At 57.2% G+C, this 57054-nt stretch carries 54 protein-coding genes (1 of these 54 only partly in view); 21 read left to right on the top strand and 33 right to left on the bottom strand.

What is annotated here, in order from left to right; translation table 11 throughout:
- The 4 genes from EDC90_RS13865 to EDC90_RS13850 all read left to right on the top strand — a co-directional run.
- Window positions 1–513 carry the end of a sialidase family protein gene (locus EDC90_RS13865; RefSeq protein ID WP_132312651.1) on the top strand. Its footprint begins 540 nt before the window's first position, so the window shows 513 of its 1053 coding nt (coding positions 541–1053); its start codon lies beyond the left edge, outside the window; the stop codon is at window positions 511–513.
- 62 nt (window positions 514–575) lie between these two features.
- Complete coding sequence (locus EDC90_RS13860) at window positions 576–1553, top strand: Bug family tripartite tricarboxylate transporter substrate binding protein (RefSeq protein ID WP_132312649.1); 978 nt, start codon at window positions 576–578, stop codon at window positions 1551–1553.
- A 69-nt stretch (window positions 1554–1622) separates the two neighbouring features.
- Window positions 1623–2084, top strand: coding sequence for a tripartite tricarboxylate transporter TctB family protein (locus EDC90_RS13855; RefSeq protein ID WP_132312647.1), 462 nt, complete (start codon window positions 1623–1625; stop codon window positions 2082–2084).
- A 21-nt stretch (window positions 2085–2105) separates the two neighbouring features.
- On the top strand, window positions 2106–3635 hold the full coding sequence (locus tag EDC90_RS13850) for a tripartite tricarboxylate transporter permease (RefSeq protein ID WP_132312645.1): 1530 nt from the start codon (window positions 2106–2108) through the stop codon (window positions 3633–3635).
- A gap of 96 nt (window positions 3636–3731) precedes the next feature.
- On the opposite strand, the gene eutC is transcribed toward EDC90_RS13850, so the two are convergent.
- From eutC to EDC90_RS13760, 18 genes are all read right to left on the bottom strand, one after another.
- Complete coding sequence (gene eutC, locus EDC90_RS13845; protein WP_132312643.1) at window positions 3732–4520, bottom strand: ethanolamine ammonia-lyase subunit EutC; 789 nt, start codon at window positions 4518–4520, stop codon at window positions 3732–3734.
- A complete protein-coding gene (locus EDC90_RS13840; RefSeq protein ID WP_132312641.1) occupies window positions 4517–5893 on the bottom strand; it encodes an ethanolamine ammonia-lyase subunit EutB in 1377 nt (458 codons plus the stop codon). Before EDC90_RS13840 ends, eutC begins: the two co-directional genes overlap by 4 nt.
- Window positions 5894–6090: 197 nt before the next feature.
- Window positions 6091–7392, bottom strand: a complete 1302-nt coding sequence (locus EDC90_RS13835; RefSeq protein WP_132312639.1) for an amidohydrolase family protein — start codon at window positions 7390–7392, stop codon at window positions 6091–6093.
- Between the two features lie 18 nt (window positions 7393–7410).
- Complete coding sequence (locus EDC90_RS13830) at window positions 7411–8355, bottom strand: ABC transporter permease (RefSeq protein ID WP_132312637.1); 945 nt, start codon at window positions 8353–8355, stop codon at window positions 7411–7413.
- Complete coding sequence (locus EDC90_RS13825) at window positions 8352–9401, bottom strand: ABC transporter permease (RefSeq protein WP_132312635.1); 1050 nt, start codon at window positions 9399–9401, stop codon at window positions 8352–8354. The genes EDC90_RS13830 and EDC90_RS13825 overlap by 4 nt, the downstream gene beginning before the upstream one ends.
- On the bottom strand, window positions 9391–10908 hold the full coding sequence (locus EDC90_RS13820; protein WP_132312633.1) for an ABC transporter ATP-binding protein: 1518 nt from the start codon (window positions 10906–10908) through the stop codon (window positions 9391–9393). The genes EDC90_RS13825 and EDC90_RS13820 overlap by 11 nt, the downstream gene beginning before the upstream one ends.
- Window positions 10905–12308, bottom strand: a complete 1404-nt coding sequence (locus tag EDC90_RS13815) for an amidase (protein WP_132312631.1) — start codon at window positions 12306–12308, stop codon at window positions 10905–10907. The genes EDC90_RS13820 and EDC90_RS13815 overlap by 4 nt, the downstream gene beginning before the upstream one ends.
- A 9-nt stretch (window positions 12309–12317) precedes the next feature.
- A complete protein-coding gene (locus EDC90_RS13810; RefSeq protein ID WP_132312629.1) occupies window positions 12318–13307 on the bottom strand; it encodes a BMP family protein in 990 nt (329 codons plus the stop codon).
- 341 nt (window positions 13308–13648) lie between these two features.
- A complete protein-coding gene (locus tag EDC90_RS13805; protein ID WP_132312627.1) occupies window positions 13649–14485 on the bottom strand; it encodes a metal ABC transporter permease in 837 nt (278 codons plus the stop codon).
- Entirely contained in the window at window positions 14482–15339 is an 858-nt protein-coding gene (locus EDC90_RS13800) for a metal ABC transporter permease (RefSeq protein ID WP_132312625.1), read from the bottom strand. Before EDC90_RS13800 ends, EDC90_RS13805 begins: the two co-directional genes overlap by 4 nt.
- A complete protein-coding gene (locus EDC90_RS13795) occupies window positions 15339–16247 on the bottom strand; it encodes a manganese/iron ABC transporter ATP-binding protein (RefSeq protein ID WP_132312623.1) in 909 nt (302 codons plus the stop codon). Before EDC90_RS13795 ends, EDC90_RS13800 begins: the two co-directional genes overlap by 1 nt.
- Before the next feature lie 128 nt (window positions 16248–16375).
- On the bottom strand, window positions 16376–17293 hold the full coding sequence (locus tag EDC90_RS13790; protein WP_132312621.1) for a metal ABC transporter substrate-binding protein: 918 nt from the start codon (window positions 17291–17293) through the stop codon (window positions 16376–16378).
- A gap of 277 nt (window positions 17294–17570) precedes the next feature.
- A complete protein-coding gene (locus EDC90_RS13785; RefSeq protein ID WP_132312619.1) occupies window positions 17571–19094 on the bottom strand; it encodes an aldehyde dehydrogenase (NADP(+)) in 1524 nt (507 codons plus the stop codon).
- Window positions 19095–19122: 28 nt separating this feature from the next.
- On the bottom strand, window positions 19123–20169 hold the full coding sequence (locus tag EDC90_RS13780; protein ID WP_132312617.1) for an Ldh family oxidoreductase: 1047 nt from the start codon (window positions 20167–20169) through the stop codon (window positions 19123–19125).
- A 42-nt stretch (window positions 20170–20211) separates the two neighbouring features.
- Window positions 20212–21207 (bottom strand): 4-hydroxyproline epimerase, encoded by a 996-nt coding sequence (locus EDC90_RS13775; RefSeq protein ID WP_132312615.1) that lies wholly within the window; start codon window positions 21205–21207, stop codon window positions 20212–20214.
- A gap of 118 nt (window positions 21208–21325) precedes the next feature.
- The gene (locus tag EDC90_RS13770) at window positions 21326–22465 is read right to left on the bottom strand and encodes a M24 family metallopeptidase (protein WP_132312613.1); all 1140 of its coding nucleotides are present in this window, start codon (window positions 22463–22465) and stop codon (window positions 21326–21328) included.
- A 158-nt stretch (window positions 22466–22623) separates the two neighbouring features.
- Window positions 22624–23877 carry an NAD(P)/FAD-dependent oxidoreductase gene (locus tag EDC90_RS13765; RefSeq protein ID WP_132312611.1) on the bottom strand — a complete coding sequence of 418 codons (1254 nt, stop codon included), beginning with the start codon at window positions 23875–23877 and terminating at the stop codon, window positions 22624–22626.
- Between the two features lie 35 nt (window positions 23878–23912).
- A complete protein-coding gene (locus EDC90_RS13760; RefSeq protein WP_245511056.1) occupies window positions 23913–24623 on the bottom strand; it encodes a GntR family transcriptional regulator in 711 nt (236 codons plus the stop codon).
- A 410-nt stretch (window positions 24624–25033) separates the two neighbouring features.
- Here EDC90_RS13760 and EDC90_RS13755 point away from each other — a divergent pair, with 410 nt between their 5' ends.
- The 4 genes from EDC90_RS13755 (at window position 25034) to EDC90_RS13740 (ending at window position 28625) form a co-directional block, all read left to right on the top strand.
- Window positions 25034–26134, top strand: coding sequence for a methionine ABC transporter ATP-binding protein (locus tag EDC90_RS13755; protein WP_432420008.1), 1101 nt, complete (start codon window positions 25034–25036; stop codon window positions 26132–26134).
- Window positions 26124–26792 carry a methionine ABC transporter permease gene (locus EDC90_RS13750; protein ID WP_132312607.1) on the top strand — a complete coding sequence of 223 codons (669 nt, stop codon included), beginning with the start codon at window positions 26124–26126 and terminating at the stop codon, window positions 26790–26792. Before EDC90_RS13755 ends, EDC90_RS13750 begins: the two co-directional genes overlap by 11 nt.
- A 56-nt stretch (window positions 26793–26848) precedes the next feature.
- A complete protein-coding gene (locus EDC90_RS13745) occupies window positions 26849–27628 on the top strand; it encodes a MetQ/NlpA family ABC transporter substrate-binding protein (protein ID WP_132312605.1) in 780 nt (259 codons plus the stop codon).
- A gap of 208 nt (window positions 27629–27836) precedes the next feature.
- Complete coding sequence (locus EDC90_RS13740; protein ID WP_132312603.1) at window positions 27837–28625, top strand: MetQ/NlpA family ABC transporter substrate-binding protein; 789 nt, start codon at window positions 27837–27839, stop codon at window positions 28623–28625.
- An 81-nt stretch (window positions 28626–28706) separates the two neighbouring features.
- Here the strand turns inward: EDC90_RS13740 and EDC90_RS13735 are convergent, their stop codons facing one another.
- From EDC90_RS13735 to EDC90_RS13710, 6 genes are all read right to left on the bottom strand, one after another.
- Complete coding sequence (locus EDC90_RS13735; RefSeq protein ID WP_132312601.1) at window positions 28707–29531, bottom strand: metallophosphoesterase; 825 nt, start codon at window positions 29529–29531, stop codon at window positions 28707–28709.
- A gap of 34 nt (window positions 29532–29565) precedes the next feature.
- Entirely contained in the window at window positions 29566–30450 is an 885-nt protein-coding gene (locus EDC90_RS13730) for a carbohydrate ABC transporter permease (protein WP_132312599.1), read from the bottom strand.
- Complete coding sequence (locus tag EDC90_RS13725; protein ID WP_207903914.1) at window positions 30450–31340, bottom strand: carbohydrate ABC transporter permease; 891 nt, start codon at window positions 31338–31340, stop codon at window positions 30450–30452. The genes EDC90_RS13730 and EDC90_RS13725 overlap by 1 nt, the downstream gene beginning before the upstream one ends.
- Complete coding sequence (locus EDC90_RS13720; RefSeq protein WP_132312597.1) at window positions 31337–32512, bottom strand: ABC transporter ATP-binding protein; 1176 nt, start codon at window positions 32510–32512, stop codon at window positions 31337–31339. Before EDC90_RS13720 ends, EDC90_RS13725 begins: the two co-directional genes overlap by 4 nt.
- 71 nt (window positions 32513–32583) lie before the next feature.
- Entirely contained in the window at window positions 32584–33858 is a 1275-nt protein-coding gene (locus tag EDC90_RS13715) for an ABC transporter substrate-binding protein (protein WP_132312595.1), read from the bottom strand.
- A gap of 153 nt (window positions 33859–34011) precedes the next feature.
- On the bottom strand, window positions 34012–34716 hold the full coding sequence (locus tag EDC90_RS13710; RefSeq protein ID WP_132312593.1) for a GntR family transcriptional regulator: 705 nt from the start codon (window positions 34714–34716) through the stop codon (window positions 34012–34014).
- Between the two features lie 252 nt (window positions 34717–34968).
- Here EDC90_RS13710 and EDC90_RS13705 point away from each other — a divergent pair, with 252 nt between their 5' ends.
- On the top strand, window positions 34969–35541 hold the full coding sequence (locus tag EDC90_RS13705; protein WP_432420007.1) for a cytochrome b: 573 nt from the start codon (window positions 34969–34971) through the stop codon (window positions 35539–35541).
- A gap of 16 nt (window positions 35542–35557) precedes the next feature.
- Window positions 35558–36325 (top strand): RibD family protein, encoded by a 768-nt coding sequence (locus tag EDC90_RS13700; protein WP_132312591.1) that lies wholly within the window; start codon window positions 35558–35560, stop codon window positions 36323–36325.
- On the opposite strand, the gene EDC90_RS13695 is transcribed toward EDC90_RS13700, so the two are convergent.
- From EDC90_RS13695 to EDC90_RS13680, 4 genes are read right to left on the bottom strand one after another with little or no spacing between them, the layout of a single operon-like run.
- Window positions 36317–37132, bottom strand: a complete 816-nt coding sequence (locus tag EDC90_RS13695; protein ID WP_132312589.1) for a class I SAM-dependent methyltransferase — start codon at window positions 37130–37132, stop codon at window positions 36317–36319. The genes EDC90_RS13700 and EDC90_RS13695 overlap by 9 nt on opposite strands.
- Window positions 37129–38175 carry a glycosyltransferase family 4 protein gene (locus tag EDC90_RS13690; RefSeq protein WP_132312587.1) on the bottom strand — a complete coding sequence of 349 codons (1047 nt, stop codon included), beginning with the start codon at window positions 38173–38175 and terminating at the stop codon, window positions 37129–37131. The genes EDC90_RS13695 and EDC90_RS13690 overlap by 4 nt, the downstream gene beginning before the upstream one ends.
- Window positions 38172–38570 carry a 6-pyruvoyl trahydropterin synthase family protein gene (locus EDC90_RS13685; RefSeq protein WP_132312585.1) on the bottom strand — a complete coding sequence of 133 codons (399 nt, stop codon included), beginning with the start codon at window positions 38568–38570 and terminating at the stop codon, window positions 38172–38174. Before EDC90_RS13685 ends, EDC90_RS13690 begins: the two co-directional genes overlap by 4 nt.
- Window positions 38571–38584: 14 nt before the next feature.
- A complete protein-coding gene (locus tag EDC90_RS13680; RefSeq protein ID WP_132312583.1) occupies window positions 38585–39562 on the bottom strand; it encodes a zinc-dependent alcohol dehydrogenase in 978 nt (325 codons plus the stop codon).
- Between the two features lie 333 nt (window positions 39563–39895).
- On the opposite strand from EDC90_RS13680, the gene ribA reads away from it, so the two are divergent.
- Window positions 39896–41002 (top strand): GTP cyclohydrolase II RibA, encoded by a 1107-nt coding sequence (gene ribA, locus EDC90_RS13675; protein ID WP_132312581.1) that lies wholly within the window; start codon window positions 39896–39898, stop codon window positions 41000–41002.
- 6 nt (window positions 41003–41008) lie between these two features.
- Window positions 41009–41842: a CDP-alcohol phosphatidyltransferase family protein gene (locus EDC90_RS13670; protein WP_207903913.1), complete on the top strand. Its 834-nt coding sequence runs from the start codon at window positions 41009–41011 to the stop codon at window positions 41840–41842.
- A gap of 31 nt (window positions 41843–41873) precedes the next feature.
- On the opposite strand, the gene EDC90_RS13665 is transcribed toward EDC90_RS13670, so the two are convergent.
- Window positions 41874–42797: a lysylphosphatidylglycerol synthase transmembrane domain-containing protein gene (locus tag EDC90_RS13665; protein ID WP_132312579.1), complete on the bottom strand. Its 924-nt coding sequence runs from the start codon at window positions 42795–42797 to the stop codon at window positions 41874–41876.
- 161 nt (window positions 42798–42958) lie between these two features.
- On the opposite strand from EDC90_RS13665, the gene EDC90_RS13660 reads away from it, so the two are divergent.
- The 7 genes from EDC90_RS13660 to EDC90_RS13625 all read left to right on the top strand — a co-directional run bounded on the left by EDC90_RS13660 (window position 42959) and on the right by EDC90_RS13625 (window position 49863).
- Entirely contained in the window at window positions 42959–44605 is a 1647-nt protein-coding gene (locus tag EDC90_RS13660; protein WP_132312577.1) for a sulfatase-like hydrolase/transferase, read from the top strand.
- A gap of 493 nt (window positions 44606–45098) precedes the next feature.
- A complete protein-coding gene (locus EDC90_RS13650; RefSeq protein ID WP_432420009.1) occupies window positions 45099–45920 on the top strand; it encodes an ABC transporter substrate-binding protein in 822 nt (273 codons plus the stop codon).
- Between the two features lie 69 nt (window positions 45921–45989).
- Window positions 45990–46682, top strand: a complete 693-nt coding sequence (locus tag EDC90_RS13645) for an amino acid ABC transporter permease (RefSeq protein WP_132312573.1) — start codon at window positions 45990–45992, stop codon at window positions 46680–46682.
- 18 nt (window positions 46683–46700) lie between these two features.
- Entirely contained in the window at window positions 46701–47591 is an 891-nt protein-coding gene (gene dapA, locus EDC90_RS13640; protein WP_132312571.1) for a 4-hydroxy-tetrahydrodipicolinate synthase, read from the top strand.
- Between the two features lie 20 nt (window positions 47592–47611).
- A complete protein-coding gene (locus EDC90_RS13635) occupies window positions 47612–48340 on the top strand; it encodes an amino acid ABC transporter ATP-binding protein (protein ID WP_132312569.1) in 729 nt (242 codons plus the stop codon).
- Between the two features lie 65 nt (window positions 48341–48405).
- A complete protein-coding gene (locus tag EDC90_RS13630) occupies window positions 48406–48822 on the top strand; it encodes a DUF3830 family protein (RefSeq protein ID WP_132312567.1) in 417 nt (138 codons plus the stop codon).
- Window positions 48823–49062: 240 nt separating this feature from the next.
- The gene (locus EDC90_RS13625; RefSeq protein WP_132312565.1) at window positions 49063–49863 is read left to right on the top strand and encodes an aspartate dehydrogenase domain-containing protein; all 801 of its coding nucleotides are present in this window, start codon (window positions 49063–49065) and stop codon (window positions 49861–49863) included.
- A gap of 71 nt (window positions 49864–49934) precedes the next feature.
- Here the strand turns inward: EDC90_RS13625 and hydA are convergent, their stop codons facing one another.
- The 3 genes from hydA to EDC90_RS13610 form a co-directional block, all read right to left on the bottom strand.
- Window positions 49935–51338, bottom strand: coding sequence for a dihydropyrimidinase (hydA, locus tag EDC90_RS13620; RefSeq protein ID WP_132312563.1), 1404 nt, complete (start codon window positions 51336–51338; stop codon window positions 49935–49937).
- Between the two features lie 79 nt (window positions 51339–51417).
- Entirely contained in the window at window positions 51418–54327 is a 2910-nt protein-coding gene (locus EDC90_RS13615) for an FAD-dependent oxidoreductase (protein ID WP_132312561.1), read from the bottom strand.
- Between the two features lie 285 nt (window positions 54328–54612).
- Window positions 54613–55254: a GntR family transcriptional regulator gene (locus EDC90_RS13610; protein WP_132312559.1), complete on the bottom strand. Its 642-nt coding sequence runs from the start codon at window positions 55252–55254 to the stop codon at window positions 54613–54615.
- Between the two features lie 209 nt (window positions 55255–55463).
- Here EDC90_RS13610 and EDC90_RS13605 point away from each other — a divergent pair, with 209 nt between their 5' ends.
- Both EDC90_RS13605 and EDC90_RS13600 read left to right on the top strand, forming a co-directional pair.
- Window positions 55464–56141, top strand: a complete 678-nt coding sequence (locus EDC90_RS13605) for a GntR family transcriptional regulator (protein WP_132312557.1) — start codon at window positions 55464–55466, stop codon at window positions 56139–56141.
- Window positions 56142–56472: 331 nt separating this feature from the next.
- Window positions 56473–56763 carry a hypothetical protein gene (locus EDC90_RS13600; RefSeq protein ID WP_132312555.1) on the top strand — a complete coding sequence of 97 codons (291 nt, stop codon included), beginning with the start codon at window positions 56473–56475 and terminating at the stop codon, window positions 56761–56763.
- Between the two features lie 72 nt (window positions 56764–56835).
- On the opposite strand, the gene EDC90_RS21075 is transcribed toward EDC90_RS13600, so the two are convergent.
- A partial coding sequence (locus tag EDC90_RS21075; RefSeq protein WP_207903912.1) for a hypothetical protein occupies window positions 56836–57054 on the bottom strand: 219 nt, incomplete at its 5' end.

Raw genomic sequence — 57054 nt, 5'->3', positions numbered from 1 at the left:
CGCAGTAATAGTGACACGCAAGATAATGGCGGCGTCTGGGGCGGACTGGCCGAAAATGCCTTGTGGGAAACAGATCCGCAGAAGGTTTTCAGATGGGATGGGGTGATACAGCCAAGCGCGTGGGAATCGGCTCCCGGCAAAGTCCATATGCTGATGCGCTCGACCCGCGGTCACCTTTACAGAACAGATTCCGATGATTTCGGCCGGACATGGTCTGAGGCCTATCCGACCGAAACCGTCAATAACAATTCCGGCATCGATGTTGCCGAAACCGGCGGCGTACTTGCGCTTGCCTATAACCCGAATGGCGGCAACTGGGGCCGTCGTACGCCTCTTTCCCTGGCACTTTCAAATGATAATGCCGAAACTTTTCATAGAGTTATCGACCTCGAGACTGAAGAGGGAGAATACTCGTATCCGGCAATCATTGCCAGAGGCAAAGAGCTTCACCTGACTTACACACACAACCGTAAGTCAATCGTCTACAGCCATTTGACACTGGAGGATGGCTAGTTTTTCGGTTTGCAAACGAGATAGACAGACCGGGAATAACCAGCACAACAAGGGAGTTAAGAATGCTGAAAGCAATTGGACTGGCGCTTTGTGGCGTACTGGCTTTGGCCAGCGTGCAGGCCACAGCGCAGGAGCTGACTTATCCGAAGAAGAACATCACCGTCATCATCCCGAAGAATCCGGGTGGCGGCACGGATACATCAGCCCGCCTGACACTGGAATATGCCAAAAAATACCTGCCGGAAGGCGTGATTTTCGTTCCGGAAAACAAGCCCGCCGGTAATGGCGTGACGGGCCTGATCGAAGCGGCCCGCGCAAAGCCCGATGGTCAGACACTGGTCATGACCACCGTTGAGCTGGCCATGTTCCCACACCAGAACAAGTCGCCGGTCAACTACGAGAACTTTACCGGTCTTTATGCACCGATCGCCGACCCGGCTTCACTGGTTGTCAACGCTGACAGCCCGTACAAGACGCTGGAAGATTTCGTGGAAGCTGCCAAGGAAAACCCGGGTAAAATCCAGGTTGCCAACTCCGGAACGGGTGCGATCTACGATCTTGCCACGATCAACATGGAACAGCAGCTGGGTATCGACCTGAAGCGGATTCCGTATTCTGAAGGCATTGGCCCGGCAATCGCCGCACTCGTTGGCGGTCATGTTGATGCCGTTGTCACCACACCGGGTGCAGCCAAGCCGCAGATCGATGCCGGTGCACTGCGTATGCTGGGCGTCATGGACTCCAAGCGTTTTGCACTGTTCCCCGATGTTCCCACCTTCAACGAAGCTCTGGGCGCAGGTACAGATACGCAGCTGCGTGCATGGGCAGCCATTGCAGGCCCGGCCAACATGCCGGAAGACGTCAAAGGTCAGCTGATCGAAGTCTTCAAGGCAGTTGCTGCGGATCCTGAGTTCCAGCAGGCCATGAAAAACCAGGGCATCATGCCCAGCACGCTGGTTGGTGACAAAGTTCAGGAGATGATGAAGCGTGACGACGAAATGTACGCCAAGCTCATCGAAGACTCCAAGAATTCCCAGTAAGCAATAATTGTTGCGCTCAACCGCGGCCCTGAAAATTCAGGGCCGCGGCCCCGGGCGGGGAGGAAAGCAATGAAAAAATATAATGTCCTGGTGGCTGCCGTTTCCATTCTTCTTGGACTTGCCATCTTCTGGTTCTCCCGCGGACTTACAACGATGTCACCGGATGGTGTTCCCGGAGAAGCCTTCTGGCCACACATGATCGCCTGGCTTCTGATCGGCCTCGGTATTCTTCAACTGATTGAGGTTTTCGCCTTTCCGGCTATCAATGCAGGTCGCGAGGTCATTCTTGGTGCTCCGGGAAACCTTTGGGCCTATCTCACCGCAGCCGTCGCCTTTGGCTTTGCAACGCTGATGGCATGGGCAGGCTTTGTGATTGGAGGCGTCATCATAATGCCGATCGTCATGCTGATCATGGGTGAACGACGCCCGCTGATTATCGGGGTTACAACCGTCGCCGCCATCGGTGTCATCTGGTTCTTCTTCGTTCACATCTTCAACATTTCGCTGCCGGCCCCGGCATTTCTGGAATAGCGCCGGGAAGGAACCAAGATCATGCATGATATTATTCAAGCTGCAGGCATTGTTTTCAGCTATCAGGCACTCCTGATTGTATTCATGGGCACGCTTGCCGGCATTCTGATTGGTTCACTGCCGGGCCTGACTGTGAACATGGGCATCGCTCTGCTGATGCCGCTGACATTCTCCTTCCAGGGTCTGGAAGGTATCCTGATGCTGCTCGGCGTCTATTGCGGCGCCATTTATGGTGGCTCGATCAGCGCCATTCTGATCAACACCCCCGGAACACCTGCATCCGCCGCAACGGTGCTTGATGGTTACCCAATGACGCTGAAGGGTGAAGCCGGAAGGGCTTTGGGCCTCTCAACCGCAAGCTCGATGTTTGGCGGTCTTTTCAGCGCCATTGCGCTCATCATCGTTGCGCCGCAGCTTGCAAAAGTCGCCACAGGTCTGGCTGCTCCGGATTATTTCGCGCTCGGCGTGTTCGGGATATCCATCATCACTTCGGTTTCCTCTCAATCGGTTATCAAGGGCCTGATGGGCGGCTGCATCGGACTGTTTATCGCCACGATTGGCCTTGATCCGATGACCGCAGGCATGCGCTTCACATTCGATTCCTTCTACCTGATGGGTGGCATTTCCTTCGTCCCGGTACTTGTCGGTCTGTTTGCTTTCTCGCAAGCCCTTCTGGGTATCGAGGAAAACTGGAAGGAAATCCGCGAAAACGCCCCAGCGCGCCCGAAAACCAAAATCACCCGCGTTCTGCCGACATGGGTCGACTTCCGGCGCGTTCTGCCGACCTATATCCGCTCCTCCGCGATTGGTACTGCCATCGGCTCGATCCCGGGCACAGGTGGCGATATTGCTTCCTTCATCTCTTATACGGAAGCCAAGCGCTGGTCGAAACATCCGGAAGAATTCGGCAAGGGCTCTATCGAAGGGGTTTCCGCACCTGAAGCCGGAGCCAACTCGGTTGCCGGTGGTGCCATGGTCCCCCTGATGACGCTTGGCATTCCCGGCGATGGCGCGACAGCCATTATGATGGGCGCCTTCATGGTGCAGGGCCTCCAGCTTGGTCCGCTGCTGTTCACAGAGCACCCGGTTGAGGTCAACACGATCTTCATCGGTCTTCTGGTCGCCAACCTGATGATGGGGATTCTGGGCTTCTCGTCGATCCGCCTGTTCACCCGCGTCATGTCGGTTCCGCGTAAGCTGCTGGTCCCGATTATTCTGGTGCTCTGCACCGTTGGCGCCTATTCAGTGAATAACACGATGACCGATGTGTTCGTCATGATGATTGCCGGTGTCTGCGCCTACGTCATGCTGAAGCTCGACTTCTCGATGTCGCCGGTCATCATCGGCATCATTCTCGGGCCCATGGTTGAAGGCAATCTGCGGCGTTCGCTGATCATGTCCGATGGCGACTTCTCGATCTTTGCGACCAGCCCGGTCTGTGCAATTTTCCTGATTATTGCACTTCTGACCCTAACGATCCCGGTCATCGGCCCGAAGATCAAGGCGCGCCGTCGGGCGCGCAAAGCCGCCGAAAACGGTTCGAGCGTTTAAAACACGGCACATCAGAGCCGAACAAAAAACCGGCGGGAAACTGCCGGTTTTTTCTTGCCCGGATAAGAGCGGTGTCGAATGGAAAAGCCGGGACCGTCAGTCGTCGTCCAGAAAAGTCTGCTGCTCTTCTTTAAGGTTCACGCCCGTCAGCCCGCGCCGCAACGCTTCCCGGATCAGCCACGCGGCCTTCTCCGCTGCGACCGGCGGCTTGAGCCCGGCCTTGCGAATGTTTGAAATACAGTTCCGCTCTGCATCCGAACGGCCTATCTTCGGCCCGAAGGTCAGATAAGCACCGAGACTGTCCGTGGCGGAAAGCCCCGGCCGTTCGCCAATCATGACCACAACAAGCCGCGCTTTCAATAAAGCGCCGATCTCATCACCGATCGCCACACGGCCATTGGAAACAATCGTCACCGGCCTGATCGAAAAGCCGGACTTTCTCAGCTCGTCCGTTAACGACGAGAGAAACGGTATTGCATTTTCCGCAACAGCTGTTGACGAAAGGCCATCGGCAATCACCACCGCGATATCACACACCTCGTTTGCCAGCCCCGCAATGCGCTCGGCATCGGCATGCAGAAGCCGCCGACCAAAATCAGGTCTTGTCAGATATTCTGTTCGGTCAGCCACCCGGCTTTGAACGCGTATAGTCTGAAGCCCGCGTTCTGCAACGCCTGCTTCCAGCATTTCTGCATCAAGCGGCGTGTGCACAGCATCACGTGCGCGCGCATGAGAAAGCGCGAAATTCAGAACCTCCCGCGTTGGCAGCGAAGCGCCGGATCTGCCAATAGCAATGCGTGCGTCCGTATATTGCTTCAGCCGCTCCCATGGATCGTCACGGACACCATCTGCAATATCCGGTTTCCGGGTCGTCAGATCACTCATGATGCAATCCTCAACAACGCATGCCCCGGATCCTGCGGCAAAAGGCGCCCGCTCCTATCCGTTACCCGCATGCGTTCCAGCCAGGCTTCAAATTCCGGCGCGCGTTTCAGCCCCAGCACCTCACGCAGGTAGAGCTGATCGTGAAAAGAGGTAGACTGATAGTTCAGCATCACATCATCCGAGCCGGGAATGCCCATGATGAAATTGATGCCCGCCGTGCCCAAAAGGGTCAGCAGCGTATCCATGTCATCCTGATCGGCTTCCGCATGATTGGTGTAGCAAATATCGCAGCCCATCGGCACACCGAGAAGCTTGCCACAGAAATGATCCTCAAGCCCGGCACGAATGATCTGCTTGCCGTCATAGAGATATTCAGGGCCGATGAAACCAACGACCGTGTTGACCAGCAGTGGCGCATAGGCGCGCGCCACACCATAGGCACGCGCTTCCAGCGTCTGCTGATCGCAGCCAAAATGTGCATCGGCGGAAAGCGCCGAGCCCTGCCCGGTCTCAAAATACATCAGATTTTCGCCAACGCTTCCACGCTTAAGCGAAAGCCCGGCTTCGTAGCCTTCCTGCAACATTTCCAAAGAGATGCCGAAGGAGGTATTGGCTTTTTCCGTTCCGGCAATGGACTGGAAGACAAGATCAACCGGTAGCCCGCGACTGGCCATCTCAATCGACGTCGTCACATGAGTCAGCACACAGGATTGCGTGGGAATATCGTAGCGGGAAATGATTTCCGCCATCATCTCCACCAGCTCGGACAGCACAGACACATTATCAGAAGCCGGATTGATACCAATGACGGCATCGCCGGTCCCGTAAAGCAGGCCGTCGACGATGCTCGCCGCAATGCCCAGTCGGTCATCGGATGGATGGTTCGGCTGCAGCCTGACGGACATATGCCCCTCCAGCCCGATTGTGTTCCGGAATTTGGTCACCACCCGACACTTCTTCGCCACCAGAACCAGATCCTGATTGCGCATTAGCTTCGATACTGCCGCTGCCATTTCCGGGGCAATACCCGGCGCAATGTGCGCCAGACAAGCCGAATCTGCGGCCGGAGAAAGCAGGAAATCGCGAAAGCCGCCAACGGTCAGATGAGAAACAGTTTTAAAGGCTTGAGGATCATGACTGTCCATGATCAGCCGCGTTACAGCATCGGTTTCATACGGGATCAGCGCTTCATCGAGAAAAGCCTTCAGCGGCACATCTGCCAGGCACATGCGCGCCGCAACGCTTTCTTCCGCGCTTGCTGCTGCGACACCAGCCAGCACATCCCCCGATCGCAACGGCGTCGCCTTTGCCATCAGAGTTTTCAGGTCCGGAAAGCTCCAGAGCGTGCCTCCGGCATTAATACGGTAGGTCATGAACGGTTCCCCTGTCTTTATTCAGCTTTGTTCAACCGTTATCGCCAGCCTAGACCGTGTTCAGACGAATGTGAAAGCGTTCTGTCCGGCGATGAAAGAAATTTCTGCAAAAGCAAACTTTTCGGCCACATCAGAAAACCCCGCAGCATCCGGAACAGACGGCAACGGGGTCAGAAGCAGGCTTAAATCATGTGGTTTCAGACCAGATATGCCGGCCGCCCCGTCGGGTTGATGCCGCTATCGATCTCACCCGGACGGCCGGGCAGCGAGAGCGTTGCAAGTTTCGGCGCCGTCTTCGCAATCACGCGTCCTTCGCGCAGCACGACAAGACGCGTCGGCTTCAGCCGCAAGGCTTCCACCACATCTTCGGCCTGAAGGATGACGAGATTGGCGGGGTTGCCGGTTGCGAGGCCGTAGCCCTCAAGACCCAGCGCCTTTGCGGAATTGACGGTGATGCAGTCGAAGATCGCGCGCTTGTCGTCCACGCCGGACATCTGTGCAACGTGGATAGCCATATGACCGACTTCCAGCATGTCACCGGAGCCCATCGAATACCAGGGGTCCATCACGCAATCGTGGCCGAAGGCGACATTGATGCCGGCTTCGAGCAGTTCGCGCACCCGCGTCATGCCGCGCCGCTTCGGAAACGTGTCGTGCCGGCCCTGCAGCATGATGTTGATCAGCGGGTTGGGAATGGCGTTGATTTCCGCCTCGGCAATCAGCGGGATCAGCTTGGAGACATAGTAATTGTCCATCGAATGCATCGAGGTCAGGTGCGAACCGGCAACGCGGCCCTGAAGGCCGAAGCGCACGGTTTCCGCCGCCAGCGCTTCGATATGGCGCGACATCGGGTCGTCGGTCTCGTCGCAATGCATGTCGACCGGCAGGCCGCGGTCTGCAGCAATGCGGCAGAGCGCCTCCACCGATTTTGCGCCGTCGGCCATGGTGCGCTCGAAATGCGGAATGCCGCCGACGACATCGACGCCCATATCCAGCGCCCGCTCCAGCGATTTGACGCCATCTTCTGCGCGATAGTAGCCATCCTGCGGAAAGGCGACGAGTTGGAGATCGATATAGGGCGCGATCTTTTCTTTCAGCTCCAGCATGGCTTCAACGGTGACCAGCTTGGGATCGGAGGTGTCGACATGGGTGCGGATGTGCAAAAGGCCTTGGGCGACGGCGAGATCGCAATAGGCAAGCGCGCGCTCGATCAGCGCCTCTTTCGTCAGCGTCGGGCGCAACTCGCCCCAAAGCGCAATGCCTTCCAGCAGCGTGCCGGAGGTATTCATGCGCGGCAGGCCGAGCGACAGCGTTGCATCCATGTGAAAATGCGGATCGACAAAAGGCGGCGACACCAGCCGGTTGGTCGCATCGATGACCTCGCCGGCTTCTGCCGCAAGGTTCTTCTCGATCGCGGCGATCTTGCCGTCGGTGATGCCGATATCGATGCCCTTGCGGCCATCGGTAAGATTGGCGTTTTTGATGATGAGGTCGAACATGGACAATTCTCTGGCTTCTCAGCGCTCTCCGCGCCGGTAGGGTTGCATCAGCGCCTGCGGCACCCGCGCGCGCCGCGCCATCACGGCGAGCGCTGCGATCGACAGAATATAAGGGATCATCAGGAAAATCTGGTAGGGCACGGCGCCATCGAGCGCGGTCTGCAGGCGCAGCTGGAAGCCGTCGAAAAAGGCAAACAGCAGCGCCCCGAACAGCGCCCGTTCCGGCCGCCAGGAGGCAAAGACGACGAGTGCGATACAGATCCAGCCTCGCCCCTGCACCATGGTCGGGAAAAACGAATTGAACGCCGAAAGCGTTAAAAACGCCCCGCCAACGCCCATCAGCGCACTGCCTGCGATCACCGCGCCATAGCGCATCACCATCGGATTGACGCCTTGCGCTTCGGCTGCATGCGGGTTTTCCCCGGCCATGCGCACGGCAAGGCCCAGCGGCGTTTTCGCCAGCACATAGGCCAGCACCAGCGCCAGCACGATGGCGAGATAGGTTGGCGCCGTTTGGGTAAAGAACGCCGGGCCGATGAACGGCAGATCGGAAAGACCCGGAATATTGATCGGCTGGAACGGCTCGACCGTGGGCGGCGAACCGGAGACCGGCACCATCAGCCGGAAGACGTAATAGGCAAAGCTTGAGGCAAACAGCGTGACACCAAGGCCGGAAACATGCTGCGAAAGCCCCAGCGTGACGGTCAGAAGCGCATGCAGCGCGCCGAATACCGCACCACCGAGAGCCGCGACCAGCAGCCCGGTCCACAGATCCGCACCGTTGAAGACGGCGAGCCAACCGATCATCGCGCCGAACGTCATGATGCCCTCGATGCCGAGGTTGAGGACACCCGAGCGTTCCGACAGAAGCGCGCCGAGCGTTCCGAGGATCAGCGGCGTCGCGATACGCAGCACGGCGGCCCAGAGACCGGCGGAGGCGAGGATATCGACAAGCGTGTTCATCGGCGCACCCTGTACTGCGTGAAGAAGACGGCGACCAGCATCGAGATCAACGACAGCGCCACGGTGACATCGGCGATATAGGTCGGGATGCCGAGCGAGCGGCTCATGCCGTCCGCGCCGACGAACATGACGGCAGTGAAAAGAGCTGCCAGCACCACGCCGAGCGGATGCAGATTGGCAAGCATTGCGACCACGATGCCGGAATAGCCATAGCCGGGCGAAAGATCGGTGGTGACATAGCCCTTGACGCCAAGCACCTCGATACTGCCGGCAAGACCTGCCAACCCGCCCGACAGCATGGCAACCAGCACCAGCGTGCGCCCAAGCGGCACACCGGCAAAGGCCGCGCCCTTCGGGTTGAGCCCGGCCGCGCGCGAGCGCATGCCGAATGTTGTGCGCGACTGGATGAAGTGCACGATGAAAGCGAGCGCAACGGCAATCAGCAGCCCGATATGCAGCCGTGAGCGGTCAATCAGCTTGGGCAGGCGCGCCGCGCGTTCAACGGCTTCCGACTGCGGCCAGCCGAACGCCATCGGGTCCTTCAGCACCGTATCGATCAGCATCGAGACGAACAGGACAGCCACAAAATTCAAAAGCAGCGTCGTGACCACCTCATCGACGGAAAATTTCAGCCTGAGCCAGAGCGGCAAGAGCAGCAGCAGCATGCCCGCAACCGCGCCCGCTGCCAGCAAGATCGGAATCTGAATGACCGGCGCCATGCCCTCTGTAATGCGCGCGCCGACAGCGGCCATGGCAATGGCTCCGAGGTAAAACTGCCCCTCCGCACCGATATTCCAGAGCTTGGCGCGAAAGGCGACGGCTGCGGCAAGGCCTGTCAGGATCAGCGGTGTTGCCCGCGTCAGCGTTTCGGTGACGGAAAGCTTCGAGCCGAACGCGCCGACCAGAATTTTCCAATAGGCATCAAGAACCGGCGCGCCGGCCAAAGCGATCAGGATACCGGAAACGGCAAGGGCCCCGACAACCGCGATCAGCGGCGTTGCAATGACGAGGGCCGCGGGTCGATGTTCGCGCCGTTCAAACCGCATCGGTATTCTCCGTCCATTCGCCGGCCATCATCAGGCCGAGCTTTCGGGCATCGACATCATCGGCAGCGACCGGCGGGGAAAGCCTGCCGCCGACAATCGCCTGTATCCGGTCGGCCAGCGCCATGACCTCATCAAGGTCTTCCGAAATCAAAACTACCGATGTTCCGGACCGCCTTGCCGCAAGAATCCGCTCGTGAACGGCGGCAACGGCCCCTTCATCCAGCCCGCGCGCAGGCTGGGCGGCGAGCAGGATTTTCGGGTTTTCAATCAGATTGCGGCCGAGAATGAGCTTCTGCATGTTGCCGCCGGACAAAAGCCGGGTGCGGCTTGTCGGCGTGCCGCCGCGCACATCGAAGCTTTCGATAATTTCGCCCGCGAAGGCGACAGCGCTCTTCCGGTCGACAAAACCGTTTTTCGAAAACTCGGGCAAACGCTCAAGCACGGCATTTTCCCAGATGGCCATTTCGCCAATGGCCCCTTCGCCATTGCGGTCTTCGGGAACACGGCCAATGCCAAGCGCAATCGCATCGGCAACAGAGAGATCGCCAACGCCTTTGCCAAATACCACCAGATCACCGGCGGAACGCTTGATCGTGCCGCTTAAAAGCCCGGCCAGAACCGACTGGCCATTACCAGACACGCCGATAATGCCGAGCACCTCACCAGCATGAAGCGTGAAGCTTGCCTGTTTCAGCCGGTCCACACCGTCCACACGAACACTGACGCCAACCGCTTCCAGAACCACTGGTCCCGGCGTTGCCGGTTCGCGAACCGGGCGCTCCACCTTGCGGCCAACCATGAGTTCAGCCAGTTCGGCCTTGCTGGTCTCTACCGCCTTGCGTTCGGCGACCTGACGGCCACCGCGCAGCACAACAACGCGATCCGCCGTCGCCATCACCTCATCCAGTTTGTGGGAGATGAAAATCAGCGACAGGCCCTGGGCTGCCATCTCCTTCAGCGTTGCAAACAGTTTTTCGGCCTCCGGCCCGGTCAGTACCGCCGTCGGCTCATCGAGCACGAGGATCGTCGCGTCGTTATAAAGCGCCTTCAGTATTTCGACGCGCTGCTGCTCGCCAACAGAGAGATCGCCGACGCGGGCTTCCGGTTCAACGGCAAGGCCGAAGCGTTTCGAGATGTCTTCGAGTTTTTGCCGACCAGCCCTGCGGTCAGACGCAAGCTTCCACAGGCTCTCGGTTCCAGTCATGACGTTTTCGAGTACGGTCAGGTTCGGCGCGAGCGAGAAATGCTGGTGCACCATGCCGACACCGGCGCGAATGGCCGCACGCGGCTTGCCCGGCGGCAGCGGTTTTCCCATGACGCTGACACTGCCGCTGTCCGGCGTGTAGTGGCCGAAAAGAATGCTCATCAACGTCGTCTTGCCGGCGCCGTTTTCCCCCAGCAGCGCAACGATCTCACCCTTGTCGAGGGTCAGCGAGATATCGTCATTGGCAAGCGTGTCACCGAAGCGTTTGCTGACACCGGCGATTTCCAGCACTCTCTCACTCATGCGCCCAATCCTGCGATTTCAAAAGGATGCGACCAGCGCTCTTCCCGCTCGAGTGTAGCCGCAAGCGACAAAAGCCTGTCTTCCGCCCCCATGGGCGCAAAAATCTGCACCGGCAGAGGAAGCCCGCGCGAATCCGCACCAAACGGCAGCGTTATTGCCGGAAATCCGGAGAGGTTGGCAAGAGCGGCAAGCGGGGCAAAGGCGCGCATCCTCTCAAAATGGGCATCCGTGTCGCTGTGATCTGTCGAAAACGCGCCGAGCGGCTTCGGCGCTGTGGTCAGCATCGGCGCAATCAGCGCATCGATATCGTCAAACAACTGCCAGACATCGCGCGCGATGAAGGCAATCTTGTTGACAAGCGACCACACCGCCTCGCCACGCATCTTGCGCCCGCGTTCAATGACGGCCTGCGTCATTGTCTCCGTCTTCGCTAAATCGAGCGAAAACCGGCTGGCGGAATTTGCCAGATTAATCGCGGCAATGTCGGCAAAGGCAGCGGCGGCCTGTTTGCCCGGTCCTTCGACATCATTCCAGGCGACAGGCTCTATGCTGTGCCCTGACGCCTCCAGCGTCTTCGCCGCCTCTTCCAGCACAGCAAGGCGCGCGGGATCGCAAGGCGTATCAGGCCCTGTTTCCGCAACCAGGCCGATCCGAAGGCCCCTATCCGGTGTTTTGATGAAAGATGGCTGTGGAAACGGTCCATGCGCATCGCCTGAAACCGCAAAGAAAACCGCACGCGCATCGCGAACGGACCGGCAGACGGCCAGCTCTGTGGCAATACCGCCAAGATAGTTTCCATAGTTTGGACCGGCGGCCATCGTCCCGCGCGAAGGCTTCAGCCCCACAAGGCCACAGCAGGCGGCGGGAACGCGGATAGAGCCGCCCGCATCGGTGGCATGGGCTATCGATACGATGCCTGCCGCAACAGCAGCAGCCGAACCACCGGAGGACCCGCCGGGCGAAAGCGATGGATCGAGTGGATTGCGACAGAGAGGACCTTTTTCCGGTTTCGAGGCCAGAGACAGACCGAATTCCGGGCTGGTCGTCAGGCCGAAAAGACAAAAACCGGCGTCGCGAAACCGCGCTGCGAGGTCGCTGTCGGCATCGCTATCCGCCCCCTCCAGCGCCCTCGAGCCTGCATGAACGGCAAAGCCTCCGAAGGGGCCTCCGAGGTCCTTGGCAAGTGTTGGAACACCGCCAAAGGGCATGTTCGCCTTGTCATCAGAAGAGAGCGAATCGAACCGGTCAGCAGCGGCAAGACCCGTCTCGGCGTCAACGCGGATCACCGCGCCAAGCCCCTCCTGTAACGCAGAAGCGGCAAGCGATGCTTCCATCGCCTGCCGCGCCGTCAATTCACCTTTGCCGATTGCAACGGCAAGCGCTGTCGCATCGGCCTGCATGATTACCCCTTACTTCGGCTCTTCCATATTGCGCGGAACCTCGAACGTGCCATCGATGATGGCCTGACGGGTCTTCAGCATGGCTTCAACCGCTTCCGGTGAGGCAACGCCCTCGACATAGGCGATATCGCTGCCGCCTTCCTTCAGCATGCCATAGGCCGTGTAATTCTTGCCGACCGGATTACCGGCAGCGGCATCGGCGACGGCCGCATCGAGGATCGGGCGGAAGCCCCACAATGCGTTGGCAAAAACGGTATCAGGGTAGCGCGGCGTGTAATCGATCAGCGAGCCGACGGCGAGAATACCGCGTTCTTTCGCAGCATCGGCCGTACCAATGCGCTCGCCAAACAGAATATCCGCGCCCTGATCGATCTGGGCAAGACCGGCTTCACGCGCCTTGGGCGGATCGAAGAAAGTACCGATGAAGGTCACGTTATGTTCAGCGTCCGGGTTGGTCGCCTTCACGCCTTCGGCAAACGCATTGATCAGCATGTTGACTTCCGGGATCGGCATGGCACCGACCGAACCGACCTTGTCGGTTTCCGTCAGCGTGCCGGCCAGCATGCCAGCAAGATAGGCGCCGTCCTGGTTCCAGGTGCCGAAAACGCCGAAATTATCGCCCGACGGACCGCCGGAAGACCCCATCACGAAGGGCACGTCCGGATAATCGGCGGCCACTTCGCGGGCTTCGGATTCAACGGCATAGGATTCGCCGATGATCAGATCGACGCCCTGCTCGGCATATTCGCGCATGGCGCGGGGATAATCCGTTCCGGAAACGCTTTCGGAGAAGACATATTCGATCGCGCCGTCCTCGGCCGCTTCCAGAAGCGCCTGATGCATGACCGAGTTCCAGGCATTCTCAACCGGCGAAGCATGGATGGCGGCGACCTTGAACTTTTCCTCGGCCGCGGCGGCAAACGGCGCAAGCGAAGCAACGCCAAGAGCAATGCCCGAAGCGAGCAGTGAACGGCGCGTAACGTTAAATTTTCCTGACATTGCTGGAGGTTCCCTCTTTGACCAACTGGTCGAAAATTAGGCTGTGCTTAATTGAGTGTCAAGCACACACACTGCTTATGTTTTAAGCGAAAGTGAAATTTATCAATATTTTTCAAAGTGATAATACATCATTCCGGAAAACCGCAAAGGTCTGAACTTCTGTTGAGAACAGGAACCGCTTCGTTGCTTCGATAAAATCGTGCCACCTTCAGCAAAAACACAAGAAGCTGTCCTGCAAAAGCTGGTTCCGCTCTAATTCAAAGCCGCCGGGGGTTCAAGACAGCGCAGAAAAAGTCCGCACCTATTTTTCACCCTAAAGCATTTGGCAGCCCCTGACCTGCTCACGCCGCTTCGCGACGTGCGGCACGGTGCGTCGAATAAAGGAAAACGGCAACGAAGACGGCAGACAACAGCAACACGATGGTCGGCGCCGGTGAGCTGTCGATGAAGAACGACAGGTAGATGCCGAGAAAGGATGAGGCGACCGCGATGACCACTGAAAGGATCAGCATGGCGGCGAAATTCCGTGTCAGCAGGAAGGCGATGGCACCGGGTGCAATCATCATCGAAATTGCCAGAATGATACCGACGGCCTTGAGCGCCGCCACGACTGTCAGCGAAATCATGCACAGCAATCCGTAATGCAGGAGGTTGACCCGAAGCCCGACGGCCCGCGCCTGGGCAGGGTCGAAGGCATGTAGAAGAAAATCTTTCCATTTGAAGCCGAGCACGGCGGCGACAAGGACCGAAATTGCCGCCGTTTCAGCGATATCGCCCCAGGACACGCCGAGCATGTCGCCGAAGAGAATATGGTCGAGATGCACCGAGGACTGGATCTTCACATACATGACGAGGCCAAGCCCGAACATGCCGGCAAAGACGATGCCCATCACCGTATCCTGCTTGATCCGGCTGTTGTCTGTCAGATAGCCGGTGGCCAGTGCACAGATCATGCCGGCGGCAAAGGCGCCGATGGCATAGGGAAAGCCGACGATATAGGCGATGACGACGCCGGGAAAGACGGCATGCGAGATCGCATCGCCCATCAGCGACCAACCTTTCAGCACCAGAAAGCAGGACAAGAGCGCCATCGGCACGGCGACCACGGTCGAGATGATCAGGGCGCGCAGCATGAAGTCGAACTGAAACGGCATCAGAAGTGTATCGATCAGGTTCATCGGCCTGTCTCCAGTGCTTGGCGGGCGCGGGCACGCGCCGCGCGGAGCCCGTGCTTGGGCGCGAAGAAGAAGGCAACCAGGAAGATCGCCGTCTGCAGCACAACGATGATGCCGCCGGTCGCGCCATCGAGGAAATAGCTTGCATAGGCGCCGAAAAAGCTTGTCAGCGTGCCGATGGCGACAGCGAGGATCAGAAGGCGCGGGAAGCGGTCGGTCAGCATATAGGCGGTGGCGCCGGGGGTGACGACCATGCAGATCACCAGAAAGGCGCCGACCGTCTGAAGCGCGGCGACGGTGGAGGCGGCCAGAAGCGTGAAGAAGACCGCCTTCAGCAGTCCCGGGCGCAAGCCGATCGAGCGGGCGTGGTTTTCATCGAAGAAGGTCACCATCATGTCCTTCCATTTGACAAGAAGGATGGCGAGCGACACAAAGCCGATAATGGCCAGCTGCAACGTGTCTTCCGGCGTGATCGCCAGAATATTACCCAGCACGATGGTCTGGATATTGACCGATGTCGGCGACACCGACGCCATGAACAGGCCAAGGCCGAAGAAGGAGGAAAAGATCAACCCGATGATCGCGTCTTCCTTCAGCTTGGTGCGCTGGTTGAGAAACAGCATGGCAGCGGCGGCCAGACCGCCGGAGAAAAACGCGCCGATGGAGAACGGCAGGCCCAGCATGAACGCGCCGGCCACGCCCGGCACGATCGAGTGCGAAAGCGCGTCGCCGATCAGCGACCAGCCCTTCAGCATCAGGAAACAGGAGAGAAAGGCGCAGACGCCGCCGACAAGGGCGGACACCCACATGGCGTTGGTCATGTAAGCGTAGCTGAAGGGTTCGAAGATGACGGACATCAGCGTTCGCCCTCCGCCTTGCCGTCCTCGTCCCTTTTCTGGGCAACGCCATCACGAAAGATCAGGGGGCGCTCGTCGTCGGAAAAAATGCCAACCGGGTTGGGCGGCTCGTGCTTCGCGCCATTGTTCAGCATGAAGTGCCGCAATACGCCGCCAAAGGCCTGTTCCAGATTGGCCTCGGTGAAGGTCTCCGCCGTCGGGCCGTAGGCCAGCACCGTGCCCTTGACCAGCACGGTCTGGTCGCAGAATTCCGGCACGGAACCGAGATTATGGGTCGAAACCAGCATCACCCGGCCTTCGTCGCGCAGATCCCGCAACAACGCGATGATCTGGTCCTCCGTCTTGACGTCGACGCCGGTAAACGGCTCGTCCAGCAGAATGACCCAGCCATCCTGCGCCAGCGCGCGGGCCAGAAATACGCGCTTCTTCTGGCCGCCGGACAGTTCACCGATCTGGCGATGGCGGAACTCGGTCATGTTGACGCGGGCAAGGGCCTTGTCGACAGCCTCGCGGTCGGCCTTTTTCGCGCGGCGCAGCGGCCCCATATGGCCGTAACGGCCCATCATCACGACGTCTTCCACCAGAACCGGAAAGTTCCAGTCGACCTCTTCCGATTGCGGCACATAGGCAACGAGGTTCTTCTTCAGCGCGGCATTGACCGGCATGTCGAGCACGGAAATCTCGCCCTTTGCCAGCCGCACAAAACCCATGATGGCCTTGAAGATCGTCGACTTGCCCGCGCCATTGACCCCGACAAGTGCCGTAATCGTGCCAGACGGGATGGTGAAACTGGCATCGCTGAGCGCCGTATGGCCGTTTCGATAGGTCACGGTCGCAGCGCGGACCGTAATCCCGGACCTGTCGTCTTGCCCTGTCCGACCGGGGCGCCAGTCCGCATGTTTATTCATTCCGACAATACCTTTGGGTTTGAAACGTCTGGCAACCCCGCATCAAGACGCGAGGTTGCAAATGTTGTCAATGATAGGGCAGGGGCCTGACAATGAAAGGCTTTGCATGGCCGGGACGCCCTATCACTTCAAGAATTGGTCGCAAGTCCCTTTGCGACCCGGTCCGATGTCACCTTCAGCAGGTCAATATAGGTTGGAACCACACCGTCCGGGTCGCTCAGCGAATCCACATAGAGCACGCCGCCATATTCAGCGCCGGTCTCGCGGGCGACCTGCTGGGCAGGCGCCGGCGAGATCGTGCTTTCGGAGAAGACCACCGGAATGTCGTTTTCGCGCACGACATCGATCACATGGCGCACCTGTTGCGGCGTGCCCTGCTGATCGGCATTGATCGGCCAGAGATAAAGCTCCTTCAGGCCGAAATCGCGGGCGAGATAGGAAAACGCGCCTTCACTTGAAACCAGCCAGCGCTTGTCTTCCGGAACGGCATCGATTTCCGCCTGGATCGGATCGACGACAGCCATGATCTGCTGTTTGTAGGTTTCGGCATTGGCCGTGTAGGTCTCGGCGTTTTCCGGGTCGTATTCGACGAAGGCGTCCCGGATATTGTCGACATAGATCAGCGCCGATGTCGGCGACATCCAGGCATGCGGGTTCGGCTTGCCTTCATAGGGGCCGTCGGCAATGCTCATCGGCTCCACGCCGTCAGAGACGACGACACTGGGAACGTCATCGAGGTTCTGGAAGAATTTCTCGAACCAGAGCTCCAGATTGAGCCCGTTCCACAGGATCAGATCGGCATCCTGCGCGCGCAGAATGTCGCGCGGCGTCGGCGCATAATTATGGATTTCCGCACCCGGCTTGGTGATCGATTCCACAATGGCGGCGTCGCCTGCAACATTCTGGGCAATATCGGCGATCACCGTAAAGGTGGTCACGGCCTTGAACTTGTCAGCCGCGGATGCTGCAGAAAGCCCCCCTGTCAGCGTGATTGCTGAAAGCACTGCCGTTGCAAACAATATTGATCGTCGCGTCCTGTCAAACATACCTTCTCCTTGTTGATGCGCCATCGCATGAAGACTGCTTCAGTCTTCGTCATAGTGCAATTGCGAATTAATTGCAATAAGAGGCATAATCCAATCCTGAAGACACCAGACCGCCTGGACGGAAACACTTTTTGAGCCCTTGGAAAAAACGGCGTTGAGAAAGCCGTTACGTCTCTGCCTGCTTCCAGATTGCGCCCGGCATGGAACGATAAAAAAGGCTCCGGCGATCAATATGACCACCGGAGCCCCCAAAAAAGCCTGCTGAATTATGAGACCGTTAACGCTGCAGCGCCTCCGGTAGAAGAGCGACCGGCATATCCTGATAGGAAACAGGGCGTAAGAAGCGGTCAATCGCCATCGTACCAACAGAGGTTGTCCGCGCATCCGAGGTTGCCGGATACGGTCCGCCATGCACCATGGCCGGAGACACTTCAACACCGGTACCGAAGCCGTTGACCAGAAGCCGGCCAGCCAGCATTTCAAGCTTCGGCATCAGTTTTTTGGCTGCCGCATGATCGCCTTCTGTAATGTGGAGCGCGGCGGTCAGTTGCCCTTCGAGGCTATCAACGACCGTTTCAAGCTCAGCCAGGTCTGCACATTTGACGATCAGGCCCGCACCACCGAAGACCTCGTCATGCAGGCTTTTATCCTTGAGGAAGGAAGCCGCCGTCGTTTCAAACAGTGCTGCCTGGCCATGATAGGCATCACCTTCCAGCCCTTCTGCCAGCTCGCTCACATCATCGTGGCTGACCAGTCTGGCAACACCATCCTGGTACGCCTTGCAAATGCCGGGCGTCAGCATTGTCTGTGCCGGAATAGCCTTGAGCGCTTTAATGGCGCCGGCCGTAAAAGCCTCAAGTGCCTCACCTTCAACAGCCAGAATAAGACCCGGATTGGTGCAGAACTGACCGGCACCCAGCGTCAGCGATGCAGCGAAGGCCTCGCCAATCTTATCGCCCCGTGCTTTCAAAGCCTCAGGGAACAGCAGAACCGGATTAATGGCGCTCATTTCCGCGTAAACCGGAACCGGCACTTCGCGTTTGGCAGCAGTATCCATCAGCGCCAGCCCGCCCTTGCGCGAACCGGTGAAGCCAACCGCACGGATCAGCGGATGGGCAACCAGCGCGCCGCCGATTTCATATCCGCTATCATGCAGCATCGAGAAGGTGCCTTCCGGCATACCGCAATCGATCACGGCCTTCTGCAGCGCGCGGGCAACCAGTTCCGAAGTGCCGGGATGGGCCGGATGGGCCTTGACGATCACCGGGCAGCCAGCAGCCAGGGCCGAAGCAGTATCGCCACCGGCCACGGAAAACGCCAGCGGGAAGTTTGATGCGCCAAAAACAGCAACCGGTCCGAGACCAACCTTACGCAAGCGCAGATCCGGCTTTGGTGGTGTGCGCTCCCCATCTGCCGGATCAAAACGCTGATCCTGAAATTTGCCTTCGCGCACAACGCGGGCGAACAGACGCAACTGATTGACAGTGCGCATACGCTCGCCCTCAAGGCGGCCACGTGGCAGGCCGCTTTCCGCCATGGCACGCTCGATCAGCTCATCGCCAACGGCAAGAATATTTTCAGCCGCCTTCTCCAGAAATGCAGCACGCTCTTCAAGCTTCGTGTCGCGATAGACAAAGAAAGCCTCAAAGGCCAGCTTCGCTGCGGCATCAAGATCGGCCTGAGAGGCCCCGCCAAAAGCACCTTCCAGCGCTTCGCCGGTCGCGGCAGCAATGGCTGTCAGCGTGCCATTTTCGCCTTTCAAGGTCTTGTTGCCGATGAACAGTTCGCCGGTGATCGTCATAGGTGATTCCTCGTCTGTTTCAGTTCGTTCAAAGGGCCTTGGCCCGTGCCTTGAGTTCCTCAAGCACATTCGGTTTAACCGGCATCGTACCGGACTTTTCATTGCGCGCCCGCGCAACATAGCGCCGTGCAGAAGGCACGCGTGCGCCCTGCGCTTCAATGGCATCAACCTGCGCTTCAATGGCATCAAAAAGAGCATCACCGCGCTTCAGATTCACGGCTGTCGCCTGACCGAGAAAGCTTTCCGGATCAAGCGCGATGATCAGTTCACCGTGCAGCGGGGTCACCCTGGCGCCATCATCGAAAGCCATCGATTCAGCGCTCATCATATCGCCGATCAGCGGACCGGCCAGAAGCTCGATCATGGCGGAAAGGGCAGAGCCCTTGTGCCCGCCAAAGGTGAGCATTGCACCACCGACAGCGGCTTCGGGATCTGTCGTGGGCTTGCCTTCTGCATCAATCGCCGTGCCTTCGGGCAGCGGTGTTCCCGCGCGCCGGTGCAATTCGATATCGCCGCGCGCGATTGCCGACGTCGCAAAGTCGAACACAAAGGGATGCTTGTCCGGGCGCGGCCAGCCGAAGGCAAAGGGATTGGTACCAAAAACCGGCTTTGTGCCACCGGCGGGGGCGACCCAGGCGTGGCTGACAGTCATCGCAATACCGACAAGGCCATGATCGGAAATGGCCTCGACCTCGGGCCAGAGCGCGGAGAAATGAAAGCAATTGTTGATCGCCATCGCTGCAATGCCGCTGGCTTTTGCCTTTTCCGCAAGCTTTGGCAGGCCCGCCTCGAACCCGGCAAGCGAAACGCCGCGTTTCGAATCCACACGCACAATCGCCGGAGCGCGATCCTCGACAGAGGGGACAGCAGAAGGATCAACCTTGCCGCGCTCGATCAGTTCACAGCAGCTGATCAGCCGGTAAAGCCCATGCGAGTGGCACTCATCCATCTGCGCGCGAACAACACATTCGGTGATGGTGCGCGCATGGTCCTCAGAGTAGCCGGCTTTTTCAAGCAGACTCTTGCCCAGCGTCAAAGCCTCACCTGTGGAAATCTGCACGAATTCTTCAGCCATACCGTCTCCCTGCGGTTGTGATTGTCTGGCACTGCAGCGCCTTCAGCGCACCTGAAAGCCTTCCCAGAACAGGTCTTCATCATCAATGAAAATGGTATTGAACCCGGTCGAAATTGCTGAACCTTCGATGGAAGGGATGATGGCGTCTAGATCGCCGAGTTTCGTTTCCTCTTCCACACATCCGGTAAACGTGCTGCCGATATAGCTTTCGTGCACAAAGGCATCACCCTTCGCGAGCCTGCCTTTTGCATGAAGATGCGCCATGCGCGCCGATGTGCCTGTTCCGCAGGGTGAACGGTCAATGGCCTTGTCACCGTAAAATACGGCGTTGCGCCCGTTGCCACCATATTTCGGGGCATCGGTCCACATCACATGCGAAACGCCTGTGATCGTTTCATCCAGCGGGTGAACCGGCGTGAACTTTTCCCGCACAAGCGCACGCACCGCGTTCGAAAGATCAATGATGCGCGAGGCCCCCAGATCATCAAGACCCGTATAAGCCCCCTGCGGCTCGATGATAGCGTAGTAATTGCCGCCATAGGACACATCGACGGTCAGCGGCCCGAAATCCGGCACTTCAATTTCGATACCCGTTTCAGCCAGATAGGCGGGGACATTGGTGATCTTCACCGCCGTCACGCGCTGGCCTTCCTGCTTGTAGTCGATGGAAATCAGCCCTGCGGGCACTTCGAGCTTAAGGTGCCCCGGTGCTTTTGGCCGGATAAGCCCGTTTTCAAGCGCAAAGGTCACAATCCCGATGGTGCCGTGGCCACACATGGGCAGGCAGCCGCTGGTTTCAATATAGAGGATGCCGGCATCAGTATCGGCGCGTGTCGGCGGATAGAGGAAACCGCCGGACATCATATCGTGACCGCGCGGCTCGAAACAAAGTCCGGTGCGGATCCAGTCGAAGCGGTTCAGGAAGTCCTGACGGCGCTCCGACATGGAAGCGCCTGCCAGAAGCGGCGCACCACCGGCCACCAGCCGAACCGGGTTTCCTGCCGTATGGCCATCTATACAGAAGAATGTGCTGCGCATGTTCTTTATGGTCCTCAACACCAGTGAAAGACAAATTCAGATATCGTGCGGAAATGTCCGCAACTGATCAGCGCGGCGGGCCAGCCTAACCCGCCAACGGCAAACTTCAAGGTGCCGTTCAGGCAAAGGGTTCAGTCGGGCTCTTGCCCGGCTGCGTGAACCAGATCGGCCCGTCTTCACCCATATGAATGATATCTTCCAGACGGACACCGAATTTCTCGGGCACGACAATCATCGGCTCACTGGAAAAGCACATGCCCGGCTGCAGCTTCATCATGTTTCCGCGAACGATGAACGGCGCCTCGTGCATATCCATGCCAAGACCATGGCCGGCGCGATGGGGAAGGCCCGGCAAATTGTAATCCGGCCCAAGGCCCCGTTCTGCAATCACGGTGCGGGCTGCAGCATCGAGACTTTCGGCCTCTGCACCAATTTTCGCCGCATTGAAAACAGCCTGCTGCGCGGCGCGTTCGATCGACCAGATGCGCGCGAACGCGCCCGTTGGTTCTGCCTTCACATAGGTTCGGGTCATATCTGACTGATAGCCATCCACATTGGTGCCGGTATCCACCAGAATGATATCGCCCTCGCTATAGGTCTGGTCGTAATCCACGCCATGCGGCAGCGATGTCGCCGAACCGAAGGAGCAGATCGCAAAAGTGCTGCCGGACCCGACCAGCGCATGATGCGCCTCATCAATGAAGCCAACCACCTCCGAGGCTCGGACACCCGGTTCAATCATTGCATGAACGCGCTTGTGCACTTCAAGGGTCGCGTTCATTGCGTACTGCATCAGTGCAATTTCCGCAGGCGTCTTCACCGCCCGGAGAGCCGAAATCACCGGTCCGCCATCGATCAGGTTTTGCGGCTCAATCACCTTTGCCAGCGCCGAATAAATAAAGAAGGGCAGCGCATCATCCAGCGCCAGTTTTTTACCTGCGCCTAAAAGCCTGGCCACCAGTGCGGCGGGATCTTCGTGCTCATGCCAGCCTGCCATGTCGCCATCCAGCCTTTCAAGCGTCTCGATCTTTGAAACTTCAAAGGCAGGCGTGATGTATGTCAGGTTGTCGGCGGTCACAAGCGCACCGACAAGGCGCTCGCTCGGATGCCAGTGCAAACCGGTAAAATAGACAAGACTTGTGGTCGACCCCAGAAGCACAGCATCCGCCCCGGCCTGCTGCATGGCTGCACGCAGTCGCTTCAGGCGCAGCTGGCGTTCTTCTTCGGATATGGGTGCCGGACGTTGGCTCATTGTCATCACTACCGCCTCTCTTACATCGACTAGACACAGCATCGTGTCTGTATTCTGTCAAACTCTCTAGCATTATTGTCGCCAGTTTGTCGACAGAATAGTATCTGAACGCCGAGGTTCTCACGCCTGCCTGGGACGGAAACGGTGCATGCCGTCACATCTGATCAGCTGAAACGGTCAAAACGGAGATTTTCAAGGCTGATGGAAGGCGCCTTCTGTTGTGCGAGTTCGGTAACGAGCCTTCCGGTCGCCGCCGACTGGGTCAGCCCGAGATGGCCATGTCCGAAAGCATAAATGACATTCGGCGCAGCCTTTGAACGGTCAATCACGGGCAGGCAATCCGGCATGGACGGACGGAACCCCATCCACTGCTCGCCACCTTCGGTGCTGAGACCCGGCAGGAAGCGGCTGGCGAGTTTGAGTAGCATTTCCGAGCGCTTGAAGTTCGCAGGAAGATCCAGCCCGCCAAACTCCACGGCGCCGCCAACACGAATGCCATTCTTCAAAGGCGTGACGACAAAGGAATGGTCGTTGAAATAGAGCTGCCGCTCAATGCCAAAGGCACTGCGTGGCAAGGTGGTGTTGTAGCCGCGTTCGGTATCAAGCGGCACGGCCTCGCCGAGACTTTCCGCCAGTTTTTTCGACCACGCACCGCAGGCGACGACAACCGTCGATGCCTCCAGCGATGTACCATCTTCGAAGCGAATGCGCGCACCTGCCTCGGTCGGTTCCAATGCCACCGCCGTAGCCGGTTTTATCGTCATACCGTCCATGCGCAAAAGCTCGGCAATGGCGCGGGTGAAACCAGCGGGATCGGAGATCTGAAGGCCGCTTTCGCTGTAAATCGCATGTTCGAATTGCGGAGCAAGCCCTGGCTGAAGTTCGTCGATCTCCTTCCGCCCGACACGGTGAAAATTAAAGCCCGCCTTGCGCTTCCTTGTCCAGTCGGGGACAGCTGCATCAAAACTGTCGGCACTGTCATAAATATCCAGCGTTCCGGTATTCACGACGAAAGGCGCAAGGGCCTGATCCTGACGGACCCGCTCATATTCGGAAATCGCCAGATGCATCAGTTCTGTCTGCACACTGAGGCCGCGCTCGAAGTTCTTTTTGAAACTGGCGCGCCAGAAATGCCAGAACCAGGGGACCAGCCTTGGCGCATGGCCAGGACGGATTGTCAGCGGTCCCAAGGGATCCAGCAGCCAGCCGGGCGCCTTCCACGTGATGCCAGGTGACGGAATCGGCACGATTTCCGGGAAAGCAAGAATGCCGGCGTTCCCGGCACTGGCGCCGGCAGCAACGCCATCGCGCTCAACAAGCGTGACTTTGCGCCCGGCATTGTCGAGGTAACGCGCCGTCATGCATCCGATGATCCCGCCACCAATGACAACGGCATCGGCCTTTTCTGGTTCCGTCATTTCATTCCCCGGTTCTGTTCTGCCTTCTGCCGTCGTCAAAGCGGCAGTGATATGGCCTGCGCGGTTTCACGCGCGAGATAATCCTGAATCTGCCGGACAATCTGGGCAGCATGTGCCACGGCCAGCCGGTCTGCCTTTTCGATATCGCCTTCCGCAATGGTCGTGATCATTTCCTCGTGCTCATCGACATACTGGCGTGGCAGACGGTCATCAAAAGTGGAATAATAAAGCCTCAGAATCCGCCGTCCTTCATCCAGAAGACGGGCAAAGAAACGTGTGTAATACGTATTCCCGCCAAGTTCTGCGATGGCGACGTGGAATTCGCGGTTCGCCTCGATCATTGCAAACGCATCCTGCGCTTCGACCGCGCGAATGAATTCATCCTGACAGGCACGAATACGATCCATCTGCGCCGAAGACGATGCACCATGTGATGCCGCACCGCGTGTGGTGATGCGGTACATCAGGGTCAGCGCATCGAAATAATTCGGCAAATCCGCAAAGTTGATCGCCGAAACGATGGTGTTCCGGTTCGGCAGCGTTGTCACAAGCCCTTCACTGGAAAGCCTGAGCAGGGCTTCACGCACCGGCGTTCGGGACATGCCAAAACGTTCGGAAAGCCGGACCTCATCCAGCGGGCTGCCGGGTGCCAGCTCCATCGACAGGATTTCGCTGCGCAGTGTTTCGAACACCTTCTGGGTTCCCGAACCGCGGGTTTTCGCTTTGCTTTTTTGCGCTGCCTGCAAGAATGGCTCCATCGTGCATTGTTGGCGATCTGGTGATTTCCAAAGCACTCTATGCTGTGCCTTCTCCCCTTACAATACGGGGATCAACAACAGCATTTCAGCTCGCCTGTCCGCAAACACTTTAGGCCTCACGCGTCTTTTTGTCGACATTATGTGTGCAAAATGATCGTCGTATTTTTCCATTCTCGCACCGCACCAGAACGGGCAAAGCCAGCAGGCGGCTCTCCTGCCCTGTACGCTGATGAGCGCTGAAAACGCGGCGGTACCAGTCTCGCCAGCAACGAAACGCTCTGTTTGCGTATTTTTGTTTGAAAACAACGTGGGGGGAGTGCTAACGGAATGCCAGCCTTTTCCACCCGGTTTCCGGCAGGACAGATTGCCTGCCTTCCGGCGTAACAGAAGAGAAACTGATGGCAGAGAACGTATCCGGTCTGGCCGAAGGGCAGAGCGCCGATCAAGCGCCGCCGATGGTCAGCTTTGAAAATGTGACCAAGACCTTCAACAGCCGGGAAACCGGCGGGCGTTCATTCAACGCGCTTGATGATGTCAGCTACAGCGTGCCTGCCGGTGCGATCACAGGAATTATCGGCCGCTCCGGTGCTGGTAAATCAACACTGGTGCGGCTTGTAAACGGCCTTGAAAAGCCAAGCTCCGGCCGGGTGATCGTGGATGGAACGGACGTATCGGGCCTCGATGAAGTCGCCCTTCGCTCGGTTCGCCGTTCAATCGGGATGATCTTCCAGCACTTCAACCTTCTGTCTTCACGCACAGTCTATGACAATATCGCCATGCCGCTGGAAATCGCAGGCATGTCGAAGCAGGATATCAAGAAGCGTATTGAACCGCTGATTGATCTGGTTGGCCTTTCGGAGCGGACCCGGCACTATCCGGCTCAGTTGTCGGGCGGCCAGAAACAGCGCGTCGGCATTGCCCGTGCGCTGGCCTCGAAACCCAAACTGCTGCTTTCAGATGAGGCAACCTCGGCACTTGACCCTGAAACCACGCAGCAGATCTTGAGCCTGCTGAAGACGATTAACCGCGACCTCGGCCTGACCGTGCTTCTGATCACGCACGAAATGGAGGTGGTCAAGGCCGTTACCTCCCGCGTTGCGGTGATGGACCAGGGGCAGATTGCCGAAAGCGGTCGCACCTTTGATGTGTTCACCGCGCCGCAGCACGAAACCACCCGCTCCATGCTGGCAGCGCTTCCCGGCGGCAGCCTGCCGGACTGGATCGGCCGGCAGGTCATCCCTGAACCGCAACCCGGCTGCAATGCATTGATTCGTCTTCGCTTTTTCGGAGAGACAGCCGATCAGCCTCTGGTCTCCCGCCTGATGACGGTGCTGGGCAGCCCGGTCAACATCATTGCCGGGACGGTCGATGAGATTGCAGGCGAGCCTTACGGCACGCTTTATGTCGCATATTCCGCTGATCCTGAAGTGATGGCAAATGCGCAGCAATTCTTCTCCAAGACCGGTCTGAACGCGGAGGTCGTCGGCTATGTCGCCTGATATGCTCATCTCTCTTCTGACCAAAGGCACGCTGCAGACGTTGCAGATGGTCGTTGTTTCCGGCCTCATCGGAACCATCCTCGGCCTGCCGATCGGTATCTTTCTGGCGACAAGCGGCAAGGGCGAACTCCTTGAAGCGCCGATGCTCAACCGCATCGTCGGCCTGATCGTCAATGCCACGCGCTCAACGCCCTTCATTATTCTCGTCGTGGCGATCATTCCGTTTACACGGCTGATTGCCGGCACGTCCATCGGCACACAGGCCGCCATTGTGCCACTCACTATAGCGACGATCCCGTTTTTTGCACGCCTCGTGGAAAGCGCCATCCGCGAAGTCGATAAGGGCCTGATCGAAGCTGCCCGCTCCATGGGTGCCACACCGATGCAGATCGTCATCAAGGTTCTTCTGGCTGAATCGAAACCAGCCATAACACTGGCATTCACGCTGACCATCGTCAGCCTGATCGGCTATTCTGCCATGGTGGGTGCTGTTGGCGGTGGCGGCCTTGGTGATATCGGTATTCGTTATGGCTATCAGCGTTTCATGCCGGGCGTCATGCTCGCCGTTGTGGTGGTATTGATTGTTTTGGTTCAGGCGATCCAGAGCGCCGGTGACATGCTGGCCCGCAGTTTCGACAAGAAGAACAAGAACCGGTAAAGCCGCCTCAAATTCAAACCCGCTCCACCGCTCCTTTAAAGCGAACAGGATATGTCATGAAAAAACTGATCACGGCGGCTGTCTTTGCAGCGCTTGTTTCCACCGGCCTTGCGCATGCCGAAACCAAAAAGATTGGCGTGACGCCCGGCCCCCACGCGCAGATCGTCGAGAAAGTGAAAGAAGTCGCTGCCGAAAAGGGCCTCGATCTCGATATCATCGAGTTCTCGGATTATGTCGTGCCGAACCAGGCGCTCGCTGACGGCGATCTCGATATCAACTCCTTCCAGCACCAGCCTTATCTCGACAATCAGGTTGCCTCCCGCGGCTTTGATCTTGTCAGTGTCGCCCAGTCGGTCAACTTCCCGATGGCGGGATACTCAAACAGGATCGACAGCAAGGCTGATATTCCCGATGGCGCGAAAATTGCGCTGCCGAACGATCCGAGCAATGGGGCCCGCGCTCTTTTGATGCTGGAAGATCAGGGCCTGATCGGTCTGACTGAAGACATTGGCGTGAAGGCCAGCGTTATCGATATCGTTGACAATCCGCATAACTTCGACTTCATCGAGCTCGATGCGGCACAGCTGCCGCGGGCACTCAATGACGTGGATGTGGCGCTGATCACCACCAATTATGCTCTGGATGCCGGACTGAACCCGGTGAAGGACTCGCTGTTTCGTGAAGGCGCGAAAGCGCCCTATGTCGGCATCATCGCCGTTCGGGCTGAAGATCAGGATGCAGACTGGGTGAAAACCTTTGTCGAAAGCTACCACAGCCCTGAAGTCAAAGCCTATGTTGAAAAGCAGTTCAAGGGTGCGATCACACCGACCTGGTAAACAGGAGGACAGTATCCGGACCGGCACCTGCCTGGTTCGGATCTATCGGTTTTGAGCAAGGATTTGCTGAAAGCAGTCAGCTTACGCAAATGGTTTGCTTCAACGCCGGATAAACTCCGGATACTCAATTCCATAAATTTGCCGGAAACAGCGCACGTTAATGTGGTTGATCAACAAACCCGGCGTGCCAATGCCTGAGGATACGACTATGAATATTGCCAAGACGTTCGCCGCTGTTGCACTTGCGGCCGGCCTGATAGCCGGACCTGCTCTGGCCAAGGATAAAATCACCGTCGGCGTGACGCCGGGCGCTCATGAGGAGATTCTCGAGCAGGTTCAAAAGCTTGCAAAAGAACAGGGCGTGAATGTCGAGATTGCCACCTTTTCCGATTATGTTGTCCCGAACCAGGCGCTGAATGATGGCGACCTCGACCTCAACAGCTTCCAGCACGTGCCTTATCTCGACAACCAGATCGCAGACCGCGGCTACAAGCTGACAGCTGTCGGCAAGACCATCATTACGCCGATGGGCATTTACTCCAACAAGATCGACAATCTTGATGCCCTGCCGAAGAACGCCCGCGTGGCCATTCCGAACGATCCGACGAATGGTGGCCGTGCGCTTCTGCTTTTGCAAAAGCAGGGCGTGATCAAGCTGGCCGATGGCGTGGGCCTGAAGGCAACGCCGCTCGATATCGTCGAAAACCCTAAGAATATTGATATTCTGGAACTGGATGCGGCGCAGCTGCCACGCGTTCTCAACGATGTTGCCGTTGCGGCGATCAACACCAACTATGCTCTGGATGCCGGGCTTGATCCGGTTGCTGACAGCATCGCCATCGAAAGCGCTGACAGCCCTTATGCCAACGTGATTGTTTCCCGCACCGAAGACAAGGATGCTGACTGGGTTAAGCAGTTCGTCGAGATCTACCAGTCTGACGAAATCCGCGATTTCATCGAAAAGACCTATGGCGGCGCAGTCGTTCCGGTCTTTTGATCCGCGCCCCCTGCCCTTTGAATAAAAGAAGCCCGGAGCCAACAGGCCCGGGCTTTTTTATGCCTGTTGTACGAACGGCGGTCAGGAGCGGTGCATGTCAAACAGTGCCGGTGCCATCACCAGATGGCGGTCGATGTAGTTTTCCATATGAACCACGGTGCTTGTCTTATCGCTGAGGACAACGGCAAGCTGGCCGGGCCCTTCACGGCGTGGAACTGGTGTCTGGAAGGTGATATCCGGCGCGCCCAGTGTCGGTTCGATATTGTAATGACCTCCGGCAATCGTACAGAACGGCACGCCGCGATAATTGCCCGACGTGCTCATATGCACATGCCCGGAGATGACCTGACGCACATTGTCATGACGCTTGACGATATCGATGAAGGCATCCCGGTTTTCCAGAATAATGCAGTCGGTCGGCACACCCAGAAACGTGATGTTGTGGTGCAGGACAATCAGAACAGGCTTTTCGCCAGCGCCTTCAAGGGCCGCTGACAGAAATGCCAGCTGCGCCTCACTCAGGCGTCCTGCGCCACCGGCTTCAGGCTCCTTGGTATCAAGCACGATAATGCGCTGATCACCCTGATCAATCACATGATCGGCGCAACCTGTTTCTGCCACATGATCTTTTCCCATGACGGTAATGAAGTTGTCGCGATTATCGTGATTGCCCAGCGTCAGATAGGTGTCTGCTGTAAGCTTCGGCAACATCGCCTTCATACGCTCATAAGCCGCAGGTTCGCCATGGTCGGCCAGATCGCCGTTGATGATTACGAAAGCAGCGTCGCTATGATGCTGATTGACAAAGGAAATCGCCAGTTCAAAGCGTTCAGCCGTATCCAGCCCATGGCTGAGCTTGCCTTCCGGCACGAGGTGAAGGTCGGAAAGAATGATGAATTTGAGCATGTTATACCTGTTGCAGTGAAAAAATGGGAGTAGATCAGCCTTTGATCCCGGTCATCGTGATGCCGCGAATAAAAAGCCGCCGGAAAAACAGAAAGGCGATCACCATTGGCGCGGAAACAACGGCGGCAGAGGCAAATGTACGCCCGTAATCGGTATCGAAATCAGACTGATACTGCATCATGGAAAGGGTCGCTGTCATCTTGTCCTGGCTTTGAACAACGATCAGTGGCCAGTAGAGATCATTCCAGTGGGCCACCAGCGAAAATACGGTGAAGGCGGCAATCGCCGGAACAGCGGCAGGCAGGATCAGCCGCAGAATAATCTCGATTTCAGAAAACCCATCCACGCGGGCCGCATCGATAATGCTGTCGGGATAAGCCTTGAAAAACTGCCTGAACAGAAAGATCGCAAACACAGAAACCAGAAATGGGAACATCATCGCAAAATAGGTGTCGAGCATGCGGATCTGCACCAGGCCGATATAAATCGGGATCGAGATCACATTGATCGGGATTGTGATCGAGGCAATCACCGTTCCGAAGAAAATGGTCGAGCCACGAAATCGTAACTTTGCAAGCGCATAGGCTGCCGGAATGGCCGTCACCAGCTGGACAATCAGAATGCCCAGACACACGACTGCACTGTTGAACATGAAGCGCAGATAGGGCTGATCGAACAAAACGCCAGCATAGTTTTCAAAGCCGACAAAGGTTTTTGGAATGATGGTGAAGTCGGGGTCATAGACCTCATAGGTGGGTTTGAAGCTGGACGAAATCATCCAGACAAACGGAAACACCATGATCCAGCCGCCGATGAACAGCACCAATGTACCAACCGCATCAGAAAGCGAACGGGGCCGAACGGACTGAAGCAAAGCGGAAAGGCGGGAAGGCTTTTGCGTATGAACAACCGTGCTCATCAATACTGCACCTTATTATCGGCAAACATGGTCTGGACCAGAGCGAAGACGAAAATGATCAGCAGGAAGAACAGCGAAAGCGCGGCTGCATAGCCCATATTGAAATATTCAAAGCCTTCCAGATAGGCCAGATAGAGATAGACTTCCGAGGCATGATCCGGCCCGCCTTGCGTGAGGATGGCCACCGTGTCGAAAAGCTTGAAAGCGTTGATCGATGAAATCACCGCAACGAAAAGCGCGGTTGGCCCCAGCATCGGCCATGTTACCCGGAAGAAGCGATCCAGCGGATGATCGGCGCCATCCATGGCAGCCGCCTCGTAAAGCCGGGTGGGGATTGTCGTCAGGCCCGCCAGAAACAGGACCATATTGAAGCCGATCACGCTCCAGATCGCCACAAGCGCCAGCGAGATCAGCACCACGCCTTCAGAACCCAACCAATTGACCGGCCCTGCCCCGAAACTGGACAGCAGTTCGTTCAGCGCTCCCTGATTGCCATCCATCAACGCCCCCCAGACCAGCGACATTGCAGCCAGTGTGGAGGTGACAGGCAGGAAGTAAAGCACTTCCAGAATGGAACGAAACTGCTTACGCTTCTGGATCATCAGCGCCAGGACCAGCGGGATGATGAAGGCGGCAGGCAGAAAAATAACAACGTAAATGACCGTGTTTTTAAGCGCATTCAAAAACGCGCTGTCGGTGAACATCTTCGCGTAGTTTTCAAAGCCGATAAACTCGAAATAATCGCTGACGAGCGTGTAATCGGTAAAGCTCATCACCAGCACAGTGATGATCGGCAGAATGTAGATCAGAAGGATCAGCAGCGTTGCCGGTGCGACCAGCATATAGGCCAGCCGCCCCTGGCTTGCGGCGCGGGCACGGGCGGCACTCATGCGACCACTCCCTGACGAACCGGCAGCGGTTTCTGCTGAATGCGTTTTCCGAACTCATCGAACACCAGCAGGTCTTCCGGCGCAATCAGCGTATCGAAGCTTTCCGGCAGGTCCAGGGGGCGACCGTGGGATTTCTGCAGCCGCACCCGGACATCCGTTTCCGGCAATGCAGCAAACGCACCATGGATCAAAAGCTCATGCCCCAGATCTTCCACAAGCGTGCGGCGGAAGGAGAGCCGGATTGTATCGGCAGATGCAGGCGCGGCAGCAAAACCGGCCGGATGAATGGCTTCAGGACGCAAACCAAAGGTGAAGCCACCGGTGCGGCCGGAAAGGCGCAGCGGCAGGTGCTGGTTGCCAAGGCGCATCATGTCAGATGCCGCCTCAACGGGGAGGAAATTGATTTCAGGCGAACCGATAAACCGTGCCACCTCAATATTGGCCGGATCGGCGTAAAGCTGTCCCGGCGCGCCGACCTGCAGCAACGTGCCTTTCTGCAGCAAAGCCACACGATCTGACATCGTCATCGCTTCGGTCTGATCATGGGTTACATAAACGAAGGTCAGGCCGGAGGCAGCATGAAGCTCTGTAATTTCCTTGCGCACTTCAACGCGTAGCTTGGCATCCAGATTGGAGAGCGGCTCATCCATCAAAAAGATGCCCGGATCGCGCACAAGCGCCCGGCCCAGTGCCACGCGCTGACGCTGGCCACCGGACAGCTGTCCCGGCCGGCGCTCCATCAGATGTTCGATCCTCAGCTGTGCGGCAACGGCACGGACTTTGTCCGAAATATCCGGCCGGGCGCGGCGTGCAGCAGGGGAAAAACGACCGGCCAGCGGCAGGCGGGCGTGAAGCGGCAGACGTGCCATAATCAGCGGCATCGCCATATTTTCTGCCACGGTCATATGCGGGTATAGCGCATAATCCTGAAACACCATCGCGATATTGCGGGCTTTTGGCGCTTCACTGGTCACCGGGCGATCATCGATCAGTATCTCACCGCTGTCCGGCACTTCAAGGCCCGAAATAATGCGAAGCAAGGTCGACTTTCCGCAACCGGATTCGCCGACAAGCGAGAGGAATTCGCCATCCTTCACGTCGATGGATATACCTTTAAGAATATCGTTCCCATCGAAAGATTTGCGGATCGATTTAAGTTGGAGGCGTGCCATATGCGAACTCCTGCCGTCATGAACTGGACGGGCGGCAAGCCGCCCGTCACGTTTTGTTATCGTTTCAAGATTCAGCGTTGCATCAGCTTTTCAGCGATGTCCTGAAGTTCCTGTGCGCCATCTTCAGGTGACGTTTCGCCTTCCATGACCGACTTGATCACAGAAGCCTGCTCGCGCCAGATCTTCTCAGACTGCGTGCCGGGATAGCCATACCAGGGACCGGCGCGGTCATACTGGTTGACCGGCGTGGCATAGAACGGGTTGGCGGCATAAAATTCGCCAAGAAATTCCGGCTCCATGGTGCGCTTGTTGGTCGGCAGGTAGCCGGTGATGTTCGCAGCCACTTCCTGACCGTGCGGGCCGGTGACGAACTTGATATATTCCCAGGCAGCCTTTACTTTTTCCGGATCCTTGGTGGTGATCAGGGCAGCATTGCCACCCGTCGGCAGACGGCCATCTTCATCATTCCAGACGGTAAATGTCGTTGAGCGCAGATCGAACTTACCGCCGACGCGTTCTTCGATATTACGGGCAGACGCCGGAGACAAACCCCAGATCGCAAGATTGCCGGAGGTGAAGGCCGTCAGCTGCGTGTCGCTGTCCTGATCGGTGCGCGCACCGCCTTCCGTGACCAGACGGCGAGCGATCTTCATGGCTTCAACACCGTGACCGTCTTCGTTGAAGGCAACGCTCTGACCGTCATCGCTGAGCATTTTGCCGCCCTGCATCTCGATCAGCGTCTGGAAGCCCCAGTCATCGCCATTAATCATCCACATGAACATCGGGATAACATCCGGCTCAGCAGCTTTGATCTTCTGGGTGGCAGCGAACAGGCCATCCCAGTCTTTCGGAAAGTTGTCAGGATCGAGTCCGGCTTTTTCAAACAGGTCGGCATTGTAATACCACTGGATCACGGAAGCATTGAACGGCATGCCGTACTGAATGCCGTCAACACGACCAAGATCGAGCATATTTTCGGAATAATTGGCTTCCTTCCAGCCTTCACCTTCTTCGGCAATCAGCTCGTCGAGATTGACGACCTGATCACGCTTGACCATGGCGCGGACGAGTGAAGGAAGATGGTTATAGGCTTCAAAAGCGCAATCCGGCAGCGTGTTGGTCGCTGAGGCGCGCATCAGCTTCAGATGGTTGTCGCTATAGTCTTTCGACGGCGCTGCGTAACGGACCTCGATATCGTCCTGCATCGCATTAAACTCATCCACCAGAGGCTGGTGCTGACGGGTCAGGTGGCCCGAATTCGTCAGGCAGGTGATGACGGTTTTCGCCTGGGCAGCAGGAACAAGCGCCGCAGTGGCAAAGAGCGCCAGAGCAAGTGTCTTCAACATGGTTCGTATCTCGCAAAGCGTGTTTTCAAGGAACAATCTGTGGCGCCGGCCGGACGCAGGACATGAGAAAACAGGCTTTTGCGACAAAGACGTGACAGACGCGCCTGCCAACGCAATTGTAACGAAATATTCGCGCCAAGTTTATGATTTGGTTTAAATGGCCAGGTGAATCCGGTCGCCACGGACAATCGCTTCGGTGACTTCCAGCGCGTTGCCGTCCGGGTCGACATTCAAGCCGCGCGACACAAAGAGCGGCTGCTGGCGCGGTATGCCCAGAAGAGCCGCCTCGCGCTCTTTCGGCAGACGGGTGCGCACGATGGTCTTGCGGCGCATATAGTCCGGTATCCCCAAAGCTGCATAAGTACCGATGATCTCGCCCGTTTGCCGCAAAACCTTCAGAACATCATCAAAGCGGTGCGGATGAATGAAATGATGGCCGATTGCCACCGGCACCCCGTCAACATCGATGATGAACTCGGCAAAGGGTACCCGTTCGCGCAACGAAAGCCCCAGAAACTCCGCCACCTCCGCTTCCGGGCGCACCCGCGGACGGGTGTCCGCCAGTGTTATGGTCGTATCGGCGCCAAAACTCTTGAGGCTCTCATGAATGCGGGTCCGGGTGGTGATCGGATATGGCCACTCGCGCCCGCGCACGACGGCCCCGGCACCCTGCCAGCTGGTAATCAGTTGCCGCTCGGCAAGCAGAACGAAGGCAGCGCGAATGACATAACGCGACACGTCAAACCTGCGGGCCAGCGCTGCCTGCGTGGGCAATGCCGCCCCCACCGGCAAGACGCCGCTTTCAATTTCGCCGGCAAGCGTCTGTACTACATGCTGAATGGATCGCTGTTTGGTCATCAAAGATACCGGCTTGTTGGTAACGTCATTCTGATCATGCAGTTTCTGGCGCCCATCCGCCCGCAAAGCAAGGAAAAGGCGTTTTGATGCCGTCCCCCGTCATCCGCACCGCTGTTTGCGTCAGCGTAAAAATATTTGCCGTTTCGCTTCCGTCTGATAGAGTACGCATCAGGCTTGCTTCCAGTCCAAAGCAAAATTTATGCCTGATGGACGGATTGTCTTCGACATGAAGCCTGAGGTCACGGAGCACGTATGAGCACTGAAGAAGACGCTAAAGTGTCGGGTGTGCTGATGCCATCGACGAGAACCATCACCGCCGAACGCCATGCCACGACCAGCCGCATCATGCACTGGATCATCGCCGTTCTCGTACTGGCGACATGGCCATTTGGCATGGTCATCAAATTCGTCAAAAGTGAAGTGTCGCTCGATTTCTACCTGATCCATGAAAGCCTTGGCTTTCTGGTGCTCTGGCTGATGCTTGTGCGCGTCGGCAACAAGCTTCTGACACGCGCGCCCCGACCGGAGGGGCATGAAATCGAGCGTATCGCAGCGGCATCGGTGCATGGCCTGTTTTATGTCTTTCTGATTGTCATGCCGGTAAGCGGTTTTCTGGCGACCAATGCCCACGGTTTCCCGTTCAGCTGGTTCGGCGTTCTGCCGATCTGGAGCCCGATCGGAAAATCACCTGATATCGCCGGGACACTTTCTGCGATCCATACCGTCAGTGCATGGATTGTCCTGACGCTTTTCGCATTGCACATGGGGGCGGTTCTGATGCATCACGTTGTCAAACGCGACAACACGCTCTACCGGATGCTCTGAGGGACACGCGCCACATATGCAGATGCTCGATGTTGCCGACGTGACCTGGCGTAAGCTGCTTGGTCTTTACGACGGACATGAAACCATATTCGCAGAAGACGAAGACGCCGCGGCATCTGTCTACGCGCCGATTGCACGTTCCAAAGGCCGCTTTGTGATTGCTCAGGTCGGCCAGTCACTGGATGGCAGGGTGGCAACACCTGCCGGCGATGCCCGTGATATTTCAGGTGCCGGCGGCCTTGTTCACCTGCATCGCTGCCGGGCGCTGGTCGATGCGCTGATTGTCGGCATCAACACGGTCAAGGCAGATGATCCCCGGCTTTCCGTCCGGCTTGTTGAAGGCAGAGACCCGGTGCGCGTTGTGGTCGACTGCCACGGCGCCCTTAACGGACAGGAAAGCCTGTTTCACGACAACGGAGCGCCCGTACTCGTGATCCAAAGCGGAAAGGTGCTCGAAGAGCGCACGTTCCCCAACGCAGAGATTGTGCGGCTTGGCGCTGGCGAAAACGGACTTGAGACAGGCGAAATTCTGGATGTGCTGGAATCACGCGGTCTGAAGCGGGTTCTTGTCGAAGGTGGCGCACGCACTATCGCACGTTTTATCGATGAAGGGCATGTAGACCGACTTCATGTCGCCGTTTCACCGTTGATCATCGGTTCCGGGCCCGTTGGCATCGGTCTTGCGCCGATTGAAAAGCTGAGCAGTGCCTTAAGACCGAAAACAACTGTTTATGATCTTGGCCCCGACATTTTATTCGATTGCGCCTTTAACCTATCAGCCTGAAGCAGGGCCATTTACCTCCGGCAGCGCCAGAACATCCTTGTGGCCGACAATACAGCGGCTTTCAGGCCGGTCGATCGCGGCAATGCGCCAGATGAGCCAGGCTTCAAGCTCGTTTTCGGAAACCCCGCCCACTTCAAGGCATGGTTCACGGAAGCCTTCCAGAAATGCGCGCTGCAATGCCGCCTGATTACGATCCATCTGCCATGGGCTTTCGGCCGTTTTCACACTGAACCCGTGACCTGCGAAGTGCCGCTCAAGGCTTTCTGCCGCATCTGGGCCGAGCGCCGGGCCAAGGCCCTTATCGGTTCGCTGGTGGATATTGAAAGCCGCAACCACCGCCTCATCAAGCGGGTGCGCATGAGACCAGAATACCTGCCCGTCATAATTCAACGCCGCATAAACCCCGCAGCCCAGCTGCGCCAGATGCGCGGCAAAAGCGGCACAGAAGCGGTCCGAGCAGAGATCAAAAAGCGCCGAGGCAGTCACGACCTGCACGCCATCAAGTGGCAGGTGAGCCAGATCATTAAGATCATGCTGGCTGAAACGAACGGCAGGCGCCGCTCCGATACTGGCAACTGCGGCCTGAAGAAGCTGCGGATCATAGTCCAGAAGATGCCACTGTGTTTCCGGCGGCAATTCCCGGTTAAGGCTGCGAAACGTCGAGCCGGTGCCACATCCGATATCGAGCAAAGACGGCTCCGGCTGCTTACGCACATAACGACATAGGTCTGCGACGAGCCCTTTGTCCCGCGCCTGCCGGTCTGCCGGTTCGCGCAGCGACAGCCACGATTTGTCAAAGCCACTCATTGCAAAGCCTCCAGTGCGATTGATATCCGGCGACCGGTTTCCGGCCAGTCCGGCAGTTTCCTTCCGGCGACATGCGCGGCAGCGGCCTTTTTTCGGGCCTGCGCTTGATCTTTCAGCATCACCCGGAGTGCATCGGCGAAGGCAGCAACGTCATTCGGCGGGACCAAAATCCCCGTCTCCTCCGGCACAACATCCGTCACAGCGCCTGCACGGCAACCAACAACCGGCAGACCATAAGCAAGCGCTTCGGCGAAAACCATGCCATAGCCTTCGTAGTGACTGGCGAGTGCAAACAGACCGGCGCGTGCAAAATAGGGCGCGGTGTCTTCCACCTCACCGGTGATCGTAATCCGGTCGGAAAGTCCCATATCCCGCACCTGCCCTTCAAGCGCGTCAGCGGTTACCGGGTCCAGCTTGTGGCTGCCGACAATCGTGGCCGTCCATTGCAGGTCTTCGACAGCCTTGAGCGCGCTGACAAGCACGTCATGACCCTTCCGGCGTGTGAGCGAGCCGACAGAAAGGATGTGATGCAGGTCCTGCTGCGAACAATCCGACTGTTCAACCGGATCGATGCCCGGCACAGCGATGGTGATGCGCTCCCGCGACACCGCATAGTCTTCACAAAGGGTGCAGGCTGTTGCCGGTGAAGTCACCACCACATGACGCGCATGGCGAAGCGCCCTTTTTTCCGCTTCATGAAACTGCGCGATCTGCTGTTGGGTGAGCCCGGTCTCCAGCGCCAGAGGATGATGCACCAGCGCAACAATCTTCAGCCGCTCACCATCGCGTTCTGCCCACCGATCCAAAACGCCAAAGGCAAGGCCATCAACGATGACAAGAGCACCGTCTGGCAAGGCCGAAAGCGCTTTGTCTGCGTTTTCCAGAACCGTAGTTCCGGGATCGGGAAATCCATGGCCGAGACTTCGTTTCTCAACCTGCCAGCCAAGTGCCTCCAGTGCATCGATCACGCGGCGGTCATAGGCATACCCACCCGTCTTTGTGTCGAGCGCTCCTGGATAAGCAAAGGTCAGTTTCCGGCTCAAAGATCGGCCTCATACCAACCGCGCGCGGCATGGGATTCATGAAGCGTCACTTTGATGCGGCAGATCCGTTGGCTGCCCGTGCCCAGTTTTTTCTCCGCTACGGCGCTGGCGAGACGATCAAAGATATGTTTCGCGATAACTTCTGTGGTCGTGACCCGGCCTTCGAAAACGTCAACTTCATCGAGATTCTGGTAATTCAGCGGTTTCAGCACCTCGCCCAGAACCGTCGTTGCTGCGCCGATATCAACGGCGAGACCATCATCATCAAGGTCACGGGTGAAAAAGGCAGCGTCGACAACAAAGGTTGCGCCATGCATGGCCTGAGCGGGACCAAAAACCGGCCTTGGCAGGCTATGTGCAATCATGATGTGATCACGGACTTCAACAGCAAACATGTTTTCTATTTCCTTTAGTAGCAAATGCGATGGCAGAGCGTAGCGGGATCTGCAATGATGGCCGGATAGGCTTCTTCGAGATCACAGAAGCTGGTTTCACCGGAAACCAGGGCTTCAAGCCTGTCATCGGACAGAAGTGAAAGCCCCTTTTGCATGCGCCGGGAAAATGACCAGCGCGCGCGCTGTCCAGGCGGAATTGTCCCCACCTGCGAACTGACAATTGAAAGGCGACGGGCATGAAATGGTCCACCGAGCGGCAGCGTCACCGGTTTATCACCGTGCCAGCTCGCCTCGACAATGCGAGCTTCGTGGCCTGCGTGACCGAGGGCTTCCGAAAGCGCTTCGCCGGAACCACTGGCATTGATACCAACATCAAATTCGCCCGCATAACCGCTGTTGCTGAACGAAATCCCAAGAGCATCGGCCAGTGCCAAGCGGTCCGGATTGGGGTCGATCAGAACGGTTTCGGTCCCGCAAATGCCACTGGCGATATATGCAACGAGGCTGCCGACAACACCGGCTCCAAACACAGCCACCCGATCTCCCGGCAAGACGCCTGCATCCCAGATGATATTCAGTGCCGTTTCCATATTGGCACCCAGAACAGCGCGTGATGGCGGAATATGCTCTGGCAGCAGGTTCACCATCTCTGCCGAAACGCTGAAGACATCCTGATGCGGATGCAGACAGAACACCGTGCGCCCTTTCAGTCTGGCTGGTCCGGCAATGACTTCGCCAACACTGGCATAACCATATTTTACAGGAAATGAAAAAGAACCGCTCATATGCGGCCCACGCATCCGCTCTTCCTCGCTTTCTGGCACGTTCCCCTGAAACACAAGGGCCTCCGTGCCCCGGCTGATGCCGGAATAAAGTGTTCGGACAAGTACGGCGTCTTCGCCCGCCATTGAAACAGTTTCATCGCGAAGTGATGCGACACCGGCCTTTGGAAACCACAATGCGCGAGCCGAAACGCATTGATCAGATGTCATTTCCTTCAAACCGATCCCCTCGCACCGTATCTCTTATTTTGTTTCATTACACGATACGCACTACGCCCGGCACTGGACCGAGCAGACAGCTGAGAAATCATAAATTTTCTCCACCTCATCAAAGGTTGCAGAGCGCAACCTCACGTACTCTTTTTCTTGCAACAAATGACTTCACTTTGCCTTTTTTGTGAAACAGATTGAACCGCTTGGGGTTCCAGAACGTAATCAATACAGAAGTTAAAAATTTCGCCTGATTGATTTTGCCCCAGGAGACGGGGCACGGGCATGTCAGGCCAATAAATGTGAAACGTCGGGAAGAACCGGGAGACTTTTATGACGCAAGCGGATGTTTTGGGTTTTCAGACAGCCTCACCTGCAGTGACAGTGGAACGCGCCGTGGCAGAGCTGCGGTTCGGTCGTCCTGTCGTTCTGAAAGACGGCGCGAGCAACCTTGCCGTGTTAGCACTCGACAGCGCGTCTCCGGATGTCTTCAACCGCTTTGCTGCGACAGTTAATGACCGCCACTCACTTTTGCTGACAGCGGAGCGTTCTGAAAGTCTGGGCCTTCATCTTTCGCGTGACATTGCTGTCTCTCTGTCCGGCATGGACTTTGATGCAACTTCCCGTCTCGCCTATGCGCTGGAGGCCAAGACACCTTCTGAATGGCAGCAGGCCTCGCCGCTGATGTCACTTTCCGCCACGCTTGCTCGTACTGCACTTCTTCTGCCTGCAATGGTGTGTGCCGATATCGAAGAAGATGACGCGCGGTTTGCCGGGTGCCACCGTATCGACCGTTCCGATCTTTTCGAGAGCGCCGACATGCGTCAGAAGTTTGAAATGGTTGTTAAAACCCGCGTGCCACTGAAAGATGTTGGAGATGCCGAGTTTGCTGTTTTCCGCGGCGGGCTGGCACAGAAGGATCAGGTCGCAATTATTGTCGGAAAGCCGGACGTAAGTGGCCCCGTGCCGGTTCGTATCCACTCCTCTTGTATCACAGGAGACCTGTTCGGCTCATTGAAATGCGATTGCGGCGACCAGCTCCGAAACGGCCTTGTTCAGCTTAAAGAGGCAGGCGGCGGTGTTTTGGTCTACCTTGATCAGGAAGGCCGAGGCACCGGCATTGGCGCAAAAATGCGCGCTTACGGCTATCAGCACAAAGGGCTTGATACGATTGATGCGGATGCGCAGCTGGGCCTTGGCAGTGATCATCGCCGCTATGAAGCAGCATCGACAATTCTTAATCTGCTGAACATCGAAGGCGTGGTGCTTTACACCAACAATCCATCCAAGATCGAAGGTCTTCGCGCCGGTGAGATCAAGGTCGATGCACGTGTTCCGGTTACAGGATCTGTTACCGCAGAAAATGCGAATTACCTGCGCACAAAGGCTGAACGGGCCGGTCACATTTTCGATCTAAAATCGCTTATCGCGGCGGAGTAAAAGGCGATGGGCACCGGCTCTGCACAGCTTAAGGACAGATGGAAACCGGGTTTGCGCCAGAAGGCGCCCGGTCTCCTTCAACGCGGTATCCGGCATCTTTCCGGTGACCATGTCGCCGCTCCCTTACTCCTGAGCGCAGCAACGGTGCTTGGTAGCGTGTTCGCAGTTGCTGCATTCGTCTTCATGACCCTCGGCTTTCACCTTTCAACGGGGCTGATCAGCGGATTTATCGCTGCTGCAATGCTTCTTTGCATCTTTTTACTGGTACTGACCCGATTAAGGGATCATGGCCACGAAAAGTTTGGTTACGCCAATACTGTGACAGCAATCCGGGCGGCCATTGCCTGCTTTGCAGGCAGTGAACTGCTTTTGCAGGGGGTGAGCGCGCCCGGCGAAACCACGGACGCGATATTGATTGCTCTGATCATTTTCGCTCTGGCGCTGGATGGTGTCGATGGCTGGCTTGCACGTCGGTTCCGGCAACAATCGGCTCTTGGGGCGCGGTTCGATATGGAGGTCGATGCATTTTTGATCCTGCTGCTTTCCGCGGCGGCTCTTTTGATCGGAAAAGCGGGCGTATGGGTGCTGCTGATCGGCCTGATGCGCTACGTTTTCGTGCTTTTCCAGCAGTTCATGCCGAAACTGAATGCACCGCTTTATCCCTCGTTCCGCAGGCAGGCAATCTGCGTCGTTCAGGTTTCGGCACTTTGCATCATTCTGTTGCCGGTGATTGTTCCGCCCTACTCTGACCTGATTGCAGCAACGGCGCTTTTGCTACTGACCTACTCATTCTCAACCGATACTTTCTTCCTGCTGCGCAAGCGAAAGACGCAGATGTAAATCGCAGATGAAAGAAGATCACGCTCAGGCGTTAAGGGAGCCGGCGCTGGTTAAAAATCGTACTCAAAAGGAAAAACAGACCAAACGGGGCAACGCCGATGAGCGATATTATGCCGTAAAGCAGGCTGGCCGAAAGCCCTTCTGCGCTGGAAAAGCCCAGAAGCGGCCAGAGTGCCGCCGCCGCCGCGTCCCTTGTGCCCCAGCCACCGACACCAAGCGGGATGACCATTGTCAACAGGCAAAGCGGGATGATTGTTACCACCGCGATGGCGGGCAAAGGCGAACCGACGGCATAAGCTGCTATCATGAACACAGCGACATAGCCGGAAACCGTGAGCGCGCTCAGCCCGAACTGAATGATGAGCGCGCCGTCTTTCCAGAAAACCGCCACCAGATCCGGCCAGATTGCGGTAAGGCGCGCCGGAAGACGGATACGCTGCAAAAACAGGGCGAGCATCACAAGAATGAGCACAACGGCGAGAAACACAGCTGCGATCCTCTCAAAGCCATCCGGCAATTTTTCAGCCAGAAACAATGGCCATGCCAGAAGCCCGACGCCGACAAGTACGAAGAAAGCCAGCTGACCGGAAAGCCGTTCCAGAAAAACAGCCGCAGCCGGACGCTTCCACCCGGCCTCACCCCTGCTTTTGCTGCGATAGGCCCGAAAGGCATCACCGGCCATTCCGCTCGGGAGAATCTGATTGAGAAAAGTCGCGATATAATACTCACGGATCGCAATGGGCAACGGAATATGATGATCGAGCCGATATGCCGTAAAGCGCCAGCGCAACGCGGAAAAAACAATCTGAGACTGCACAATTGCGAGACCGGCAAACACCGGCACCGGCGAGACATTCTCAAACGCCGCAATCACCTGTGCGGGATCAACGGTCAGAAAAAGCGCCGTGATGACGGCCACAACAGCGATTACCGCAACAATGCTGAAAGCCGACACGCGCTTTTTCCTTTCTCCGGGTCTGGCATCGCCCGTAACTTTTACTGCACCCGGGTCGCCGAGCGCCCTTTATCAGAACGCGTCTTGAAGAGCGGGTTCTGGCCAGCCGGAACACCGGCTTTCACGCCACGCCAGCCACGACCGGAGTTTCAGCCCATATCATGATCCATTCCAAACGGTCTGACAGGAATAATATTTCGCCGCAAGCCGGTCTGCTCATCTGGGCGATCATCTTCCTCGTTCTCGCGACCGCTGTGCTGAACATGCCCGGCTATCCCTCCGGCTTGAAACCCGCGACATTCCTGAAGCTTCCGCTCGAAGTTCCGCTTACAGGGCTGGCGCTCCTGGTTTTGTCGGGTCTTGCGGCGCGTCTTCTTGCATTTTTCTCGACACTGGCGATTGGCACGGTGCTGTTTCTGAGGCTCGCCGATATCGGTGTTCAGTCTGCATTTCAGCGCCGTTTTAACCCCTATCTCGATGCAAAAATGATAGCAGATGGCTGGAACGTGCTTTCAGGCTCCATCGGAACGCTGACTGCGGCATCTCTGATTATTGCCACCATCGCCGTGTTCATTCTGGTGCTGCTTCTGCTTTTCACAGCACAGGTACGACTAGCAGACGCAAAGCCCCCCATCACGGGAAATCTGCGCCTTGTCTTTGGCAGTCTTGCGGGCGTTGGCCTCATCTTTTTCACAGCCTCGCAATTTGATGGCATGCGGCAATACGCATCCCTTCAAACGCCGTCCTACCTGACGGCACGGCTGACCCTGATCTCAAAATCGATGGACGATATGCGCCACTTTGATCAGGACCTTGCCGCAAGGGCGGAAAAAACGACCGATGAATATCTGTTTCGCGGCGTGGCCGGACGCGACATCATTCTGATTTTCATTGAATCTTACGGTCGCAGCGCGGTTGAAGACAGCCGCTATGCCCCTTTGATCCAGCCGCGCCTTGCATCTGTCGGTGATGCACTGACAGCAAAGGGATTTTCAGCGGCCAGCGGCTGGACCCGTTCCCCGACGATGGGTGGCCTCAGCTGGCTTGCCCATGGGACCTTCCTTTCCGGCCTGTGGGTCGACAATCAGGCCCGCTATGACCGGCTGATGATCAGCGACTGGCCGAGCCTGAACAGCATGTTCAGGGATTCCGGATGGCGTACGGCTGCGGTTATGCCTGCCATCACCATGGCATGGCCGGAGGCGGAATATTACGGCTATGACCAGATCTTTGCTGCCGCAGACCTTGGTTATAAGGGCAAGACGTTCAACTGGGTGACCATGCCCGATCAGTATACCCTGTCTGCGTTTGACCGGCTGGTTCGTCATCCTGCTGCCGAGGCCGACAAGCCGGTGATGGCCGAAATTGCGCTGATTTCCAGCCATGCGCCGTGGACCCCGGTGCCCAGACTGATAGACTGGCTCGACGTTGGCAACGGAGAAATATTTGACCGGCAGGCCGAAAGCGGTGATCCGCCGGGTGTCGTCTGGGCTGATGATCAGCGTATACGCCGCCAGTATATCCAGACCATTGACTATTCCTTGCATACGGTGGGCGACTATGTCGCCAAATTCGGAGATGATGCGGTCTTTGTTGTGCTCGGCGATCATCAGCCCGCACCTCTGGTGACCGGACCGGATGCATCCCGCGATGTACCAATTCATATCATCAGCCGTGATCGCAATCTGGTTCGGCGCTTTGAGGCCGAAGGTTTTTCACCGGGCATGATCCCGGCAGAAGATGCGGCCAACCCGCCGATGGACAGCATGCGGGGAAAACTGATCCGTATCTTCTCACAAGCGCAATAACCACTGAACACAGCGCGGCAATCGCACTCCCGGTTCGGGCTGAAAATCAGGTGCAGCAAACCAGATCAGCGGCTCACGGCGCAGCATTTCACCGCTTGGCACACTGAGCGTCCGCGTAACCACCGCCAGATCCAGCACGTCATTTGGAAAAAGAGACTGGCGAGACCGCCGAAACGCAGCCTCAGACGGCATAATCACGAGAAAGCGAAATCGCTGAACCTCAAGGCCCGTTTCGATCTTCGAAGCGGGCCTTTTATGTGCCCGCTCTTTGAAAATCCGCTTGACCAGCATTCTGGCTGTTGCAGGCAGAGCGCCTTATTCGGCGCTCCCGGCTGATGCTGCCCCTTTTCAGATGTTTGAGATTTTGATTTCGCTTCCCGCTTTATGGTGACTTGCATCGGTCAGAATAATATGTACTATTGTGGGATCCCATATGAACACAATTATGGTCTCCACGATAGAACTCCAGAGGTATCGAATGTTTTCCAAGTTTATGACCCGTGGCCTGATGGCCTCCGCAATGCTGCTGAGCGCCGTTGCGGCAGCCACTGCACAGGACTGCACACCGAAAATTGCCGAGAGCGAACTGATCGAGCCCGGCAAGCTGGTCATGTCCACAAACCCGACACTGCCTCCGCTTCAGTATGTCGACTCCAAGGGCGATCTGAAGGGTATGCGTATTACGCTCGGTAACGAAATCGCCAAGCGTCTCTGCCTTGAGCCGGAATATGTTCGTATCGAGTTCTCCGCCATGATCCCCGGCCTTCAGTCCGGCCGCTGGGACCTGATCAACACAGGCATCTTCTATGCCGAAGAGCGCGCCGAACTGATGCAGATGATCCCTTACGAAAATCAGGCGATCAGCATTTCCGTGGCGCCCGATAACCACAAGGAATTCAAAACCAAGGAAGACCTCGATGGCATGACCATCGGTGTTGAGATTGGTGGCTTTGAAGAAAGCAAGACCCGCGTTCTGGACGAAAAGTTGAAGGATGAAGGCCTCGACGGTCTGGACATTCGCACCTTCGACAATTTCGCCATGGCTTATCAGGCATTGCGCGCCGGCCAGCTTGAAGGTGTGGTTTCCATCGACGCGGTTGCGGAAGAATACGACAAGCGCGGTGATTTCAACGTCGCCATCAGCGGCCTCTACCCGGCATCGGTTGCCGTTGCGATGAAGAGTCCGGCTCTGGCCGACGCTGTCGCGAAGACGCTTGACGAGATGAAGGCCGATGGTTCGCTCAGCGCTTTGTTTGAAGAATACGGCCTGCCCATGGTCGAAGGCGACTACACGGTTCACGGCCCGAACCGCTGATCGCAGACACAGGTAAGATCATGCGCGGACGCAGCCGTTGATGCGTCCGCGTAAAACGGAGTTCGATAAATGTCGCTTTGGAACTGGTCCGGCTTTTTCAGCTACCTCTTCAATCCATTTCTTTTAGGTGGTGTGGTCACAACGATCTGGTTGACCGCCGTTTCACTGGTTGCCGGCCTGATTCTGGGCTTCTGCATCGCCATGATGCGGCGCTCGAAATGGCTGCCGGTGAAGGTTATTGCCAAACTCTATACCTGGTTGTTTCGAGGCACGCCGCTTCTGGTTCAGCTGATTGTGATCTACACCGCCCTGCCGGTGATCGGCATCAAGTTCACCGTGACGCAGGCGGCGCTGCTGGGACTGGCGCTCAACGAAGCGGCTTATCTGGCAGAGATTATCCGCTCCGGTATCGAAGCCGTCTCGGAAGGACAGACCCGCGCAGGCCGCGCACTTGGCATGTCTGAACGGCAGATCATGCGCCGCATCGTCATGCCGCAGGCATTCCGGATCATTATTCCCCCGCTCGGCAATTCCGTAAACGGGCTTTTAAAAACAACGTCAGTCACATCGGTCATCTCGATGGAAGAGCTGCTGCGCCGAACACAGATCCTGATTCAGGAAAAATTCATGGTGCTCGAACTCTTTGCCGTGGCTGCCATTTACTACCTTCTCCTGACGACGCTCTGGGACCTCATTCAGGTTCGTATCGAACGGCACTTCGGCCAGTCTGATCAACGGCTGTCGCTCAGTGAAAAGCGCTGAATAACAGGATAATTTCAAATGAAAAAAACATTTCGCGGTGTTTACACAGTCATGATCACGCCGCTTGCCGATGATGGCGCGCTTGACCTGAAGGCACTGGCACAATTTACCGACTGGCAGATCAAACAGGGTATTCATGGCCTGATCCCCCTTGGCTCCACCGGCGAGTTCCTGTCGCTGAGCCAGGAAGAGCGCGACGTCGTAGCCAGCACGGTTATCGAAACGGCCGCTGAACGCGTGCCCGTGCTGATTGGCACCGGCGCGGAAGACACCCGCGAGGCCATCCGCCTCAGCCGCGAGGCAGAGGCCATGGGCGCTGACGGCGTTCTGGTGATCCCACCATTTTATTCCACACCGACCGATGATGAGCTTGTCGAACACTATCGCCGGATTGCAGAAGCGATCAGCATCCCGATCATGGTCTACAACAATCCGGCAACATCGAATGTCGACCTGATGCCCGAGCTGGTGCAGCGCATCGCCGAGATCGACGGCTGCGACTACATCAAGGAATCGACGCTTGAAATCAGCCGGGTTCGGGACATTATTCGCCTCGCTGGTGACAATATGACGGTGTTCGGCGGCATTATGGGCTATGAATCATTCGTTATGGGGGCTCAGGGCTGGGTGGCCGTTGCCTCCAATGTCGCACCGAAGCAGATGGCCCGCATGTTCGAGCTTGTCGCCGATGAAAAGCGCTATGACGAAGCCCGCGAACTCTATCTGAAATGGCTGCCGATCATTCAGGCTGTTGCCGGACAGGCCTATGTCGCCGGTACGAAATCGCTGCTCAACCATATGGGCTTTCAGGCCGGGCCGCCGCGTCCGCCGCGTCTGCCGCTGCCTGCCGATCAGGATGCGCATATGAAAGCACTTGTCGAAACCTTCAAACTTGAATTCGAAGGCTGAAATCACACAGGAGCCACCACATGATTGAGCTCAACGGCGTTACCAAATCCTATGGCGATTTCGATGTTCTGAAGAACTGCTCTACCAAGGTCGATCGCGGCGAAATCGTCGTGATCTGCGGACCGTCCGGCTCGGGAAAATCGACCCTTATCAAATGCGTCAACGGGTTGGAGCCTTTTGACAGCGGTTCAATCAAGGTCCACGGCATCGAAGTCGGCGACCCAAAAACCGATCTGACGGATCTTCGCTCTCGGGTGGGCATGGTATTTCAGAACTTCGAACTGTTCCCGCATCTGAGCGTTATTGAAAACATCAAGCTGGCGCAGAAGATCGTTCTGGGCCGCAGTGACAATGTTTCCGACAACAAGGCCAAGCAGCTGCTGGACCGGGTCGGGCTTGCTGATCAGGCCAGAAAATACCCCAGTCAGCTTTCCGGTGGTCAGCAGCAGCGCGTGGCCATTGCGCGGGCGCTGGCGATGGATCCGATTGCCATGCTGTTTGACGAGCCAACCTCGGCACTCGACCCGGAAATGATTTCCGAAGTGCTTGATGTTATGACCGACCTCGCAAAGGAAGGCATGACGATGATGGTCGTCACCCACGAGATGGGCTTTGCCCGCCGGGTTGCAACTCGGGTGGTCTTTATCGATCAGGGTGAGATCGTTGAAGACAGGCCGAGCGACGACTTCTTCTCAGGCCACCACAACCAACGTACCGACGCTTTCTTAAGCAAGATACTGCATCACTGACGCGATATGAGCGACGGGCCAGGCTCCCGTCTGCCCTTTCCCATGTGCAATTGAGGACACCGAACATGAAACTGAAAATCGCCGCCGGTCCATACACGTTTGACGCCGTTCTGGAGACCGAAAAGGCCCCGAAAACCTCCGAAGCTTTCCTGAAGCAGATGCCTTATACGAGTCAGGTCGTGCACGTGCGCTGGTCCGGTGAGGGCGTCTGGGTTCCGCTTGGCGACACGGATTTCGGCGTCGGTTATGAAAACCACACCAGCCACCCGGCTCCCGGCCACATCATCCTTTATCCAGGTGGCATCAGCGAAACTGAAATTCTGCTGGCCTATGGCGGCGTTGATTTCTCCTCCAAGATGGGACAGCTCGCCGGGAACCACTTCATCACCATCACCTCAAACCTCGATAAGCTGCCGGAAATCGGCCGCCTTACGCTTTGGGAAGGTGCACAGGATATCCGCTTCGAAGTCGCTGAAGACTAGAGCGCCGTGCATCCATTCGGATGCACAAAGGACGCTCTAACCTATTGAATCTACGCATCGTGCTTTCCGAAAATCGATTCCGATTTTCGGGCCGATGCTGTAAGCAGAAACGGGCAAATGAAACGACCGGCGCCGCATCACCGCATGGTTTTGCGGCGCTCTGTTCTTCAGGCCTGAACGGATGATCGAGTGCTTTGTCTTGCAAATCTGCACGCTGCGTCTGTGAAAGGATCAACGCCCATGAAGCATGAAAGTGACGCACGGGAACGTATCGCGATCCTTGGGTACGGACGCATAGGAAAGACCGTTGCGGAAAGGCTTCTGCGCGATGATTTTGCGATCCTGACAGATGTTGTCACGCGCCGTTGCAAGGCCGCCTCCGCCAGCTTGCCGGATGCCGTACGGCTCCATGAACGACTGGATGATGCACTCTCGCAAAAGCAGGACGTGGTCATCGAATGTGCTTCACCAGCACTTTTGGCCGAACACGCACCGGCCATCTTAGGATCCGGCGCCGATCTCGTTGCCGTGTCGCTGTCAGCCTTCACCGCGCCTGAAACCGAGGCCCGCATCCTTCGGGCGGCAGAAGCCGGTCCCGGACGCCTGTTTATCCCCTCAGGTGCAGCCTGCGCTTTGCCGCTGTTGCGTGTTGCAAAACAGGCCGGAATCGATCATGTGCATTTCCGGCAGACATATCCGCCATCTGTCTGGCAAAAGATTGCCGGAGGCGCGCCGGAAACCGGCTTCCACGGTGTGTTCTTTCGCGGAAGTGTGCGCGAAGCCGCCAAGCTTTTCCCGCGCAACCTCAATGCCGCCGTCGGCATCGCTCTGGCTGGTCTTGGCATGGATGAGACAACGATTGAACTGGTTGCCCATCCCGGAATTGCCAATATGCGTTATGAACTGGAGATCGAAAGCCTTGGTGCACCGATGCGGCTCGACATCGGCCCTTACGATGATCTGGCTGAGGAAGCGACAGATCACACTGCTTTTTCCGTATTATCCATGCTGAAGCAGCGCTCTGCAGCCGTTTGTTTCTGACAAACAGCGCGCTTTTCTCTTCGTACCCAAAACCGCCGGAAGACCGGCGGTTCCGGTTTCACCGCGATTGCTCAGGACACTTTGCGGGCTGCTGCCTTGCGATACTGGCCCTGTCCCTTTTCGCCGGTCAGCTTGCCCTCATCGATGACCACCTTGCCGCCAAGAACGACGGTTGTCGGCCAGCCATTGATTTCCATGCCTTCATAAGGCGTATAGTCGGAAGCATCATGCAGATCCGCATGACGCACCGTGCGGCTGACCTCTGGGTCCCAGATCGCGATATCGGCGTCACTGCCAATCGCAATTGTGCCTTTTTGCGGATAAAGGCCATAGGTCTTGGCATGGTTTGTGGCCGTTAAAGCCACGAAGCGTTCCGGCTCGACACGCCCGGTCAGCACGCCTTTGGAAAACAGGATCGGCATCCGCATCTCAACGCCGGGAATACCATTCGGGATATGGCGGAAATTGGTCTTGCCCTTCGGGTTCAACTTGCCGCGTTCGTCATTATAACGGAACGGGCAGTGATCGGAGGAAAACAGATCGAACGTGCCATTTTCGATACCAATCCAGCATTCTTCCTGCTCTTTCTCATCGCGCGGCGGTGGTGAGCAAACGAATTTGGCGCCTTCCCAGTCCATGCCTTCCAGGTCGTCTGCTGTCAGCGTCAGATATTGCGGGCAGGTCTCGCCGGTAATTTTCAGGCCGCGCTGACGTGCGCGCGTGATTTCATCGCGGGCCTCGCCATTGGACACATGAACGATCACAATCGGAACTTCGGCAATTTCTGCCAGAGAGATGGCACGGTGTGTCGCCTCGCGCTCCACTGCCACGGATCTGGTCGAGGCGTGGGCACGCGGCGCAACATTGCCCTCCAGCTCGTGTTTGTCGATCAGAAAGCGGATCGCGTCTTCGTTCTCGCAATGGATCATCACCGTTGCACCGCTCTTGCGGGCAACATCGAGCGTCTTGAGGATTTCACCATCGGAAAGGCGCAGATCCTCATAGGTCATGAACACTTTGAGCGAGGAATAGCCATCCTCGATCAGTGCCGGAAGATCCTGCCCCAGAACGGCGTCGGTCGGATCATTGATGATCAGGTGGAAGCTGACATCGGTGTAGCATTTGCCTTCTGCAAGGTCATGATAGGCCTTCAGCGTTTCTCGCAGCGGCTGACCGCGCTCCTGCAGGCAAAAGGGCAAGACAGTCGTGTTGCCGCCAAAAAGCGCGGAAAGCGTACCGCTTTCAAAATCGTCAGCCATTTCAATGCCGGGGCCCTGCGGCTGAGAAATATGAACATGACTGTCAATGCCGCCAGGCATGACATAGCGGCCTCTGGCATCAATCACGCGATCGGCACCTTCCAGCTTGTCACCGATCTGAACAATTTTCCCGTCACGAATACCAATTGAGGCGATAAACCGGTCCGACGCGGTTACCACCATTCCATTTTCAATAATTAAATCAAAGCTGCTCATCGCTGTTCCTGACTTTCGTCTTTCATAAAAATCTTGTCTTCCGGCCCAAAAGCCGTATCTGCACTACCCCTCCGCCACATCAGAAGCGGGCAAGCGAGAAAGTCTCAACGCTGCGTCCGGTTTCACGACCGGTGATCAGATCTGCGGTGATCTGACCGACAATCGGACCAAGCGTATACCCGTTTGATGTGACGGCGTTGAAAAAACCACGTCTGGACGGCGCTTCACCGAGGATTGGCGCACCATCAATATTGATGTTCATCGCCGCCCAGCTGCGGATCAAATGCAGCTTTCTGAGCCCTGGAACCACATGTTGCGCAACCCAGGCATTGCCCTCCATGCTGTTCAGCATGGGGCGCGGATGCTGGTGAACCGGATCCAGACCCGCGGTCCATCCGCCACCAATCAGAAAATTGCCGTTGGCGGCCTGCTTCAGCGTCAGATGTCTGTCGGCATGCGCGATCAGCGTCGATACCGCAGGTTCAGCGGCTTCAGTCACCAGCATCTGCAGCGGTGCGCCAAAAACCGGGACCTCAAGCCCCACCATCTGGCCGACACGCGATGCAAAGGCGCCAGCGGCATTCACGACCCGCTTTGCCCGGATCACTCCGCGCGATGTTTTGATGCTATAGCCATCATGATCGTCTTCAATGGCGGTCACGGCAGTGCGGTCGAACAGCTTTGCACCGGCCTGAAGGGCGGCGTCGAGAACATGCTGGGTGGCGACCAATGGGTTGATCTTGCCTTCCTGCGCGCAAAAGGCTGCGCCTATGAACATTTCATTAAGCGCCGGTTCCATGTCTCGCAGCGTGTTACGGTCAATCACCTGACAATCGATCCCGTATGCCCGTTCGACGTCCGTCTTTTCTTCCAGAAAGCGCAGATGCGCCTCGGTTTCGGCGACCATCAGCCCGCCGGTAACCTTCATTTCAAAGTCTTTGCCGGTTTCCTGCTGAAGCGCTTTCCAGATTTCGATGGAATCGCGCTGCAGCGGCAGGGTCTTCGCTGCCGGACCTCCACCCGCTTCTGCCTTGGCGCCATGGTCAAAGGAAAGTAGCTGAGCGTGAAGGCTGCCAGCATTCCCGCCGGAGGCCAGATTATTGGAAAATGCCCGCTCGACAATCACCACATCGACGCCTGCACGGGCGAGAAAAAGTGCCGTTGAAACACCTGCTATTCCGGCACCGATGACCACGACATCAGCGTTTTTTGCCGGAAGCGGCGCATTATTTTCCAATGGCTCAAGATCCGGCAGAAGAGCGCGTTTGTGGCCACCCCATTCCGGCTTTTCGACCCCAAGTGCGGCAAGCGGCAACGGCCTCAACGGCATTTGTGGCGCATTGAAACCGCGGGTTTCACTGCCGCTTTTACCCTGCCCGGAGACAACGGCCAGCGTATGGGCACAAAACCGACCCTGACAGCGCCCCATACCCGCTCGCGTCAGCCGTTTCAGCGTAGAGATATCAGGCGCGAACTCACCGGTCAGCGACCTGACCTGACCATAGGTCACGCCCTCGCAACGACAGATAACGGTTGCATCGTCCAGACCACGGTCAGCCTTCGGATTTTCATCGCGGAAGACGGCCCAGAGCGCATCCTGAAACGCACGCTGCCGGATCCGGCGCTTCTTCTGTACGGTGCTATCGCCCGCAATCTTGCGGCCAAGCTTCAGCGCGACCGACCGGCCGGCAAGCTCACCCTCGGCCAGAGCAATTGGCGCACCGCCAAAACGTCCGGCCTCACCCACGATGTGAACATGATCCAGCGATGTGGCACCATCATATTCGCGTTGCGCCACCAGCGCACCGTCCACCACATCATGTGCACAGCCCAAAAGCCGCGAAAGCTCATTTGCAGGAGTGAAATAGCCACCGATCAGAACCGTATCGACGTCAAACATCTTCCGGCCCGCCGGGGTCTCGACCGTCACGCTTTCGACCTTGCCATTGCCGCAGATTTCTTTGACGCGCGAAGACCATTCAATCTTCACACCACCAGCCATCAACGCTGCAATCTGCCTGACGCCAGCTATCGCCATGGCCGGATCGGCGGCCATCAGCTTCATACCGGCAGAAGCACTCAGCCATGGCGCATTTGCAGCCTCCACCAGTCCGACAATTTCGGCCCCGGCTGCTTTGAGTTCACGGGCGATCTGGATGTTCAGTGGGCCGTTCCCGGCGATCAGAATTCGCTTTCCCGGCAGTGTTCCATAAGCACGCAGAAGTGTTTGCGCGGCACCTGCGGTCATCGCGCCCGGTAGCGTCCAGCCGGTGATTGCCGGTGCGCGTTCATAAGCGCCGGTCGCAATCACAATCATCCGTGGTTTCACGTAAAAGGCCTTGCCCTCGCGAAACGCCCCAATGCGATGGGTTCCGTCGTCTTCGCGTTCAGCGCCCCAGACCAGCGTCTGGTCTGAAAACACGACACCGGCACGTCTGGCAGCCGCGATCAGCGCCTTTCCGTTATTGGCCTGATTGTCATTTGCAAGGCGCGCGCCGGCATGATCTGTGACCGGCTGCTTGAAATACTGACCACCCGGCAAGGCGCGCTCATCGAGAAGCAGAACCCTCAGGCCCGCCCTGGCCGCCGTTTCAGCAGCCATCAGGCCGCCCGGCCCACCGCCGATGACCAGAAGTTCGGTCTCGCGAACATCAAGAGCTTCAGGCGGCTGCGCCAGATCGGCAATGTCCGGGTCGAGAATAGCAGGGCGTGGCTTTGCCCTGGAAACGGCCATTCCAGCTTCGATTTTCGTCATGCAGGCGCGCAGGCCGGTCTTGCCGTTGACCGTCACCAGACAGTCCTGACAGGCCCCCATGCCGCAATATAGCCCCCGCTCTTCACCGGTTTTTCCACGCGTAAAATCCGGTACGCCTGCATTGGCCAGTGCGGCGGCGATGGATGCACCATGTTCAGCGACAATCGAGCAATTCTCAAAGGTGAAGCTGACAGCGTCCCCAGACGCTGCGGCGGGTTCCGATTTATTAGACATGGGTTTCTCCAGACACCTTCACTTCACGACCAGAATGCTGACAGCCACAGTCTCTTTTCATTCATAGCGCGAACGCAGCCGGAATGACGGGCAGAACCGGATCGACATCGGGTGATGCGATCAACGGCAATCGCAATTGAGGAGATCAGCAGGATTGCATTCTACTGGTATCCCACATAAATACGCTTATAATGCTGTCCTTTCAAGCCGGTTTCTCAAAGCCGTGTTCGGATCAGCTCTTGATGAGAAATGGGGAAGGTCTTGCAAGACACAGTTCGAGCAGAGTCAGTAATTGCGCATCACGCCTTCACGGACAACACGAAGATGGCGGTTCATGGCGTCGCGCGCCGTGTCCGCATCCCGGTTTTCAAGGGCCTCCAGCACCTCACCATGTTCCTGCATACCCGGCTTGGCGCGAACCACCGGCAACTGCCGCTCGAAGATGGTCGTATAGCGTCGCATCTCTCCAATGACAGAATTCATAAACGGATTGCCGCTTCTGGCGGCGATATACCCGTGAAGCGCGTGGTCGAACGCCCAGACCGTTTCCGGATCGGGCGCCGCATCCTCGCAGAGTGCAGCAAAGTCCGAGCGCAGCGCGCCGAGCGCATCATTGTCACTATTGACCGCCGCCAGAGATGCCGCCTGTGGCTCAAGCAGCTCACGCATGGTCAGGCTGTCGAGATAATCCTTGAGCGTGACAATACGCACAACCAGTCCGGCTTTCCCGTTTCTGATCAGAAGCCCCTCACCTTCCAGCCGGCTGATGGCGTGACGCATCGGAGAGCGGGAAACCTGATAATGCTCCGCCAGCCGCCGCTGCTGAACCGGATGGCCACCGGGCAGCCGCGTAGCCAGAATATCTCTGAGCATCGCCTTGTAGACTTCGTCGCTCAGACTGGCATCGCTATCATGCGTTTCACTCATCTCCACACCCTAAAAGCCTTAAATCATGTCATATTATCGCGAAAACCGGCCTATTCACTGAGACCTGCAAGATCGCGGCATATGATTTTGCAAATCAATTCAGTATTCTTAAAGGCCAGCAACGTTTTGCGAAAGCGACCTGAGCGTTGCAACCGAAAACTATTCCGGCTTTTTTCTTCAACCCGTTTCACGAAAGCACCCAGGGCAGCATGATGGACATCGACCAGGAACACCCGATCCAGCCGGAAAAGAGCGGCCATAACCTCACCATGCTGACCTATAAGGCCATCTCCGAGATGATCCGCGACCGCAGACTTCAGGGCGGACATGTGATCGTCGAGGCCAGACTTGCCGAAACACTGGGGATTTCACGCACTCCATTGCGCGAGGCTCTGCAGCGGCTCGAGGGCGAGGGGCTGGTTTTGAAAGGCGAAGGACGCAACTACATCGTCCGTAAGGTCGATATCGGCGAATATCTGCAAAGCCTGCGTCTCAGACTGCTGATTGAACCGGAGGCGGCGGCGCTGGCCATTCCCCTGATCCCCCGCCGCCTTTTGATCAGCGTGCGCGAGGAAATTGATGCGCTGATGGGCGCGACCGCCTACCACACGGATTCACACTGGTTTTCTGATGACCGGCTGCACAACATGATCATTGATTATTGCGGCAATGCTGTCATGGGCAAGGTTCTGCGTGAACTGCGCGTGGCGACCCGCCTTTTCGAGATCGATCGGCTCAAGGATCGGCTGCAGCCTGATTCGACCGAGCATCTTGAAATTGTGGCGGCAATTGAAGCAGGCGATGAGGACGCCACACGCAATGCGACGGCTGCGCATATTGAGAGCCTGATCGCGTTTGCCCGCCGCAATCTGGCATCCGGTGCATAAATCAAAGCCCATCAGGGCCGGCGGCCAGCTTGCAGGGCTCTGACATATCATGCTCCGTTCCGCCCGCTCTACGGTTCTCAGTCAAGCACAATCGCCTGCATTTTCCAGCCTCTTTCTTGCCCAATTTTTAATTGAATAATACCTCAATGCATTCTTTAGGTTGCGCTAATTTCAGCCTGCTTAATGTATATCCGGTGTCGTGGATTCACGGTCCTGAAATCAGGGGCAATTGTGGAACAGAGCCGGGTTTTGCGAGGCTACGCCTTCATCAAATATCTGGAACAAGTGCATGACCGCCTCACAAGGCGGGCCTATCTGACGGGAGAACATTGTGGACTTCAATCATGAATCCGACGCAACCCTCAACGCCTTTGAGCGGGAGCTTGTCTCCTCTGTTAAAGCCATGAATGACCGTGTCTCACAGGAGGCCGAACGCTCGCGCGCACTTTTGAACGAGCAGTGCAGAGCACTCAACACCCGGCTTGCAGAGATCGAGCAGTGGAAGGGCAACGTCGAAACCGCTCTGCTGGGTCTGAGACTGGCTGAACTTGAAGAGCGTCAGAAGAACATAGAAGAGCGCCTTAAAAAGTCCAAGAAACGGAAAGACCGTAGCAATCGCTAAACCAGGCCCGGAATCCGCAACCGGCCTGCAGTAAACTGCGAAGAAGCCTTCCTGCAACTTTTGGCTTTCTGATTATTGAAGCAAAAAAACATGAGTATTTTTATCTTGATTTAAAAAGCATCTGATCATAAAGAGCGGCGACAAACTCAAGCCAGAACCGGACGCCGCATGCCTACGAAAACGAAAATTGCTGTAATGAAGTGGCTCGGTTTGTTTGAACAGGCTGCTGGTCGTTCTTAAGTGGTTTTCGGCCTTGTTTATGCTGCCTCTGATATCGCGGGCAGCGCGTTG

The organism is Martelella mediterranea, from assembly GCF_004342225.1.
Taxonomy (GTDB): domain Bacteria; phylum Pseudomonadota; class Alphaproteobacteria; order Rhizobiales; family Rhizobiaceae; genus Martelella; species Martelella mediterranea_B.
The sequence above is the reverse complement of the archived record's forward strand: the minus strand, read 5'-3'. Positions and strand labels throughout refer to the sequence as shown.

Coding starts and splice junctions, on each gene's coding strand:
- EDC90_RS13860 (WP_132312649.1), top strand. CDS start 576: ATGCTGAAAGCAATTGGACTGGCGCTTTGTGGCGTACTGGCTTTGGCC.
- EDC90_RS13855 (WP_132312647.1), top strand. CDS start 1,623: ATGAAAAAATATAATGTCCTGGTGGCTGCCGTTTCCATTCTTCTTGGA.
- EDC90_RS13850 (WP_132312645.1), top strand. CDS start 2,106: ATGCATGATATTATTCAAGCTGCAGGCATTGTTTTCAGCTATCAGGCA.
- eutC (WP_132312643.1), bottom strand. CDS start 4,520: ATGAGTGATCTGACGACCCGGAAACCGGATATTGCAGATGGTGTCCGT.
- EDC90_RS13840 (WP_132312641.1), bottom strand. CDS start 5,893: ATGACCTACCGTATTAATGCCGGAGGCACGCTCTGGAGCTTTCCGGAC.
- EDC90_RS13835 (WP_132312639.1), bottom strand. CDS start 7,392: ATGTTCGACCTCATCATCAAAAACGCCAATCTTACCGATGGCCGCAAG.
- EDC90_RS13830 (WP_132312637.1), bottom strand. CDS start 8,355: ATGAACACGCTTGTCGATATCCTCGCCTCCGCCGGTCTCTGGGCCGCC.
- EDC90_RS13825 (WP_132312635.1), bottom strand. CDS start 9,401: ATGCGGTTTGAACGGCGCGAACATCGACCCGCGGCCCTCGTCATTGCA.
- EDC90_RS13820 (WP_132312633.1), bottom strand. CDS start 10,908: ATGAGTGAGAGAGTGCTGGAAATCGCCGGTGTCAGCAAACGCTTCGGT.
- EDC90_RS13815 (WP_132312631.1), bottom strand. CDS start 12,308: ATGCAGGCCGATGCGACAGCGCTTGCCGTTGCAATCGGCAAAGGTGAA.
- EDC90_RS13810 (WP_132312629.1), bottom strand. CDS start 13,307: ATGTCAGGAAAATTTAACGTTACGCGCCGTTCACTGCTCGCTTCGGGC.
- EDC90_RS13805 (WP_132312627.1), bottom strand. CDS start 14,485: ATGAACCTGATCGATACACTTCTGATGCCGTTTCAGTTCGACTTCATG.
- EDC90_RS13800 (WP_132312625.1), bottom strand. CDS start 15,339: ATGTCCGTCATCTTCGAACCCTTCAGCTACGCTTACATGACCAACGCC.
- EDC90_RS13795 (WP_132312623.1), bottom strand. CDS start 16,247: ATGAATAAACATGCGGACTGGCGCCCCGGTCGGACAGGGCAAGACGAC.
- EDC90_RS13790 (WP_132312621.1), bottom strand. CDS start 17,293: ATGTTTGACAGGACGCGACGATCAATATTGTTTGCAACGGCAGTGCTT.
- EDC90_RS13785 (WP_132312619.1), bottom strand. CDS start 19,094: ATGACGATCACCGGCGAACTGTTCATCGGCAACAAGACCTTGAAAGGC.
- EDC90_RS13780 (WP_132312617.1), bottom strand. CDS start 20,169: ATGGCTGAAGAATTCGTGCAGATTTCCACAGGTGAGGCTTTGACGCTG.
- EDC90_RS13775 (WP_132312615.1), bottom strand. CDS start 21,207: ATGCGCAGCACATTCTTCTGTATAGATGGCCATACGGCAGGAAACCCG.
- EDC90_RS13770 (WP_132312613.1), bottom strand. CDS start 22,465: ATGACAATGAGCCAACGTCCGGCACCCATATCCGAAGAAGAACGCCAG.
- EDC90_RS13765 (WP_132312611.1), bottom strand. CDS start 23,877: ATGACGGAACCAGAAAAGGCCGATGCCGTTGTCATTGGTGGCGGGATC.
- EDC90_RS13755 (WP_432420008.1), top strand. CDS start 25,034: ATGGCAGAGAACGTATCCGGTCTGGCCGAAGGGCAGAGCGCCGATCAA.
- EDC90_RS13750 (WP_132312607.1), top strand. CDS start 26,124: ATGTCGCCTGATATGCTCATCTCTCTTCTGACCAAAGGCACGCTGCAG.
- EDC90_RS13745 (WP_132312605.1), top strand. CDS start 26,849: ATGAAAAAACTGATCACGGCGGCTGTCTTTGCAGCGCTTGTTTCCACC.
- EDC90_RS13740 (WP_132312603.1), top strand. CDS start 27,837: ATGAATATTGCCAAGACGTTCGCCGCTGTTGCACTTGCGGCCGGCCTG.
- EDC90_RS13735 (WP_132312601.1), bottom strand. CDS start 29,531: ATGCTCAAATTCATCATTCTTTCCGACCTTCACCTCGTGCCGGAAGGC.
- EDC90_RS13730 (WP_132312599.1), bottom strand. CDS start 30,450: ATGAGCACGGTTGTTCATACGCAAAAGCCTTCCCGCCTTTCCGCTTTG.
- EDC90_RS13725 (WP_207903914.1), bottom strand. CDS start 31,340: ATGAGTGCCGCCCGTGCCCGCGCCGCAAGCCAGGGGCGGCTGGCCTAT.
- EDC90_RS13720 (WP_132312597.1), bottom strand. CDS start 32,512: ATGGCACGCCTCCAACTTAAATCGATCCGCAAATCTTTCGATGGGAAC.
- EDC90_RS13715 (WP_132312595.1), bottom strand. CDS start 33,858: ATGTTGAAGACACTTGCTCTGGCGCTCTTTGCCACTGCGGCGCTTGTT.
- EDC90_RS13710 (WP_132312593.1), bottom strand. CDS start 34,716: ATGACCAAACAGCGATCCATTCAGCATGTAGTACAGACGCTTGCCGGC.
- EDC90_RS13705 (WP_432420007.1), top strand. CDS start 34,969: ATGAGCACTGAAGAAGACGCTAAAGTGTCGGGTGTGCTGATGCCATCG.
- EDC90_RS13700 (WP_132312591.1), top strand. CDS start 35,558: ATGCAGATGCTCGATGTTGCCGACGTGACCTGGCGTAAGCTGCTTGGT.
- EDC90_RS13695 (WP_132312589.1), bottom strand. CDS start 37,132: ATGAGTGGCTTTGACAAATCGTGGCTGTCGCTGCGCGAACCGGCAGAC.
- EDC90_RS13685 (WP_132312585.1), bottom strand. CDS start 38,570: ATGTTTGCTGTTGAAGTCCGTGATCACATCATGATTGCACATAGCCTG.
- EDC90_RS13680 (WP_132312583.1), bottom strand. CDS start 39,562: ATGACATCTGATCAATGCGTTTCGGCTCGCGCATTGTGGTTTCCAAAG.
- ribA (WP_132312581.1), top strand. CDS start 39,896: ATGACGCAAGCGGATGTTTTGGGTTTTCAGACAGCCTCACCTGCAGTG.
- EDC90_RS13670 (WP_207903913.1), top strand. CDS start 41,009: ATGGGCACCGGCTCTGCACAGCTTAAGGACAGATGGAAACCGGGTTTG.
- EDC90_RS13660 (WP_132312577.1), top strand. CDS start 42,959: ATGATCCATTCCAAACGGTCTGACAGGAATAATATTTCGCCGCAAGCC.
- EDC90_RS13650 (WP_432420009.1), top strand. CDS start 45,099: ATGACCCGTGGCCTGATGGCCTCCGCAATGCTGCTGAGCGCCGTTGCG.
- EDC90_RS13645 (WP_132312573.1), top strand. CDS start 45,990: ATGTCGCTTTGGAACTGGTCCGGCTTTTTCAGCTACCTCTTCAATCCA.
- dapA (WP_132312571.1), top strand. CDS start 46,701: ATGAAAAAAACATTTCGCGGTGTTTACACAGTCATGATCACGCCGCTT.
- EDC90_RS13635 (WP_132312569.1), top strand. CDS start 47,612: ATGATTGAGCTCAACGGCGTTACCAAATCCTATGGCGATTTCGATGTT.
- EDC90_RS13630 (WP_132312567.1), top strand. CDS start 48,406: ATGAAACTGAAAATCGCCGCCGGTCCATACACGTTTGACGCCGTTCTG.
- EDC90_RS13625 (WP_132312565.1), top strand. CDS start 49,063: ATGAAGCATGAAAGTGACGCACGGGAACGTATCGCGATCCTTGGGTAC.
- hydA (WP_132312563.1), bottom strand. CDS start 51,338: ATGAGCAGCTTTGATTTAATTATTGAAAATGGAATGGTGGTAACCGCG.
- EDC90_RS13615 (WP_132312561.1), bottom strand. CDS start 54,327: ATGTCTAATAAATCGGAACCCGCCGCAGCGTCTGGGGACGCTGTCAGC.
- EDC90_RS13610 (WP_132312559.1), bottom strand. CDS start 55,254: ATGAGTGAAACGCATGATAGCGATGCCAGTCTGAGCGACGAAGTCTAC.
- EDC90_RS13605 (WP_132312557.1), top strand. CDS start 55,464: ATGATGGACATCGACCAGGAACACCCGATCCAGCCGGAAAAGAGCGGC.